Source organism: Pseudopedobacter beijingensis (genome assembly GCF_042678145.1).
Classification (GTDB): domain Bacteria; phylum Bacteroidota; class Bacteroidia; order Sphingobacteriales; family Sphingobacteriaceae; genus Pseudopedobacter; species Pseudopedobacter beijingensis.
On sequence record NZ_JBHUDG010000044.1, the window covers coordinates 1 to 57,671 of the forward strand.

The 57,671-nt window shown below is 35.9% G+C and carries 48 protein-coding genes (1 of these 48 running past the window's edge); 30 read left to right on the forward strand and 18 right to left on the reverse strand.

What is annotated here, in order from left to right:
- Positions 1 to 136: 136 nt before the first annotated feature.
- Complete coding sequence (locus ACFSAH_RS15180) at positions 137 to 2,959, reverse strand: TonB-dependent receptor (protein ID WP_379663587.1); 2,823 nt, start codon at positions 2,957 to 2,959, stop codon at positions 137 to 139.
- Between the two features lie 165 nt (positions 2,960 to 3,124).
- On the opposite strand from ACFSAH_RS15180, the gene ACFSAH_RS15185 reads away from it, so the two are divergent.
- The 6 genes from ACFSAH_RS15185 to ACFSAH_RS15210 all read left to right on the forward strand — a co-directional run bounded on the left by ACFSAH_RS15185 (position 3,125) and on the right by ACFSAH_RS15210 (position 12,495).
- Positions 3,125 to 4,567 carry a glycoside hydrolase family 28 protein gene (locus ACFSAH_RS15185; RefSeq protein ID WP_379663588.1) on the forward strand — a complete coding sequence of 481 codons (1,443 nt, stop codon included), beginning with the start codon at positions 3,125 to 3,127 and terminating at the stop codon, positions 4,565 to 4,567.
- Between the two features lie 274 nt (positions 4,568 to 4,841).
- Positions 4,842 to 5,873 carry a GntR family transcriptional regulator gene (locus ACFSAH_RS15190; protein ID WP_379663589.1) on the forward strand — a complete coding sequence of 344 codons (1,032 nt, stop codon included), beginning with the start codon at positions 4,842 to 4,844 and terminating at the stop codon, positions 5,871 to 5,873.
- Between the two features lie 423 nt (positions 5,874 to 6,296).
- Positions 6,297 to 7,373, forward strand: coding sequence for an L-rhamnose/proton symporter RhaT (rhaT, locus tag ACFSAH_RS15195; protein WP_379663590.1), 1,077 nt, complete (start codon positions 6,297 to 6,299; stop codon positions 7,371 to 7,373).
- 24 nt (positions 7,374 to 7,397) lie between these two features.
- Positions 7,398 to 9,518, forward strand: a complete 2,121-nt coding sequence (locus tag ACFSAH_RS15200) for a bifunctional aldolase/short-chain dehydrogenase (RefSeq protein WP_379663591.1) — start codon at positions 7,398 to 7,400, stop codon at positions 9,516 to 9,518.
- A gap of 337 nt (positions 9,519 to 9,855) precedes the next feature.
- Positions 9,856 to 11,130 (forward strand): sugar isomerase, encoded by a 1,275-nt coding sequence (locus ACFSAH_RS15205; protein ID WP_379663592.1) that lies wholly within the window; start codon positions 9,856 to 9,858, stop codon positions 11,128 to 11,130.
- Positions 11,131 to 12,495 (forward strand): FGGY-family carbohydrate kinase, encoded by a 1,365-nt coding sequence (locus tag ACFSAH_RS15210; RefSeq protein ID WP_379663593.1) that lies wholly within the window; start codon positions 11,131 to 11,133, stop codon positions 12,493 to 12,495.
- Between the two features lie 559 nt (positions 12,496 to 13,054).
- Here ACFSAH_RS15210 and ACFSAH_RS15215 read toward each other — a convergent pair.
- From ACFSAH_RS15215 to ACFSAH_RS15230, 4 genes are read right to left on the reverse strand one after another with little or no spacing between them, the layout of a single operon-like run.
- Entirely contained in the window at positions 13,055 to 13,936 is an 882-nt protein-coding gene (locus ACFSAH_RS15215) for a lysylphosphatidylglycerol synthase transmembrane domain-containing protein (RefSeq protein WP_379663594.1), read from the reverse strand.
- Entirely contained in the window at positions 13,929 to 14,723 is a 795-nt protein-coding gene (locus tag ACFSAH_RS15220; RefSeq protein ID WP_379663595.1) for a polysaccharide deacetylase family protein, read from the reverse strand. The genes ACFSAH_RS15215 and ACFSAH_RS15220 overlap by 8 nt, the downstream gene beginning before the upstream one ends.
- Complete coding sequence (locus tag ACFSAH_RS15225) at positions 14,720 to 15,652, reverse strand: glycosyltransferase family 2 protein (RefSeq protein WP_379663596.1); 933 nt, start codon at positions 15,650 to 15,652, stop codon at positions 14,720 to 14,722. Before ACFSAH_RS15225 ends, ACFSAH_RS15220 begins: the two co-directional genes overlap by 4 nt.
- Positions 15,649 to 16,836 carry a glycosyltransferase family 87 protein gene (locus ACFSAH_RS15230; RefSeq protein WP_379663597.1) on the reverse strand — a complete coding sequence of 396 codons (1,188 nt, stop codon included), beginning with the start codon at positions 16,834 to 16,836 and terminating at the stop codon, positions 15,649 to 15,651. The genes ACFSAH_RS15225 and ACFSAH_RS15230 overlap by 4 nt, the downstream gene beginning before the upstream one ends.
- A gap of 269 nt (positions 16,837 to 17,105) precedes the next feature.
- Here ACFSAH_RS15230 and ACFSAH_RS15235 point away from each other — a divergent pair, with 269 nt between their 5' ends.
- From ACFSAH_RS15235 to ACFSAH_RS15275, 9 genes are all read left to right on the forward strand, one after another.
- Complete coding sequence (locus tag ACFSAH_RS15235; protein WP_379663598.1) at positions 17,106 to 17,816, forward strand: ATP-binding cassette domain-containing protein; 711 nt, start codon at positions 17,106 to 17,108, stop codon at positions 17,814 to 17,816.
- Between the two features lies 1 nt (position 17,817).
- Positions 17,818 to 18,546: a gliding motility-associated ABC transporter permease subunit GldF gene (gldF, locus tag ACFSAH_RS15240; protein WP_379663599.1), complete on the forward strand. Its 729-nt coding sequence runs from the start codon at positions 17,818 to 17,820 to the stop codon at positions 18,544 to 18,546.
- Entirely contained in the window at positions 18,540 to 20,225 is a 1,686-nt protein-coding gene (gene gldG, locus ACFSAH_RS15245) for a gliding motility-associated ABC transporter substrate-binding protein GldG (protein ID WP_379663600.1), read from the forward strand. Before gldF ends, gldG begins: the two co-directional genes overlap by 7 nt.
- A 43-nt stretch (positions 20,226 to 20,268) precedes the next feature.
- Positions 20,269 to 21,393, forward strand: coding sequence for a DNA polymerase III subunit beta (gene dnaN / locus ACFSAH_RS15250; RefSeq protein WP_379663601.1), 1,125 nt, complete (start codon positions 20,269 to 20,271; stop codon positions 21,391 to 21,393).
- 143 nt (positions 21,394 to 21,536) lie between these two features.
- Entirely contained in the window at positions 21,537 to 22,244 is a 708-nt protein-coding gene (locus ACFSAH_RS15255; protein WP_379663602.1) for a DUF4397 domain-containing protein, read from the forward strand.
- A gap of 83 nt (positions 22,245 to 22,327) precedes the next feature.
- A complete protein-coding gene (locus ACFSAH_RS15260; RefSeq protein WP_379663603.1) occupies positions 22,328 to 22,975 on the forward strand; it encodes a DedA family protein in 648 nt (215 codons plus the stop codon).
- A gap of 15 nt (positions 22,976 to 22,990) precedes the next feature.
- Positions 22,991 to 23,737 (forward strand): sensor histidine kinase, encoded by a 747-nt coding sequence (locus ACFSAH_RS15265; protein ID WP_379663604.1) that lies wholly within the window; start codon positions 22,991 to 22,993, stop codon positions 23,735 to 23,737.
- Positions 23,703 to 24,422: a LytR/AlgR family response regulator transcription factor gene (locus tag ACFSAH_RS15270; protein ID WP_379663605.1), complete on the forward strand. Its 720-nt coding sequence runs from the start codon at positions 23,703 to 23,705 to the stop codon at positions 24,420 to 24,422. Before ACFSAH_RS15265 ends, ACFSAH_RS15270 begins: the two co-directional genes overlap by 35 nt.
- Before the next feature lie 152 nt (positions 24,423 to 24,574).
- Positions 24,575 to 26,845 (forward strand): cation:proton antiporter, encoded by a 2,271-nt coding sequence (locus ACFSAH_RS15275; RefSeq protein ID WP_379663606.1) that lies wholly within the window; start codon positions 24,575 to 24,577, stop codon positions 26,843 to 26,845.
- A 143-nt stretch (positions 26,846 to 26,988) separates the two neighbouring features.
- Here ACFSAH_RS15275 and ACFSAH_RS15280 read toward each other — a convergent pair whose 3' ends face one another.
- Entirely contained in the window at positions 26,989 to 27,957 is a 969-nt protein-coding gene (locus ACFSAH_RS15280) for a zinc dependent phospholipase C family protein (RefSeq protein ID WP_379663607.1), read from the reverse strand.
- A 261-nt stretch (positions 27,958 to 28,218) separates the two neighbouring features.
- Here ACFSAH_RS15280 and rpsT point away from each other — a divergent pair, with 261 nt between their 5' ends.
- The 7 genes from rpsT to ACFSAH_RS15315 all read left to right on the forward strand — a co-directional run bounded on the left by rpsT (position 28,219) and on the right by ACFSAH_RS15315 (position 34,911).
- Positions 28,219 to 28,470 (forward strand): 30S ribosomal protein S20, encoded by a 252-nt coding sequence (rpsT, locus tag ACFSAH_RS15285; RefSeq protein WP_379663608.1) that lies wholly within the window; start codon positions 28,219 to 28,221, stop codon positions 28,468 to 28,470.
- 95 nt (positions 28,471 to 28,565) lie between these two features.
- Positions 28,566 to 29,279, forward strand: coding sequence for a RadC family protein (gene radC / locus ACFSAH_RS15290; protein WP_379663609.1), 714 nt, complete (start codon positions 28,566 to 28,568; stop codon positions 29,277 to 29,279).
- Positions 29,280 to 29,442: 163 nt separating this feature from the next.
- The gene (gene pheT, locus ACFSAH_RS15295) at positions 29,443 to 31,842 is read left to right on the forward strand and encodes a phenylalanine--tRNA ligase subunit beta (protein WP_379663610.1); all 2,400 of its coding nucleotides are present in this window, start codon (positions 29,443 to 29,445) and stop codon (positions 31,840 to 31,842) included.
- Positions 31,843 to 31,848: 6 nt separating this feature from the next.
- Positions 31,849 to 32,139 (forward strand): hypothetical protein, encoded by a 291-nt coding sequence (locus ACFSAH_RS15300; protein WP_379663611.1) that lies wholly within the window; start codon positions 31,849 to 31,851, stop codon positions 32,137 to 32,139.
- Between the two features lie 24 nt (positions 32,140 to 32,163).
- Positions 32,164 to 32,460, forward strand: coding sequence for a cell division protein ZapA (locus ACFSAH_RS15305; protein WP_379663612.1), 297 nt, complete (start codon positions 32,164 to 32,166; stop codon positions 32,458 to 32,460).
- Between the two features lie 240 nt (positions 32,461 to 32,700).
- On the forward strand, positions 32,701 to 34,263 hold the full coding sequence (rny, locus tag ACFSAH_RS15310; RefSeq protein WP_379663613.1) for a ribonuclease Y: 1,563 nt from the start codon (positions 32,701 to 32,703) through the stop codon (positions 34,261 to 34,263).
- Between the two features lie 141 nt (positions 34,264 to 34,404).
- A complete protein-coding gene (locus ACFSAH_RS15315) occupies positions 34,405 to 34,911 on the forward strand; it encodes an Mpo1 family 2-hydroxy fatty acid dioxygenase (RefSeq protein WP_379663614.1) in 507 nt (168 codons plus the stop codon).
- Positions 34,912 to 35,035: 124 nt separating this feature from the next.
- On the opposite strand, the gene ACFSAH_RS15320 is transcribed toward ACFSAH_RS15315, so the two are convergent.
- Positions 35,036 to 36,232 carry a T9SS type A sorting domain-containing protein gene (locus ACFSAH_RS15320; RefSeq protein ID WP_379663615.1) on the reverse strand — a complete coding sequence of 399 codons (1,197 nt, stop codon included), beginning with the start codon at positions 36,230 to 36,232 and terminating at the stop codon, positions 35,036 to 35,038.
- A gap of 323 nt (positions 36,233 to 36,555) precedes the next feature.
- Between ACFSAH_RS15320 and ACFSAH_RS15325 the strand changes: the two genes are divergently transcribed.
- The 4 genes from ACFSAH_RS15325 (at position 36,556) to ACFSAH_RS15340 (ending at position 42,151) form a co-directional block, all read left to right on the forward strand.
- Positions 36,556 to 38,727: a gliding motility-associated C-terminal domain-containing protein gene (locus tag ACFSAH_RS15325; protein ID WP_379663616.1), complete on the forward strand. Its 2,172-nt coding sequence runs from the start codon at positions 36,556 to 36,558 to the stop codon at positions 38,725 to 38,727.
- A gap of 48 nt (positions 38,728 to 38,775) precedes the next feature.
- A complete protein-coding gene (locus ACFSAH_RS15330; protein ID WP_379663617.1) occupies positions 38,776 to 39,789 on the forward strand; it encodes a PorP/SprF family type IX secretion system membrane protein in 1,014 nt (337 codons plus the stop codon).
- A gap of 17 nt (positions 39,790 to 39,806) precedes the next feature.
- Positions 39,807 to 41,585, forward strand: coding sequence for an OmpA family protein (locus ACFSAH_RS15335; protein WP_379663618.1), 1,779 nt, complete (start codon positions 39,807 to 39,809; stop codon positions 41,583 to 41,585).
- Between the two features lie 101 nt (positions 41,586 to 41,686).
- Positions 41,687 to 42,151 (forward strand): copper resistance protein NlpE, encoded by a 465-nt coding sequence (locus tag ACFSAH_RS15340; RefSeq protein WP_379663619.1) that lies wholly within the window; start codon positions 41,687 to 41,689, stop codon positions 42,149 to 42,151.
- Positions 42,152 to 42,191: 40 nt separating this feature from the next.
- Here ACFSAH_RS15340 and ACFSAH_RS15345 read toward each other — a convergent pair whose 3' ends face one another.
- Positions 42,192 to 43,163, reverse strand: coding sequence for a helix-turn-helix transcriptional regulator (locus ACFSAH_RS15345; protein WP_379663620.1), 972 nt, complete (start codon positions 43,161 to 43,163; stop codon positions 42,192 to 42,194).
- Between the two features lie 326 nt (positions 43,164 to 43,489).
- On the opposite strand from ACFSAH_RS15345, the gene ACFSAH_RS15350 reads away from it, so the two are divergent.
- Together ACFSAH_RS15350 and ACFSAH_RS15355 are read left to right on the forward strand one after the other, a co-directional pair.
- Positions 43,490 to 44,311 carry a siderophore-interacting protein gene (locus tag ACFSAH_RS15350; RefSeq protein ID WP_379663621.1) on the forward strand — a complete coding sequence of 274 codons (822 nt, stop codon included), beginning with the start codon at positions 43,490 to 43,492 and terminating at the stop codon, positions 44,309 to 44,311.
- Between the two features lie 6 nt (positions 44,312 to 44,317).
- Positions 44,318 to 45,688: an MATE family efflux transporter gene (locus ACFSAH_RS15355; RefSeq protein ID WP_379663622.1), complete on the forward strand. Its 1,371-nt coding sequence runs from the start codon at positions 44,318 to 44,320 to the stop codon at positions 45,686 to 45,688.
- A 147-nt stretch (positions 45,689 to 45,835) separates the two neighbouring features.
- Here ACFSAH_RS15355 and smpB read toward each other — a convergent pair whose 3' ends face one another.
- On the reverse strand, positions 45,836 to 46,294 hold the full coding sequence (gene smpB / locus ACFSAH_RS15360; RefSeq protein ID WP_379663623.1) for an SsrA-binding protein SmpB: 459 nt from the start codon (positions 46,292 to 46,294) through the stop codon (positions 45,836 to 45,838).
- 117 nt (positions 46,295 to 46,411) lie between these two features.
- On the opposite strand from smpB, the gene ACFSAH_RS15365 reads away from it, so the two are divergent.
- Positions 46,412 to 47,368, forward strand: coding sequence for a helix-turn-helix transcriptional regulator (locus tag ACFSAH_RS15365; RefSeq protein WP_379663624.1), 957 nt, complete (start codon positions 46,412 to 46,414; stop codon positions 47,366 to 47,368).
- A gap of 40 nt (positions 47,369 to 47,408) precedes the next feature.
- On the opposite strand, the gene ACFSAH_RS15370 is transcribed toward ACFSAH_RS15365, so the two are convergent.
- From ACFSAH_RS15370 to ACFSAH_RS15400, 7 genes are all read right to left on the reverse strand, one after another.
- The gene (locus ACFSAH_RS15370) at positions 47,409 to 48,131 is read right to left on the reverse strand and encodes a KilA-N domain-containing protein (RefSeq protein WP_379663625.1); all 723 of its coding nucleotides are present in this window, start codon (positions 48,129 to 48,131) and stop codon (positions 47,409 to 47,411) included.
- Entirely contained in the window at positions 48,037 to 48,450 is a 414-nt protein-coding gene (locus ACFSAH_RS15375) for a KilA-N domain-containing protein (RefSeq protein ID WP_379663626.1), read from the reverse strand. The genes ACFSAH_RS15370 and ACFSAH_RS15375 overlap by 95 nt, the downstream gene beginning before the upstream one ends.
- Positions 48,451 to 48,700: 250 nt before the next feature.
- Complete coding sequence (locus tag ACFSAH_RS15380) at positions 48,701 to 49,174, reverse strand: DinB family protein (RefSeq protein ID WP_379663627.1); 474 nt, start codon at positions 49,172 to 49,174, stop codon at positions 48,701 to 48,703.
- Between the two features lie 145 nt (positions 49,175 to 49,319).
- On the reverse strand, positions 49,320 to 49,760 hold the full coding sequence (locus tag ACFSAH_RS15385) for a thioredoxin family protein (RefSeq protein ID WP_379663628.1): 441 nt from the start codon (positions 49,758 to 49,760) through the stop codon (positions 49,320 to 49,322).
- A complete protein-coding gene (locus ACFSAH_RS15390; protein ID WP_379663629.1) occupies positions 49,760 to 52,012 on the reverse strand; it encodes a TonB-dependent receptor in 2,253 nt (750 codons plus the stop codon). The genes ACFSAH_RS15385 and ACFSAH_RS15390 overlap by 1 nt, the downstream gene beginning before the upstream one ends.
- A 70-nt stretch (positions 52,013 to 52,082) precedes the next feature.
- A complete protein-coding gene (locus tag ACFSAH_RS15395) occupies positions 52,083 to 52,454 on the reverse strand; it encodes a hypothetical protein (protein ID WP_379663630.1) in 372 nt (123 codons plus the stop codon).
- 14 nt (positions 52,455 to 52,468) lie between these two features.
- On the reverse strand, positions 52,469 to 54,340 hold the full coding sequence (locus ACFSAH_RS15400) for an Nramp family divalent metal transporter (protein WP_379663631.1): 1,872 nt from the start codon (positions 54,338 to 54,340) through the stop codon (positions 52,469 to 52,471).
- A 220-nt stretch (positions 54,341 to 54,560) separates the two neighbouring features.
- On the opposite strand from ACFSAH_RS15400, the gene ACFSAH_RS15405 reads away from it, so the two are divergent.
- Complete coding sequence (locus ACFSAH_RS15405; RefSeq protein ID WP_379663632.1) at positions 54,561 to 55,025, forward strand: Lrp/AsnC family transcriptional regulator; 465 nt, start codon at positions 54,561 to 54,563, stop codon at positions 55,023 to 55,025.
- A 165-nt stretch (positions 55,026 to 55,190) separates the two neighbouring features.
- Here ACFSAH_RS15405 and ACFSAH_RS15410 read toward each other — a convergent pair whose 3' ends face one another.
- A complete protein-coding gene (locus ACFSAH_RS15410; RefSeq protein ID WP_379663633.1) occupies positions 55,191 to 56,456 on the reverse strand; it encodes an anthranilate synthase component I family protein in 1,266 nt (421 codons plus the stop codon).
- A 182-nt stretch (positions 56,457 to 56,638) separates the two neighbouring features.
- On the reverse strand, positions 56,639 to 57,671 hold the 3' portion of the coding sequence (locus tag ACFSAH_RS15415; RefSeq protein WP_379663634.1) for an adenylosuccinate synthase. The gene runs 239 nt beyond the window's last position; the window shows 1,033 of its 1,272 coding nt (coding positions 240-1,272); the start codon falls outside the window, past its right edge; it ends in the stop codon at positions 56,639 to 56,641.

Genomic DNA, 57,671 nt, shown 5'->3' on the forward strand with positions numbered 1-57,671 from the left:
CCAGTCAGGACATTCCAGATTTCACCAGAGGAAAATGGAAGACCCGAAAGAATACCTTCGCCCTGGACGATTCAGGATTGTAGATTAAATATACGTTTGGTTAAAAGGCTATCCGTAAGGATAGCTTTTTTTGTTCTTATCCTCCCATATAACTTCCATCGCCTCTTCTTTGAAAATTACCTGATGATTTTTTGCCGCCTGTCCATTTTTGTGGAGTCCAGGTAAATGTTAAAATAAAGTAACGGCTTAACGCATTAGACTTGGTATCTATAATGGCATTATCGGTAATTTGTCTGTTAATAAAGTTGTTTTGGTTTAACAAATCGTACGCTTTAAGACTAACAGCGCCGGCTTTCTTTTTCAAAAATTCTTTAGTTAACGATGCATTGATGATAAAAGGATTACTGGTGACATTGGCATTAATACCTTCGATGAAGTTTTTATTTAAATCATAAGTCAGGTAGAAAGTTTTTTGAAAGTATACTTTACTGCTCAGGCTTAAAGTCCAATTATGTATACGACTGTTGGAGATGGTATCTAATGAAAAGTTACCCTGATTAAAGCTGTATCTGATATTTGGATTAACCTCTAACCAGTCATTAGGATCTATCTGTAAATTTAATCTTTGATTTAAGTTCCAGGTTTTACCAATGTTCTCAGAATTGTTATTCATAGATAAGGTTTTACCATAACCGGCAGTACCGTTGTAGCTCAGATTGTATTTGTTGTCACCAAAACGTTTAGAGATTCCGTAATTTCCCCGATAATTGTAATTCCCTTTATTAGCATTCATAAAGTGAGTTTCCATTTTTCTTCCATTATATTCATCTCGTTTCAGAATCACGTTTCTGATGACCTGATTTTCATTGAAAGTAGCATTGAATCCAGCATAATAATTCAACTTTGTTTGCGAAATATAGTTGTTGAAATTAGCCTGTATGCTATGTCTGAAAGCCGCTTTTAGATCGGGGTTACCAATAATAACATTTTGAGGATTACTTACATCGGGTACATCCTGTATTTGGTCAAATGTAGGTTCAGTAGGGTTTCCTGTATAATTGATAGAAAAGCGTTTTTGTCTTGACCATTTATATTCAAATCTGGCAATGGGGATGATATTAAAACTATTTCTGTGGGTAGAGTTACCTCTCGATTCTGAATAACCTTTTAATGCATTTGGAACTCCCGATAAACCTAATGCAAAATTGTATTTGGTTTGGGTGTATTTATAATTTAACGACAACCTGGATTCTGTAAAAGAATAATTGAATATTTTGCTTAAAGAATCTACCGTGTTAGCATAACCAAACTCATCAATTACCTGTGTAATTTGACTATTATCATAGCCTCTGTAATTTACCTGTCCATTAAATTCTAATCTGGACTTACTGGTAAGAGGATGACTAAAAGTTAAACTACCCCTGTAGTTTTCGGTAAGGTTTCTATTGGCAATGGCTCTGTGTAGTAGTGAATCTTTTAACAGGGACTCATTTTCATCATTGGATAGATAAAGTCTTCGATTATTAGCATCTCTGTCTGATGTGTTTTCCGAATTGTTGGCACTTAACTGCACAGATGCCACCGTTCCTTTTTTATTAAACCGATGCCCGTAATTTAATGTGAGTCCATAATTAGGCGTTTTTCCAATATTGGCATTCTGATTGACCTGATCTTGTCTGAATATTCCGGACTGCTTTAAATTTGTAATACTATTACTTGTATTTCTTCTTAGATTAAGGGTTGGGCTAACGATTAACCAGTTGGCACTATCTATTTCATATTCCAATTTAGCCGACAGCGCATGTGTGTAAGATTTATTTTTGTTATCCCCTTTTCTATCACTATATAAATGCTCAATAGTACCTGTGTCTTTATCCTTAAATATTTCATCAGAAAGAGATTCACTGGTGCTTTTAGTATTAGATCCGTTATAATTATAACTACTTTCCAACTTTAATTTAGAGCTAAGGTCATCATTATAGTTGAGCCCAAATCTTCCTGCCTGTCTGGTTCCTGCCGATCCCGAATTTCCGCCCTGGTTCCCGCCAGAACCTCCCTGACCTCTGTTATTTCCTCCACCATTATTTCTATTATTTCCTCCCTGGTTGCCTCCTCCTAAATCACCATTTGTGTTGGCAATTCCAGTAACCGTATTGTTAAGAGACGAACGTATGCCTAGCTGCTGGTTGCCATTGAAGCGGTTGGCATTAGCAGTAAGTTGATACCTGTTGTCACTTCCTGCACCCACTTCAAATCGGCCTCTATTTCCAACCCTTTTATTGCTTTTGGTTACAATGTTTAACACCCGTTGTGGATCGCCGTCTTTAACACCTGTTCTACGGGCTTCGTCACCATAATCGTCAATAATCTGTATTTTATCTACAATATCAGAAGGTAGGTCTTTCAAAGCAGCTTCCACGTCACCGCCGAAATAATCTTTACCGTTTATCCTTGCTCTTTTTATCTGTTCGCCCTGAACAGTTAAAGTCCCATCTTTATCTACTTCCATGCCCTCCATTTTTTTGACCAGGTCTTCTACCGTGGCATTCTCTTTCATGTTATAAGCATCGGCTCTATACTCCATAGTATCGGTTTTATAGGTAATGGTAGGCGTACCATCAACTACGACCATGTCTAACATGTTAGTTTGAGTTTTTAAGGTAATGTTTTCTAATCTTATAGTATTCTGTGAGTTATCAAATTGGTATGACTTGGAGAAAGAGCGATATCCCAACCCATTGACAGAAATAGTGAAGTTTGAAGATTTTATGTTCCTGAAAGAAAATATTCCATCAATATTGGTACTTGTAGAAATGGTGTCTAATGGAGATGTTATTTTTACCAGAGCACCAATAACTGTTTGTTTAGTGCTGTCAATAACTGTTCCTGTAATGTTTTTTTGAGCAAATGTGTAACTGTAGGTAAATGCAAGTAAAATAAAAAGTATGCTTCTTTTCAAGACTATGGATTTAAGGTTTTAGCTTACTAAGACGATAATTGATTCGTTTGGTTTAATCAATGAAAAAGAAAATAAATAAAATGTTTGATAGACAATTATTATCTTGTGCCTTTGTTTTAAGTTTTCGTAGAAAGGGAATCACTATTTTAAAGAAATTATTATCACATGAAAAAGTTATTTAATGGAATTGTATGGATGTTATTATCAGGTTGTTTACTCTCGTGTTCAAATAGTAAACGTATTTCTGCGGAAGATACAGCCTGGAATACGGCAGATAGTATACGTCAATTAATTATAGCTCCGGTATTTAAAAATGTCGATTTCAAAATTACTGACTATGGAGCTGGATTGGATAGTAATATTAAAAGTACTGAAGCATTTAGAAACGCTATTGAAGCTTGTCATCAAAATGGAGGCGGACGGGTTATTGTACCCAAAGGAACTTTTTTAACAGGACCCATCCACTTAAAAAGCAACGTGAATTTACATCTGGAAGATGGATCCAGAATAGTATTTAGCAGAGATATTGACGATTATAAACCTTTGGTTTTTTCACGTTGGGAGGGAATGGAGTGTATGAATTATTCACCATTGATTTATGCTTACGAACAGGAAAATATAGCTATTACAGGAAATGGTATTTTAGACGGAAATGCCAATAATGATTATTGGTGGCCATGGAAAGCTAAAAAAGAATATGGCTGGAAAGAAGGTATGCCTAATCAGTTAGCTGCAGTTAAAAAGTTAACCCAACAGGTTAAAGATTTAGTGCCTGCCAGAGAGAGAATCCATGGCGATGGAAGTTATTTGAGACCCCCATTTATTCAACCTTACTTATCTAAAAACATACTTATTGCCGATGTGAAAATTATTAATGCTCCCTTCTGGAATATAAATCCGGTTTTATGTGAAAATGTCACGGTTAGAAATGTTAAAGTAGTTACACATGGTCCAAATAATGATGGATGCGATCCGGAATCCTGCAAAAATGTTTTAATCACAGGATGTTACTTTGATACGGGAGATGATTGTATCGCTATTAAATCAGGAAGAAATGAGGATGGAAGAAATATAGCAAGACCAGCAGAAAACCATATTATAGAAAATTGCGAAATGAAAGATGGGCATGGCGGTGTGGTTATTGGAAGCGAAATATCTGGAGGAGCCAGAAATATTTTTGCTCAGAATCTGATTATGGACAGCCCAAATCTGGATAGAATTTTAAGGCTAAAAACAAGCTCTTTAAGAGGAGGTGTTATCGAGAATGTTTATATGAGAAACGTAGAAGTGGGCACTTATAAAGAAGCTGCTATTCTTTGTGACATGTTTTATGAAAAACCAGGTGATTTTATGCCAACCATTAAAAATATTACAGTGGAAAACCTGAATATTAAACAAGGTGGGAAATTTGGAGTGCTAATTAATGCTTACGAAGAATCTCCGGTAGAGAACTTAAAAGTGATTAACTCTACCATTAACGGAGTGAAAATTCCGGTTCAATCTAATCATACCAAAAATATGGTTTTTGAAAACGTTGAAATAAATGGAGAGCTGATTGATTTAAGTAAAATTGATAAAAGTGTTAAAGGTGAATTTGAGAAGTTTTAGGAAATAAAAAATGGTGTTTTATAAGAAGGAATAGAGCGGATTTCAAACTTATTCGTTTGTTGTTGCTTGTTCTGTCATCCTGTCTCTCCTTTCTTCCGTCCTCCTGACCGAAGGAAAGGATCTCATTAGGAAATATCCCCTAAAATCTGTACTGAGCTTGCCGAAGTACTCAATATAACAAATGCCGAAGTATCGGTATCCCAAAAAACGGCTTTAATTTATAAAAGCCGTTTTTTTGTTATAAATTAACCGGCTGGTTAATGAACTCGGTTACATGAAAGCATCTGATTTTTTGAATTTTATTTTTATTGACGAATATTCTGCAACACCCAAATATTTGCAATTAAGTGATTCTATTATTTCTGCGATAGAAAACGGGAAGTTGGTCAAAGAAGATTTGCTGCCCTCTATAAATGAATTGAGCTACTTGTTGGAAATATCCAGAGATACAGCAGAAAAAGGATACCGTTATTTAAAAAAGTTAGGTGTAATTGTTTCTGTTCCCGGAAAAGGATATTATGTATCCAATACAGATTTTAAAAAAAAGATAAAGATTTTTTTATTATTCAATAAGCTATCTGCCCATAAAAAAATAATATACGACTCTTTAGTTTCTTCCTTAGGAGAAGATGCAGCCATAGATTTTTATATTTATAATAACGATTATATGCTTTTTAAAAAGCTAATCAAAAATAAAGATAAAGGCTATTCGCATTATGTGATTATTCCCCATTTTGTAGAAGGAGGAGAAAATGCGCATGAGATTATCAATACAATCCCTAAAGAAAAACTCATATTGTTAGATAAGAAAGTAGAAAAAGTTGATGGTATTTACGGAGCTATTTATGAAGATTTTGAAAAAGATATTTACTCTGCATTAGAGCAGCTTAAAGAAGGCCTAGCTAAGTATGAAACATTAAAAATCATTTTCCCGGAAAGAAGTTATTTCCCTCGTGAAATACTGAATGGATTTAAAAGATTTTGTATTCAATATGCCTTTAATTATAAAGTAGTACAGGATATATCTGCAGAACCTGTTAATAAAGGAGAAGTATATATCAATCTGATGGAAGACGATTTGGTCTCTATTATAGAGAAAGTGTTTTCTGCAAATTTAAAAATAGGAGAAGACGTAGGGGTGATTTCCTATAATGAAACGCCTTTAAAGAAAATCTTATTGAATGGTATTACTACAGTTTCTACAGACTTTAAAACAATGGGAAGTATGGTAGCAGAGATGATTAAAAGCCAGAAGCTGGAGCATGTAGCAGTACCTTTCAAAGTTAATATACGTCCGTCTCTGTGAAAATCTATTAAATTTTAGTTTTCTTGTTTAATGAGAAACAAGAAGCTCTTTTATGGTACAAAGTGTGTGGTTTTGCTTTGTGTATTAGATGTTTATGTCTTGATGGACAAAAGTTGAGAGTTTTGTTTAGTTGGTACTCCTGAACTCGTTTAAGGATCTGAAAAGTTTCGGTAAAGAGAGATTGTCCCTTCGTCTCTTCTCGCAATAACACATTTCTTATCGTTCACGATCTTTTGAGTAGCAAAACAAATAGCAGCTTAATAAAAATCAGGAAGTTTTCAAAGAACTAATGTTACACAAAATGATGGGGAAAACGATTAACGTACAATATAGACTCTTTTATTTCCTCCTTCCATAACAGTGCATGACAGAAGTATAAAATCAACTATCTAAATTAGCTTCACTTAAATCAATTGAACTTAAATGCAAGCGTTACTAGGAGTTATTTTTCACTTTATTGGCGGATTCGCCTCGGGAAGTTTCTATGTTCCATACAAAAAAGTAAAAGGATGGTCATGGGAGACCTTCTGGATTGTAGGAGGCTTGTTCTCCTGGTTAATTGTGCCCCCTTTGGCGGCATATCTTACCATCCCTGATTTCTCGGAAATTATTCGTCAGGGCAGTAAAGATATCTTAAAATACACCTATTTGTTTGGTTTCTTATGGGGAATAGGCGGCTTAACATATGGGTTGGGAGTAAGGTATTTGGGAGTTTCTTTAGGAGGAAGTATTATTCTGGGCTTAAGTATGGTCTTTGGTTCATTAATGCCCTCTGTTTACTACTATTTTTCAGGTACAGAAGGCAAAGAAACCATAGACATGTTTTTTACCACCCGTTCCGGAAATGCCGTACTTATAGGCTTAGCCATCTGTGTAGTAGGAATTGTTTTATGTGCCAGAGCAGGTGTAATGAAAGAAAAGCAATTTTCTAAGCAAGGGAAAGCAACAGAAGAAAATAAAGATTTCAATTTTGGTATTGGTATTACAGTAGCTATAGTTTCAGGGATTTTAAGTGCCTGTTTTAATTTTGGTTTAGAAGCCGGAAAACCCTTGGCTATAGTAGCCAATGATCTTTGGAAAGCAGCAAACCCGGGACAAGGCGAGTTCCTGTTTCAGAACAACGTTACCTACATTGTAATCCTTTGGGGAGGATTAACCGTGAACTTTATTTGGTGCATGTTCCTGAATTTTAAGAACAAAACCTTTTCTAACTATACCGATAAAAAAACACCATTACTTAAAAACTATATACTTTGTGCTCTGGCAGGAACTACCTGGTATTTACAATTCTTTTTTTACGGAATGGGCGAAAGTAAATTAGGTAACGGGCCAAGTTCCTGGATTTTACACATGGCTTTCATTATCCTAATTTCCAATGTGTGGGGTGTAATTCTAAAAGAATGGAAAGGCGTAGATAAGAAAACTTATAACACCATTATTTTAGGGATAGCTACAATTATACTTTCCATAGTAGTAGTAGGATACGGAAGAACATTATAAAAGCAAATTAATTATATATAGAATATGTCTGTTAAAACAACAAGTTTTAAACATGTAAGCTACCTGTGGGACGAAGCGGAAGCTGCTAAATTAGCAGGAGACGAAGTAGCTTTATTAATTTACCGCTCCAATTTATTGGGTGCCGATTTGAGATTGACAAATTACGGTGGTGGGAACACTTCTTGTAAAGCAGTAGCTAAAGATCCATTGACTGGGCAAGAAACCGAGATCATGTGGATTAAAGGCTCAGGTGGCGATATCGGTACTTTAACTAAAAGTGGTTTGGCGGCACTTTACGTAGACAGATTAAGAAGTCTTAAAAACGTTTATAGAGGGATTGAGCATGAGGATGAAATGGTGGAGCTATTTAACCATTGCATTTATGATTTAGCTTCTAAAGCACCTTCCATCGATACACCTTTACACGGATTTTTACCATTCAAACATATCGATCATTTACATCCGGATGCAGCTATCGCTATTGCGGCAGCAAAAGACGGAAAGAAAATTACACAAGAATTGTTTGGTGGAACAATTGGCTGGGTAGAGTGGCAAAAACCAGGTTTCGACTTAGGTTTGCAGTTAAAACAATGTTTAGATGAAAATCCGGGAATCAGAGGAATCATATTAGGTTCTCACGGTTTATTTACCTGGGGAGATACAGCTTACGAAAGCTATGTAAATACTTTAGAAGTAATCGAGAAATGTGCGGAGTACTTAGAAGCTAGCTACGGCAAAAAAGGACCAGTATTTGGTGGGCAAAAAGTAGAAAGTCTTGCGACAGAAGGCAGAAAGAAACAAGCAGCTAAGATCGCTCCTATTTTAAGAGGATTTTGCTCTAGCGAAAGACACATGATAGGTCATTTCACAGATGATGCAAGAGTTTTGGAATTTATCAATTCTAACGATTTAGGAAGATTAGCTCCATTAGGAACAAGCTGTCCGGATCACTTCTTAAGAACTAAAATTTCTCCTTTAGTGTTAGATTTAGCAAAAGACGAAGATTTGTCAGATGTTACAGCAATCAAAGAAAGATTAGCTCCTGCATTTGAAGCTTATCGTCAAATGTACACTGATTATTATAATACTTGTAAACACGATAATAGCCCGGCTATCCGTGATGCTAATCCGGTGATAATTCTTTATCCTGGCGTAGGTATGTTTGCTTTCTCTAAAGACAAGCAAACGGCAAGGGTAGCGGCAGAGTTCTATACCAACGCTATTAATGTAATGAAAGGTGCAGAGGCAGTTTCTGAATATACATCATTACCAAGGCAAGAGGCTTTCAATATAGAATATTGGTTATTAGAAGAAGCCAAGTTACAACGTATGCCTAAACCAAAGGCACTATCAGGAAAAATTGCTCTAATAACAGGTAGTGCTGGTGGTATAGGTAAAGCTATTGCAAAGAAATTTGTTTCTGAAGGTGCTGTAGTTATTTTAAATGATATGAATGCTGAGCGCTTAGCTGAAGCAGGCGAAGAGTTTAAAAAAGAATTTGGCAAAGATTCTTATGCAACTGCATTATTAGATGTAACAAATCAAGAGCAAATAGAAGAAGCTTTAGGTGAAGCTGCTTTAGCTTTTGGTGGTGTTGATATTGTAGTAAACAATGCAGGTTTATCAATTTCTAAAACAATAGAAGGGCATACTCAAAAAGATTGGGATTTATTATATGATGTATTAGTAAAAGGTCAATTCTTAGTAACCCAGGCTGCTGTAGATACAATGAGAAAACAAGCAATCGGTGGTGATATCATCAATATCGTAAGTAAAAATGCTTTAGTTAGCGGACCAAATAATGCAGGTTACGGAAGTGCTAAAGCTGCGCAACTACACTTAAGCAGATTAAATGCTGCAGAGTTAGGTGCAGATCATATCCGTGTAAACGTTGTAAACCCAGATGCTGTTATTTCTGATAGCAATATTTGGGCTGGCGGATGGGCTGAAGGTAGAGCAAAAGCTTATGGAATTACTGTAGCGGAGCTTCCTGCCTATTACGCAAAACGTACTTTATTAAATGAGATTATTTTGCCAGCTGATATTGCAAATGCATGTTTCGCTTTCACCGGAGGTTTATTGAATAAATCTACAGGTAACGTGTTAAATGTAGATGGCGGTGTGGCAATGGCATTTGTAAGATAAGTCATAAGTTTTAAGTAATAAGACCGAGGGCCGATTGTATGAAAAGTCGTTTGTCACCCTGAGCGGAGTCGAAGGGTCATTGTAGAGACTTTCCCTAGGATCGGAACTCAGTCTTACAAAAGATAGTGCTTATTGGAAGTGAAACTTTCAACTTAAGAACTGTAATATTGTAAATAGCGCAACTCTGCTGAGGATGTTTAAAAGCACAACCTTTGTCAGGCTGAGCGGAGTCGAAGCCTCTTAAGTGTTACTTGGAGACACATTTCGACTCCGCTCAATGTGACAAATCTGATCTTTTAGATACCTTCTTGTGGGAGAGGCCTCTAAATACTAAATCATGCTAATAGAAACAAATCAGATAGAACAGCACAATCAGGAAAACTTGTCTGCTCATCAAAGAAAGTTCAAATTCATTACAGAAGATATTTCCAATACCGAAGATATTGTCGAAAAATTAAAAGTATTTCAGATAGCAATTCCTTCATGGGCTTTGGGAACTGGCGGAACACGTTTTGGTCGTTTTTCGGGTCCGGGCGAACCTGGTACATTGGAGCAAAAAATAGAAGATGTAGGTTTATTGCATAAGCTGAATCAATCCAGCGGTGCAATTTCATTACACATTCCTTGGGATATTCCTTCAGATGCAGAGAAAATTAAAGCTTTGGCTGCGGCTCATGGTTTAGGTTTTGATGCCGTTAACTCTAATACTTTCCAGGATCAAAAAGGACAAGAGCATAGCTATAAATTTGGATCATTACATCACGTAGATCCTAAAGTTAGAAAACAAGCCGTAGATCATAATATTGAAGTAATTAAACATGGTGTTGCTTTAGGTTCAAAATCATTAACGGTTTGGTTGGCAGATGGTTCTTCTTTTCCGGGACAATTAAATTTCCGTGAAGCATTCCAAAATACATTAGAGTCTTTAAAAGAAATTTATAAGCACTTACCGGCTGATTGGAAAATGTTTGTTGAATACAAAGGTTTCGAACCTAATTTTTATTCAACCACTATTGCAGATTGGGGACAATCTTTATTGCTAGCGAATAAATTAGGCGAAAAAGCTTATACATTGGTAGATTTAGGTCATCACCAACCAAATGTAAATATAGAGCAGATTGTAGCTTTATTATTAATGGAAGGTAAATTAGGTGGTTTCCATTTCAATGATTCTAAATATGCTGATGATGATTTAACAGCTGGAGCAATCAAACCTTATCAATTATTTTTGATTTTTAACGAATTGGTTGATGGTATGGATGCTAAAGGTATAGATCATGCAACAGGTTTAGGTTGGATGATTGACGCATCTCATAACTTAAAAGATCCATTGGTAGATTTATTACAATCTGTAGAAGCAATTAAAATAGCTTATGCACAAGCATTATTGGTTGATAGGAAAGCTTTAAAAGAAGCGCAACAAGCTAATGATGTTGTTAAAGCACAAGAAATTTTACAAGATGCTTTTAGAACAGATGTACGTTCTATTGTAGCGGAATCAAGATTAAGAGCTGGTGCGGCATTGGATCCTGTTCAATTATTCCGTGATTTAAAAGTAAGAGAGAAGTTGACAGAAGAAAGAGGAGCTGTTAGCATAGCAACTGGATTATAGATGAGTAAGAAACCCGTAATAGCAGTTTTTGATGTGGGTAAAACCAATAAAAAACTGTTCTTATTTGATGAGCATTACCGTATTGTATACGAAAAATCGGCTCGTTTTATAGAAACCGTAGACGAGGACGGAGATCCATGCGAGAATTTAGAAAGTTTAAGGCTTTCTGTTTTCGACTCTCTGTCAGAAGTCTTAAGAAAAGAAGAATTCGACGTGAAAGCATTGAATTTTTCGACCTATGGTGCAAGTTTTGTATATATCGGCGAAGATGGATTACCCGTTGCGCCTTTGTATAATTATTTGAAATTATATCCAGAGCATCTTTTAAAACAATTTTATAACACCTACGGCGGAGAAGAGGAGTTTGCCAAGAACACCGCTTCTCCCGTCTTGGGAAGCTTAAATTCTGGTATGCAACTTTATCGTATAAAATACGAAAAGCCAGAATTGTTCGAAAAGATTAAATACGCACTTCATTTACCGCAGTACTTAAGTTATTTGGTTACCGGAAAAGTATTTACCGATATCACCAGTATAGGCTGTCACACCAATTTGTGGGACTTTCAAAAAAATGATTATCACAGGTGGGTATATGAAGAAGGAATTGCCGAAAAATTTGCTCCTATTTTACCCGGAGATCAGATTGTAGAAACGGCTTTTCAGGGACACTCTTTTAAAGTTGGCGCAGGTTTACACGATAGTTCGGCGGCTTTAATTCCATATTTAGAGAATTTCCACGAACCATTTATTCTGCTTTCTACAGGAACATGGTGTATTTCCTTAAATCCATTTAATAGTAATCCTTTGACTTTAGAAGAATTAAAGCAGGATAGTTTATGCTATATGAATTACAAAGGGACGCCGGTGAAAGCCTCAAGATTGTTTGCAGGATACGAACATGAACAGGAGACAAAGAGAATTTCGGGACATTTTGGTGTGGGAAGTTCTACTTTTAAAACAGTAAAGTATAATCCGGAATATATAGCATCTTTAAAGTCGAAATTTTCACAAGGAGATGATAATAAGTTTGCTGATAGGGATTTGTCTGTTTTTGAAAACGCAACCGAAGCCTATCACCAATTAATTATGGATATTGTTAGACAGCAAGAAAAATCGACTAAGCTAGCCATACAAGATAGTGGTGTGCGAAGGATTTTTGTAGATGGAGGTTTCGGAAATAACGATATTTTTATGCATCTAATGGCAAATGCTTTTCCAGAAGAAGAATTGTTTGCGGCATCAATGGCACAGGCAACAGCTATGGGAACAGCAATAGCTATTCATAAATCATGGAATCGGACACCGATTTCGGGTAATATTATCGAATTGAGATTTTATCCACGAAGTACAGAGGAAATTGCTTAATGATTTTTTTTCCGAATATGCGGGCTGGAATGACAATAGCTATTTTGACACGACTGCTTCCTTTTGGGATTTATTATAAGATTCTGATTTTTAAAATCGCTCTTTTGTCTGAAAACTATTGTGGTGTTAAAAGGCATACAGACAGGAGACAGCTTGAAGACAGACAGGAGACTGATTAGAGTTGTCTTCGGGGAGTGTTCGGGTGGGCTTCGAGACCAGTCGAAGCTTAGTCGAAGGTTTCTCGAAGCAAACTCGAAGAATATAAGAGGTATTGTCGAGTCAGGGTGGGGGTAAATACGAAGCAAGTCTCTAGCAATAGCGGGCTCTTGCAGAGTTTGGCGGACTTTAACAGACTTTGATGGACTTTTTTAGGTGTTTAGATATAGAGAATTTGCTGCTCTAGTGAACCTTATAGGATAGGTATGGTGAATTTAATCATAAATAGGGAGGTTTAAAAATTTGAAAGTTAAAAGGAAGGAAAAGCGATTTAAAAATTAGTGAGAAGTATAGATTAACTTTGTGCTGTAATCTAAAACCTTCCTTTCAAATATCGTTATAGCTATATCGTTTCGCTGTTTTTTTCTTTAGCAATGGCCTCTGGCCTGAAAATAAAGTAACCTCCGGGGAGAGAGCATATCGCAGAAACGGCAAAAAATAACAGGCTTAAAGTAACGGCTATTTGCGGGTCTAATTCCAGATATTTTGAGCCATATAGAAATACCAGTTCTCTGGCACCTAATCCGCCAATTGTAAAAGGGAAAAGTGCCATAAAAGCCGATGCAAGGAAAAGAGTTAAATAAGGTAACAGACGTAGATTGTCCTGATCTTCTTTTAAGGCAAAAAGAATAAAAATAACACAAGCCACCTGCATAACCTGTAAACCCAGAGCATGCAAATGCGCCTTGGGGAATGCTGTAAAAAACTGTTTGAAAAATATTTTGTACAATAAAATATATACAGTTGTTCCGGCAATTATGGCGGAAAAGGAATAGATATTTAAAAAAGATGTTTCTTCAATAAAAGGTATAAAAGAACATATTAATAAACAGATGGCCCAAAGCCCGCTTAATTTGTCCAGAAAAATAGCGGTGATTAACTGGCGTTTATCTGTGCCGAAATTCTTATTCAGAAAATAGATTTTATAACCTTCTCCTCCAATACCTCCGGGCAAGAAAACGTTATAAAACATACCCACAAGGTAGAGTTTATAGTTGTAAAATTTGTTGAGCGAAAGTTTTATTTGGTGGAAGAATATATTTACTCTTGCAGCGGCAAAAAGTTGTGATAGTAAGAATGAAAGTATAGCCAGTAATAAAAATAGGGGATCGCTTTTAGTTATATTTTTCCATAACAAGTCTATATCTGTGTTTTTGAAAACCCAATATAATGCAAATGTAGTGATTGCGATTTTTGCTGTAAGTTTGAGTCCCTGTTTAAACACGTTCGTTATTATTTATTCTTTTGTCTACAAAATCAGAAATTGTGGCAAACGGAATATTCCTGGTTTTAAGCTGAGCAATAAACCTGTCCATTCTATGGATCATTTGTTCTCCGGTATTTTTCATCACATAGGCTGGAAAGCCAAATCTTTCTTTATCGTTTAGGTTTGTAAATTCCCATGGGTGAAAATAGATGTTGAGATACCCGTCTTTTTTTAATACCCAACCAGCTAGCTTACTATACATAGCTAATGGAAGGTTGTGAAATGATAACCAAAATAACGGGAACCTGATTAAGGGACTTACAGATGCTGGTATTTGCCAGATATTGTGTTCTTTAAAATAGGTTCTTGGCTTATCTAAATTGTTATACCTACCCGGCAGATAAGTGGGATTGATAGAACTATTGTACTCATAACCTGCTTTAGCAATAGACTCTTCATTTACAGGCATCATCCTTGGCATTCTGAAACCACGAACAGGTGTTTTTCCTAATTCTTCGAGTTCGTTTTTAGATTTTAGAAGATCTGCATCTTCAAATTGAGAGTGATAATAACCATGTGAGGCCAGCTCGTGTCCGGCAGAAATTAATCTTTCTATTACCTGAGGCGCATTTTTAGCAAAAGTAACCGTACTAAAGAAGGTTGCCCTTACCTGATGTTTATCAAGGATATCAAGAATATGGTTGGTTCCCTCGATAGATATGTTTATCTGATCGTCAAAAGATATATCCTTATTGTATTCAAAAGGCATATCAAATTCTTCTATATCAAAGCTTAATAATATCACGCTTGTTTAAGGTTTGTAGACCTCACAATATAATTAGGTCGCTGTTTGCTTTGCATAAACATTTTTCCAAGATAAATACCAGTAATACCTAAGATGATTAATTGTAATCCTCCGAAAAAAACGATAGTCATAATAATAGATGCCCAACCAGATACCTCTTGTCCTGAATATAATGCATAAAGTACGTATGGGATATAGAGTAGAGACGATAAAGAGAAAATGAAACCTAGATAAGCAGCCGCATACAGTGGTTTTATGGAGAAAGAAGTTACACCGTGTAATGCCAATCTGATCATCTTTTTGAGATTATATTTGCTGGTTCCCAAATGTCTTTGTCCAGGTTGGTAACGTATAGCATATTGTTTAAAGCCTATCCATTTTAGTAAACCACGATAAAAAGGATCAGATTCATTAAAGTTTCTTAAAACATTTACCACTTTTTTGTCCAATAATCTGAAATCGGCAGAGCCAGCATCTAAATCAACGTCAGATAAGCTGTTTAAAAATTTATAATATAGTTTAGATGATAATCTTTTGCCAGCAGGAAGTCGTTTATCGTCTTCCCTTATCGTGTAAACAACTTCGTAGCCCTCTTTCCACTTGGCAATCATGTCAGGTAATAAGGAAGGGGGATGTTGCATATCGCAATCCATACATATTACACAATCGCCATGGGCGTGATCTAATCCTGCTTTAACAGCAAGCTGATGACCGAAATTTCTGGAAAACTCTATAAAAAATAATTCGGGATTCTGGGTGTTGAGATTGGTTAATACATCTAAACTGTTGTCTGTACATCCATCACAAACAAAAATAAACTCGTAATCGTAAGGCAATGTTTTGAAAACATCTTTTAATGCCCTGGATATAACAGGGATATTTTCTGCTTCATTATAAGCAGGTATGATTATTGAAACAAGTTCTCTCATGGTTGATTAAGCTTGAATTTCGAAAAATCCTTGACCAACATCAGGTAAACAATATGTAGCCATATTAAAATACATGGTAATGCTTTTAGTGAATAGGGTTGTACATAGTTTTTCCTGATGAAGTTAGGAAACAAATCAGAAGGAGAAAGCGACGTTAACACCAATGCAAATATAAAAAGAGAAATGGTTAGTTTATTAGGTTTGTTTTCCTGATTTAAAAACCAGATAGCTACTCCTGAAAATGCAATAATATAGGTGGGAGATTCGGATCCGCTACTGAAAATTACTGTAAAGATTAAGGTTGATGCAAGCAACATTAACTGAAAACTTAAATGTTTGTATTGTTTAATTCTCAAGTATGGTAATGCAAATAAGGAAAGTCCTGCAATTAAAAAAGGTAGGTTGGAGATTGCTGGATTTTGGGTAAGTCTTCTCGCTAATCCCATTACAGAAATATCCTGAGCAGAGTTTAAGCTTGCATTTAAGCTGTTTTTTTCTACTAAAGAATGGTACCAGTCCTGATAAGATTGAAATACAAATTCAGGGGATGAAATTAACATAGGTAAAGCCAGGCATATTAAGAAACTTATTATTAGGCTAAGTATAAAACGCCCTTTGTTTTTTATGAAGAAAAAGAAAGATAAACCCACAATACCATATAATTTAACAAATGTCCCTATCATGATTGCTAATGCTGACCTGAATTCTTTTTGTTTATAGATGTAAGAGAAAGATAGTAGTAACAGACCGGTTAAGGCAATATTGAATTGAAAGCTAAATAAAGCGGTGAGTGCTTCGTGAGCACATATCCATCCTATAATAATCCTGTTGTTAAGTTTCATTGGAAGACTTAAAATGCCCCATAAAAGAATGGATACATTGGCTATGTTCCATAAAATTGTTCCTGCTCCGTCGGGTAATAAAGCAAAAGGAGTTATAATAATAGAGAAAATAGGGCCATAGTGGTTGGTGTCCATGTATTCCGGATAAGAAATATAAAGGTTTTGGAAGTTTACAGAGTGCCAGTAAGTATGTTTAAAAATAAGGTAGTTATTGAAACTTCCTTTTGCATATTGTTTTAAAGCGGTAATTACTGCCAGTAAAATATAAGTGATAATTAAAGTTTTTTTATTTAAAAAAAAGCCCTTTAGTTTGGTTAGTTTGTGGGCAGTATTATTAAGCATTGTTTTTATTGTAAATTTGAGAGAAAGATATGTGTTTTTTCTGTTATTGTTAAAAATAAAGTTTATTCTATCTTCTCTGTTAATTTGGTTTTCATTTTTCAATATAAAAATAAGGAATCAGGGGGAAAGAAAAACTCAGATGTATTGTTTTCTATCGGTCGTTCCTTGGGTATTAAAAGTGATGGTTGAAAAAAGTGTTAACCGAAATTGCAGGTTGCCTTTCCCTTTTCGGTAGGAATTTCCTTAAATTCGAAAAAAAATAAGATAAATTGGGAGTTGTTGTAGAACATCTGACCAAAGTTTACGGTCATCAAACAGTAGTAAATAATATCTCTTTCGAAGCAAAACCAGGTAAGGTGCTGGGTTTTCTGGGACCAAATGGTGCCGGGAAATCAACAACTATGAAAATGCTTACTGGTTATATTCCTCAAACTTCAGGTATGGCAACGGTTTGCGGATTCTCGCCTTTGGATAATCCGTTAGAAGTGAAAAAAAGAGTAGGTTATTTACCTGAAAATAATCCCTTGTATTGGGAAATGTATGTCAAAGAGTTTTTAGGTTTTGTAGCAGGATTACATCATTTGAAAAATAAACAGCAACGCCTGAAAGAAGTAATAGATTTAACAGGGATTGGTGATGAGCAGCATAAAAAAATAGGTTCCCTGTCAAAAGGATATAAACAAAGGGTTGGACTGGCTAATGCTATTATGCATGATCCTGATGTTTTAATATTGGACGAACCGACTTCTGGCTTAGACCCCAATCAGCTTTTGGAGGTCAGAAACCTGATTAAGCAGTTGGGTGAAACAAAAACAGTTATCCTGTCTACACATATTATGCAGGAGGTAGAGGCTATCTGCAATCAGGTAGTTATTATAAACAAGGGTAATATTGTGGCAAATGATAGTCTCGCTTATTTACTTGCCCAACATCAGGAGACTTCTTTGGAGCCTGTTTTTATAAAACTGACTAATATTTAAAATGGGTATCATCATATTTAAAGAAATAGTGTCTTATTTTAGTTCGCTTGCGGGCTATATTACTATTTTGGTGTTTCTGGTAGTTTTAGGACTTTTTTTATGGGTTTTTCCAGAGTCCAGTATTTTGGAATATGGTTATGCCGGATTAGATTCTATGTTTAATATTCTGCCTTACCTGTTTATTTTTTTGATTCCGGCAGTGAGTATGCGTACATTTTCTGAGGAGAAAAAGGAGGGTACTTTTGAGTTACTGGCTACTAAGCCCTTAACTGATTGGCAAATTATTTTGGGTAAATATTTTGCTGTTTTATTAGTGGTTGTGGTGGCTTTGCTACCTACTTTGGTTTATTACCTGTCTGTTTATTTTTTGGGGAATCCGGTAGGGAATATAGATAGTGGTGCGGTTATAGGTTCGTATATAGGAGCGTTGTTATTAGCCGCAGTATTTACAGCATTGGGTGTTTTTACATCTGCAATTACTAAAAATCAGATTATCGCTTTTGCATTATCGGTTTTTCTCAGTTTCTTCATGTTTAGCGGGTTTGGTTCGTTAAGTCAGATATTGTCTTTGCAGCATATTTCTTATTATTTAACCAGTCTGGGTTTAGAAGAGCATTATCAATCTGTTGGGAGAGGTGTTTTAGATACCCGTGATCTGATTTACTTTTTAAGTATTACTGCTTTCTTTTTATTGGCAACACGTACGGTTTTAAGGAGTAGGGTATGGTAAGGCAACAGAAAAAAACAGATTTAAAATACTTTACCCTGGGGGTGGTTTTGCTTATTTTGTTGAATTTGCTGGCGGGGGTGTTTTTTACCCGGTTTGATTTTACAGCAGAAAAGCGATTTACAATTTCAGAAAACTCAAAACAGATATTAAAGGGTATTGATGAGCCTGTTAGGATAACTGTTTTTTTGGAGGGTAATTTTCCTGCTGGTTTTAAGAGGTTGAGGAATGCTACTGCAGATCTTTTAGCTGACTTTAAGGCTTATTCTAAATCTGATATGGAGATAGATTTTATAGATCCTACGTATGGGCGTAATGAGCAGGAACAACAGGAGTTTTTTGCTTATCTGTACGAGAAAGGTCTAGAGCCAACCAATTTAAGTGTTAAAACAGAGGATGGATTTTCTCAAAAAGTTATCTTTCCGGCGGCTTTGGTTTCGTATAAGGAAGAAAGTATTCCGGTGAAACTGTTACAGAGCAGGATGGGCTTGTCTCCGGATGAGGTACTTAATAATTCTATCCAAAACCTGGAGTATGCTTTTATATCTGCCATAAAAAAAGCGGCATCGGGCGGTAAGCCAAGGGTGGCTTTTACGGAAGGACATGGAGAGCTTTCTGATTTACAACTACAGGATGCCATGAAAGCTTTGTCTGATGGTTATGAAGTGGGGAGGATAGATCTTGCACAAGTAACTAAAGAAGGTTTGGATAAATTAAATGTATTGATTGTAGCAAAACCCAATACGGCTTTTTCTGAATTGGAAAAAATAAAGATTGACCAGTTTTTGGTTAAAGGAGGTAAGGTGTTTTTTGCGTTAGATCAGGTACATGCAGAATTGGATAGTATGCAACGTGGTTTAGGTGAGCAATTGGCTTTTCAGCGGGATTTGAACCTGGACGACCAATTGTTTAAATATGGTATTAGGGTAAATTATGACCTTATTGGGGATATGAATTGTGCACAGATTCCGATGAGTATAGGGAATGTTGGCGGGCAGGGGCAATTGCAAATGGTACCCTGGTTGTTTTACCCAATTATTATGCCTGTATCTAAGCATCCGCTGGTGAGAAATTTGGAAGGTATTAAAACCGAGTTTATTAGTTCAATAGATACGATAGCTTCAAATCATCTTCAAAAAACTGTATTACTGGAAACATCGCCGTTTAATAGGGTTTTACAAGCTCCCACTCTGATTTCTTTAAATATGGTTGAGGATGTGCCTGATCCTGAAAAATTCAGAAGTAAACCTAAGGCTGTATGTGTGTTGGTAGAGGGTAAGTTTAGTTCAGTATTTAAAAACCGGGCAATTCCGGAAGGGTATAATAGCCCCCTTCAGCCAGAAGCAGAGAAAGAGGGCAGAATGCTTGTGTTTAGCGATGGCGATATGCTGAAAAATCAAATTGCGCAGGATGGTTCTGTCTATCCGTTGGGATTTGACAGGTATACATCACAATCATTTGGAAATAAAACTTTTTTGTTGAATATTGTGGATTATTTAACCAATGATGGAGATTTGATTTCGTTGCGTTCCAAAGAAATTAAACTGAGGTTATTGGATAAAGGGAAATTGAAAGAAGAGAAGCTGAAATGGCAGTTGATAAATATGTTGCTTCCGGTAGGACTGTTGATTATAGCGGGTATTTTTCAACATCTTTACAGGAAGCGAAAGTATGCAGTTTAAATTTTGTAGCTTTGACATTAACAAGTAAAAATAATCCGATAAGATGAGATTTATAGTTTCTACAACAACATTACTAAAGCACTTGCAATCTGTAAGTGGCGCTTTAAGTAGCAGTGCTGTATTGCCCATATTAGAGAATTTTTTATTCGAGATAAAAGAAGGAAATCTTATCATTTCTGCAACAGATTTGCAGACCAGTATGATTACGTCTTTGGCGGTAGAGGCTAAAGAGGGAGGAAAGATTGCCGTTCCTTCAAAGATTTTGTTAGATACGCTGAAAACTTTACCTGAGCAGCCTATTGCTTTTTCGGTTGATGGAGAAACATACGCTATAGAAATTAGCGCTGGAGATGGAAAGTATAAACTGAGTGGTGAAAATGGAGAGGATTTTCCTAAAATTCCAACAGTTGAAGATGCTTCTACAGTAAATATACCGGCTACCGTTTTATCAGAAGCAATAAATAAGACCATATTTGCAGTAAGTAATGATGAGTTACGCCCGGCAATGACAGGGGTGTTTTGTCAGTTATCTCCAGAAAATATTACGTTTGTAGCTACCGATGCTCATAAACTGGTGCGTTACAGAAGAAAAGATACCAAAGCAGATAGTGCAACTTCTTTTATTTTACCAAAGAAAGCATTAAACCTATTAAAATCTGCATTGCCATCAGAAGATATTAACGTAGCAATAGAATATAATTCTACCAGTGCATTCTTTAAGTTTGCGAATATCAGTATGATTTGTAGACTTATTGATGAGCGTTATCCTGATTATGATGCTGTAATTCCTCAAAATAATCCAAACAAGTTAACGCTGGACAGAAGTCTGTTCTTAAACTGCTTGAAAAGGGTGGTTATTTTTGCTAATAAAACAACACATCAGGTTCGTTTAAAAATTAATGGAAGCGAGTTACATATATCATCAGAAGATATTGATTTTGCTAACGAAGCACATGAGCGTATTGGTTGTCAGTACGATGGCGAAGATATGGAAATCGGTTTCAATGCCAAGTTTTTGATTGAGATGTTGAATAACCTTGCAGGAGATGAGGTGAGTATAGAAATGTCGACACCAAACAGAGCTGGTTTATTATTCCCCAGCAATGCGGATGAAAACGAAGATATTCTGATGCTGGTAATGCCGGTAATGTTGAATAACTACGCATAAATAAAATATTAAATTTTTGAAAAGGCTTGATGTACTTGTGCATCAAGCCTTTTTTATTGTATATTTATATGATAGAAAAATATATTTGCAGAAAATAAGTAATATATAGTTTCAGAAGACGCAGTTATTAGAATACAGCAGTGATGACAAGAAGTATATTGAATAGGATTATAGGTGGTTTAGGTCTGATGCTTTTGGTAGTGTCATGTGCTGATAATTCTGAAGTAGGTCTTTTAGGCAGGGCGCAGGTTTTGGTGTGTAATATGGTGCCGGAAGACGATTCAGTAACTCTTTATTTAGACACAACAGTAGTTAACAACAGCCCGCTTTCTTTTAACGAACTTTCTCCTTATGATACGTTGGCTGCAGGAAGAAGATCTGTAATTGTAAAATCTTATACAACAGATTCTGTGGTGATGGAAAAAGCAATGTATATTAATCCATATAGAAACTATTCTTTCTTTATTGTTCCTATGGATTCTATTAATAAACAAATTTCTTTGGTGGCTACTGTAGATTATTTGAGTTTGCCCCAAACTATGACCAATGCTAAAGTCAGGTTTATCCATCTGGCTCCAAAAGAACTTGGTGTTAACCTTTATACAAAACTGGATACCTTTACGGAAAGAAAAACATTTACCAATGCCTATTATAAAACGGCTTCGGTTTTTCAGGAGCTTAAGGCAGGTAAATACACTTTGAGGTTAACAGATGTTCAGCAGCCAGAAAATCAGATAAGTACTGTAACCAATGTGGTGTTTGAACAAAAGAAATCTTATACAATTCTTATTTCAGGACTGAAAAACAGTACCGATTACCCTCAGCAAATCTCGGTTATCCAGAATAACTGATAGTCAGAAAGTACCAAAACAAAAATATAACATGGCGATGCGGCTAAAATTTATATTTTTGGGGAAAATATACCGAGTATACAGTGGAAATCATTACTTCAATTATAGATTTTATCTTACATATAGATAAACATCTAAGCGAAATCATCAGCAACTATCAGGTTTGGACCTATCTTATATTATTTATTATCATTTTCGCTGAAACGGGACTGGTCGTTACTCCTTTTTTACCTGGTGATTCTTTGTTGTTTGCAGCAGGCGCTTTAATTGGGGCGGGTGATACGGGTTTAAATATTTATTTATTAGCCGTATTGCTTTTTATTGCAGCAGTTTTGGGAGATCTTGTAAACTACGAGATAGGCAAACATTATGGCATTAAGGTATTTAATGGGAAAATCAAGTTTCTGAAAAAGGAATATTTGACCAGGACACAGGATTTTTTTGCTAAGCATGGAGGAAAAACCATAATTTATGCTCGTTTTGTACCTATTGTACGCACTTTTGCTCCGTTTGTAGCAGGAGTGGGGGAAATGACTTATAAAAGATTTGCCTCTTTTAATGTGATAGGTGGTTTTATATGGGTAGTTCTATTTTTGTTTTTGGGGTACTTTTTTGGAAATCTGGAATTTATACAAAAGAACTTTAGTCTGGTTATATTAGCTATTATTATAATATCAGTACTACCTGCTCTGGTAGAGGTGGTTAGAGGCGGTAAAAAGAAAGAAGCCTAATAGGTATTTTGGTGTATGGAAGCACTGGCTTACATATTGATATTGACCTGTTTGATTTTGTTTCTGGTAGTGGGATACCTTTTTAAAAGGTTGAGGAATACGGAGGCAGAGAAAGCAGAACTGAAAGCCCGGTTTCAGGAGTATGAGTCTAAAATAAATAACCTGCAATTAGAGAATTTAGAGTCTAAGCTGAACCCGCACCTTTTTAAAAATATCCTTAATTCTATACAATCACATGCTTACCAAACCTATTATTCTATGGATAAGCTGGCCAATGTGCTGGATTATATTTTATATGAGAGTAAAAGGGGTTTTGTTTCTGCTAAAGAAGAAATAGATTTTGCCTTAAGTCTGATAGAAATTAATAAGATTAAAATAAGTCCTTTGTTTGAACTTAATGTAAAAACAAAAGTTAATGACGAAGCTTTGTATCCGCAAAAATTATTGGCTCCAATGGTTTCTATAGATCTGATAGAGAATGCTTTTAAGCATGCCGATCTTCAGAGTCCTGATTCTTTTATAACCATAGTTTTTGAATTAAAAGATGGTAATTTTAGTCTTACTGTTTCTAATAAAATATCAGAGCGTAAACCTATTTTAAAAGAAAATGGAGGTATCGGTAATGAGAGTCTTGAACAAAGATTAAAGCTTATTTATAAAAATGGTTATAAATTAGAGCGTTTTACAGAAGGCGAAGTTTTTGTTGCTCATTTAAAAATTAATTTACTTGAACACATTGATAAAATGCATCATCTTAGATGACGAGTTGCCGGGGTTGGCTTATTTGAAATTGCTTTGCGAACAAATAGAGGAACTGGATATAGTGAAGGTATATAATGATCCTGTCGCTTTTCTAAATGAATACCAGACCCTGGACTTTGATCTTTGTATTTTGGATATTAATATGCCGGGAATAAATGGCCTTCAGATTGCAAATCTGCTCACTAATAAATATCTTGTTTTTACAACTGCTTATAAAGAATATGCAGTAGAAGCTTATGATCTGGATGTGATAGATTACATTGTTAAGCCTATAAAAAAAGAACGTCTTTTACAGGCTATTGCAAAAGTGAAAAGCAGGTTTGTTAAAGAGAATGCTGTTAAAGATTTCTTTCAGTTTAATACCAATAAAGGGAAAACCCTACTTTTTTTTGACCAGTTGTTTTATATCAGAACCTCGGAAGTAGATGCCAGAGATAAGGTTGCTTCTTTTTATGATGGTTCTACTGTAGTGCTTAAAAATGTGTCTTTTAATAAATTGTTAGGCATTTTACCTTCCAGTCAGTTTGTGAGGATTAATAAAAAAGAAGTGGTTGCCTTTAAAGCTGTTCAATTGTTTTCTTATGATGAGATCACCCTTAACGTATCATCAGAAAATGGGAAACCAATAACATTAAGTATTGGAGAAGCTTACCGGGAAGCCTTTGTCCAAAAACTGAAATCCTGACTTTATTACATTTTTTCTTCTGTTTATTACATTTGTCAGATAGATTGTTTTTCTGTACACATACAGGAAACATTAATTCAACATCTTTACTGCTGATATGCGATGGGGAAGTCTTGTTTTTCTGAAGTCTGTTGTTGATAAAAATATTTAACATGAAAAAGTATAAAAACAGTATTTTTTATATTTCAACTATAGGGGTGTTTTCAGCAATTATATACTGGATTGTTGTAGTTGGCTCTCAATTAGAAGAAGGTAGGTCGGTTGTTGAAGCCGTGTCTGAAAGAAGTCAGTGGGAGGAGTTTATTCTTTCTATGCAGCATAACCTGGGGCATCCTTTGGCTATATTATTAGCTCAGATAATTACCATTGTGTTGGTTGCCCGATTGTTTGGCTGGGTGTTTGGGAAAATAGGACAACCCACAGTAATTGGTGAAATTATAGCAGGTATTGTTTTAGGGCCATCTTTTTTAGGACTTTATTGTCCAGAGTTTGCCAGTGCACTTTTCCCTTCTCAATCTTTAGGGAATTTACAGTTCTTAAGTCAGATAGGGCTTATACTTTTTATGTTTGTGATAGGCATGGAGCTTGATTTGAATGTGCTGAAAAATAAAGCACATGAAGCGGTTGTTATTAGTCATGCAAGTATTATTTTTCCTTTTACATTAGGTTTAGGACTGGCCTATTTTATTTATAGCTCTTTTGCTCCTGAGGGTGTAGGGTTTATTGCATTCGGGCTGTTTCTTGGAATCTCTATGAGTATTACTGCTTTTCCGGTATTGGCTCGTATTGTGCAGGAGAGAGGTATTCATAAAACAAGATTGGGCACAATTGTTATAACCTGCGCTGCGGCAGATGATATTACGGCCTGGTGTATTTTAGCAGTTGTAATAGCTATAGTAAAAGCAGGTTCTTTTTTAAGTTCATTGTATATTATAGGGTTGGCTATTATCTATGTTGTTTTTATGATTAAGGTGGTAAGACCTTTCTTGAAACGCGTAGGAGATTTACATGCTTCGCGGGAGAAATTAAGTAAAGCCGTAGTGGCTATATTTTTTCTGGTGCTTATTCTATCGTCTTATATTACGGAGGTTATAGGTATACATGCGCTTTTTGGAGCATTTATGGCGGGAGCTATTATGCCTGAGAATAATAAGTTTAGAAACCTTTTTATACAAAAGGTAGAGGATGTAGCGCTGGTGTTGTTGTTGCCTTTGTTTTTTGTATTTACTGGCTTAAGAACAGAAATAGGATTGTTGAATGATCCCTATTTATGGGAAATGACGGGAATGATCATACTTGTAGCTGTAGCAGGTAAGTTTTTGGGGAGTGCGCTGGCAGCTAAGTTTGTTGGGCAAAACTGGAAAGATAGTTTAACCATTGGGGCGCTTATGAATACCAGAGGATTGATGGAACTGGTGGTGCTGAATATAGGTTATGATTTAGGGGTGCTGACTCCGGAAGTGTTTGCGATGATGGTAATTATGGCTCTTGTAACTACATTTATGACCGGGCCGGCGTTAGATCTGATCAATTGGATTTTTAAGAATAAACCGCAAGCGGAACATCAGGAAATTAGTTTGAGTAATAAGTTTAAGGTACTGATATCTTTTGCTAATCCAAAAGGAGGTAGGTCTTTATTGCGTTTGGCAAACGGACTGGTGAAAAAACTGAATGGAAACGCTTCGGTTACTGCTATGCATCTTTCTTTAAGCACAGAACTCCATGCTTATAATATAGATGAATACGAAAAAGAAAGCTTTTTGGAACTGGAGGAAGAATCAGAGCAGCTTAATCAACCCATTGTTACCTTGTTTAAGGTATCTAATGATATAGACTCTGATATTGTAGAGGTTGCCAATAAAGGTGATTATGATTTACTGCTGATAGGTGTTGGGCAATCAATTTTTGAGGGAAGCTTATTAGGTAAAATTTTAGGTTTTACTACTAAAATTATTAATCCTGACAGGTTGTTAGATCAGGTTACGGGAAGAAAAGGATTGTTTGAGAATTCTCCCTTTGATGAAAGAACGCGTTTGATTGTTTCTAAAAGTGCAGTGCCTGTAGGGGTGCTGCTGGATAAGGATTTGGAGAGGCTTGATTATGTATTTATCCCTATTTTTTCAGAAGAAGATGCTTTTTTAATAAGATATGCCTTAAAGCTAATCAATAGTTCTAAATCTCAGGTAGTGATTCTGGATGCCACCGGGCAAGTGAAAAAGAATCTGCATATGAAAGAATCTATACGATCTATTGAGCAAAACGCACCTCATCATATCAGCTTGCTTAACGAAAAGAAAATAGATAAACAGTTTCTGAAAACGCAGGATATTATGCTGATTAGTTTTGATAGCTGGAAGAAACTGGTAGATACCAAAAGCTTGTGGTTGTCTGATGTGCCTTCTACTCTTATTTTAACTAAATAAGGACGATATATGACTGTTTGGGAGAAGAATTGCAGAAGCATCTCTAACACAGCTTTAAAGCTTCTCTTAACGAAGGATGGAGCTTCTTTAATTTTTGGAATAAGAAAGGAAATAGAGTTTGTATTAAAAAGGGTAGAAAAGATTTATAAATCCTCTCTACCTAAAACTTTACCTTGCAAATAAAGCTGTTCTTCTTTGTTGATTTCATTTTGTTCGGCAATAGGAATGTCTTTTCTGGATATTGCTTTCAGGTTGGGTTGTCCTGCATCTATCCATGCAGAATACCAAAAACTCCCGGTTGCTAAAATAGCTTTGCGCATTTGTTTCTCTACCATTCCATTGAGCACCTCGTGGTATTTTCGGGAATATTCTTCGGAGTATTGTTTAATTACCTTATTATTCCTTTGGCTATACGTGTACTTTTTGTCGGGAGCAAAATTGCCGTTAGTTTCTTTCTCAAGTTTTAGTGTTAAAGGAACCAGGCTGTAGGTCTCCTTCACAATACGCCATGCTTCTTGTAATGGATTGTCTATATATTTTGCGGGTCCTACAAAATAATCGTAGTCTTTAGCGAAAAGTTCGGGTAGCCTGCTTTCCCAAAAGGCATGTATTCCAATCTGGTTGGTTAGTTGTCCATTATAATTCATAGAAGTATGCAGCGGTACATGAGCATCTGCAATATAATGTGAAAGATCTGCAGACAACCGGATAATGTTAGCCGAATCTTTGGCAGCAAAAGCCTTTACCAGCTGATAATATACTTTTTCTATTTGCCAGGGGACTGTCCCGTAGGTTTGGAGAGTGTCTTGAGAAAACTTGTTAATCGCGTCTTTCCACTTAACAGGAATACTGTCAAAAGGGTTTTCTCCGTAATAATCTGCATCTAAAAAATGCCGCTGACCTTCCAAAGGGTCAATTCCCCTGCGTTTATCTGGATTTACAGATCTTTCTGTAATTGTATTGATATTTCCCTTATAGAAGACGATGAGGTCTTTAGGGAGCGTAAAAACAGCTAAACGAGCTATCCTCTTGTGAGCATAAAATCCCCATGAACTTAACAAGATAATTGAGCCGAGTAATACAATGGTTCTGGTTAGGTTTTTTTTCATCATCGAATATGAAAATGTAAATCTGATTAAAATTAAATTTAGGGAATAAAAATCTTATATGTTAATTTGCAGGTGTATAAAGTGCTTTTTTAAAGGATAATCTGACTGAAAAAACAAAGAAAGATGGCTGATAATAAGTCCTTAAATTGGTTTTAATGACAATAGAATAAAAAATTTTAAATGAGCACTTTGTATTTTGAAAATTTCAATCTATATTTGCATCCCCGAATAGGGAAGTTGTATTAAAGGAATAAAAGCTTAGAAATGGCAAATCATAAATCAGCATTAAAAAGAATTAGATCAAACGCAGCGAAACGCTTACGTAACAGATATCAGGCAAAAACTACAAGAACTTTTATTAAAAGGTTACGTACAGCCGCAACAAAAGAAGAAGCAGTAGCATTATTGCCTAAAGTTACTTCTATGTTAGACCGTTTGGCAAAGAAAAACGTAATACACAAAAATAAAGCAGCTAACAACAAGTCTAAATTGACTAAACTTGTAAACTCTTTATAATAAGAATATATAAGATATTCCTTTTATCTGAAAAGCGAGATTTTTAAGTCTCGCTTTTTATTTTTAATTACCGGGGGTAATTAGTAGATTCAATTATGAATCTGCATTATAAACCAAACATTCCTATCACTACCTGGGCTGAAGAGGATAGGCCTCGGGAAAAACTCTTGCTCCATGGCAGAAGAGCACTTTCGGATGCTGAACTTATTGCTATACTGATTGGTACAGGAAACAGAAATGAATCTGCTGTAGATCTCAGCAAAAGAATTTTACATAATTTTCAGAACGATTTAGGTGTTTTAGCAAGACTTTCTGTGCAGGAACTTTCTAAATTTAAAGGCATTGGTGAAGCTAAAGCTATTACCATTATGGCTGCTTTGGAATTGGGAAGGCGTAGGAAAGAAACTGAAAATGGAAGAGTAACCAAAATAACCTGTTCTAAAGATGCTTATGAGTTATTGCGTCCGGTGTTTGAAGATTTAACTCATGAAGAATTCTGGATGTTAATATTGAATAAAGCTAATAAGGTGGTGGGCAAAAACCTGGTTTCAAAAGGAGGTTGGGCATCTACTGTTTGTGATCCTAAAGTGGTTTTTAAGACTGCACTGGAATATAATGCGGCAGGTGTAATTGTTGCGCATAATCATCCTTCGGGTAATTTAACGCCTAGTGATGCAGATATAGGGTTAACCGGAAGGCTGGTGTCGGGAGGGAGACTTTTAGATTTACCCATATTTGACCATCTTATTTTTGGAGATGGTTGTTATTATAGCTTTGCGGACGAAGGAAAGATGCCGGGGATGAGGTAGTGTTTACGGCGTTTCTGGTGTTGGGCTTCTTTTTTAGTATAATATGTTTTGCTGTTTTAACCAGTAAACCTGTAGGAATATTGAAAAATAAGGAATAGAGAGGGTAAGTTTCGGCAAAATCTCTCTTAAAATTCCTATTTTTGTGCCTCAGAAAAAGAAGTAAATGAAAATATCATATAATTGGCTAAAGCAATTTCTTGACATTAACTCTTCTCCAGAGGAAATATCTATAATTTTGACCGCAATTGGTTTAGAGGTAGAGAGCCTTGAACAGGTTCAGGCTATACCTGGTGGTTTAGAAGGTTTAGTGATTGGTTACGTGAAAGAGGCAGTACAACATCCAAATGCGGATAGACTGCGTGTAACTAAAGTAAATGTAGGCGGAGAAGAGGATTTACAGATAGTTTGTGGAGCACCTAACGTAGCGGCCGGACAAAAAGTAGTCGTGGCAACAGTAGGTACAACGGTTTACCCCAAAACCGGTGAGCCATTTAAAATTAGCAAGTCAAAAATTAGAGGTGAAGTTTCTGAAGGAATGATTTGTGCAGAGGATGAAATAGGTTTAGGCGAATCTCATGATGGTATCATGGTTTTACCTGAAGAAACAGCGGTGGGTATTTTGGCAAAAGCATATTTTAATCTTAATGATGACTATTTGTATGAAATAGGGCTGACACCAAACAGGGCAGACGCTGCGTCGCACCTGGGAGTAGCCAGAGATATAGCTGCGTATCTGGAGATTCCGGTGAAAATGCCTAAGGTAGATTCTTTTAAAATAGATTCAACAACAAGTTCTTTCCAACTAGAGGTAGAAGCAGAAGATCTTGCGCCAAGATATAGTGGGGTAACAATTTCCGGAGTAGAAGTTAAGGAATCTCCGCAATGGTTAAAAGAAAAATTGGCGGTAATAGGTATCAGAAGTATTAACAATATTGTAGATGTGACCAATTATGTGCTTCACGATTTGGGACAGCCTTTACATGCTTTTGATGCTGGTGAGATAAAAGGACATAAAGTTGTAGTGAGAAGAGCGGGCAGTGAAGTGAGCTTTGTTACACTGGATGGCATAGAAAGAAAGCTACAGAAAGAAGACCTGGTTATCTGTGATGAAAAGGACCCGATGTGTATAGCTGGTGTTTTTGGAGGAGAGGTTTCGGGAGTTAAAGAAAGTACTCAAGATATTTTTCTGGAAAGTGCATATTTTAATGCCGTATCTGTTAGAAAAACCTCGAAGAGGTTGGGCTTGAAAACAGATTCGTCTTTCAGGTTTGAGAGAGGGACAGATCCGGAAATTACGGTATATGCATTGAAAAGGGCAGCTTTATTGATTCAGGAAGTCGCAGGTGGAAATATATCTTCAGCTATTTTTGATCATTACCCTCATCCTGTACAGGATTTTAAAGTAGAATTGTCTATTGACCGGGTTAATAGTTTAATTGGCCAGGAGATAGGGGATGATAAAATAAAGTCTATAATTAAAAATCTTGGAATTAAGGTAGTTGCAGATAAAGGCAAGGTACTGGATTTAGAAGTGCCAACCTATAAAGTGGATGTAACCAGAGAAGTAGATGTTGTAGAAGAAATTTTGCGTATTTATGGTTATGATAATATTGTTATCCCTTCTAAAGTAAATGCCTCACTAAATTATACCTCCAAACCAGATAAAGAAACTGTACAGCAGACTATCTCTGATATGCTTTCTGCAAATGGCTTTTTTGAGATCTTATCTAATTCGCTTACCAAATCTGCTTATTCAAAAGATTTGGAGCATGCAGTAAAGATTTTGAATCCTTTGAGTTCTGATTTAGATGTTATGCGTCAGTCATTGGTGTATTCTGGATTAGAAGCCGTTGCTTATAACAGTAACCGCAAAAATCAGGATCTGAAGTTGTATGAGTTTGGTAAGATTTATAACGTAGAGGAGGATAAATATCAGGAAAATGCAGAGCTGGCTATATTTCTTACCGGAAAGTATAGTAGTGCCGTATGGAATACAGAAGGATCTCATACAGATTTCTATAAAATAAAATCTGTTGTTGATAGTATTTTACAGCGATTGAATATTACCAATTTAAATTCTGATGAATTAGATCATGTAGATTTCGCTTATGGAGTGCAGTACAGAAAAGGACCTAAGACATTGGTGAGGTTTGGAAAGGTTTCTGATGCTGCTGCAAAATTAACAGATGTAGATAAACCTGTATATGCTGCTGTTTTTAATTGGGATTTGATATTTACCATTATAAAAAACAACAAAATTAGCTATAAGGAAGTGGCTAAATTTCCAGCGGTTAGACGTGATCTTTCTATGTTGCTGGATAAATCGGTTACTTTTGAACAGCTGAAAAAGATAGCTTTAAAGGTAGAGAGAGGTTTGTTGAAAGCAGTAGATGTTTTTGATGTCTACCAGGGAGATAAGTTGCCTGAAGGTAAGAAATCATATGCGTTAAGCTTTATTTTGCAGGACGATGAGAAGACTTTGACAGATAAGCAGATCGATTCGGTAATGCAGAAATTAATTCTTAACTTAGAAAAAGAATCAGGTGCAGAAATTAGAAAATAAAGATTGATGTCTGTTTTAGCACAAAAATTAGATCGGGTTCTGGCCCGCACCCAGGAACTGATAAATTTAGCAAATGCTTTACAGGAGCATAACGACCTTTTAAGCCTTGAAAATCAGTCTTTGAAGGTAGCTTTGAATACCAGTGAAGATAAACGAAAAGAGCTTGAAGAATCGGTAAGAGTACTGAAACTTGCGAAAAGTTTAGAAGGTTCAAATGAAAAAACACTTGACATAAAGCAAAAAATTAACGAATTTGTGCGGGAAATAGATAAATGTATTGTATTGCTTAAAAAGTAATGCAAGGTGAATTGAAACTCAAATATGGGAGATATCTCCATAAAAATAAATATTGCTGATCGTGTCTATCCCTTAAAGATAGATTCAGATGAAGAGGAATTAGTGAGAAGGGCTGCTAAATTAATTAACGACCGTATAAAAGAATTTCAAGAAAATTATGCGGTAAAAGATAAACAAGATTTGCTTTCTATGTGTGTGTTACATTACGCAACATCATCATTAAAAGCAGAAAAAAAGGCTAGCAATGAAGATACAGACCTGGCCGAAAAAGTTTATAGTTTAGACAGTGTTTTGGCTGATTTTTTTGAACAGAAAAAGTAATATAATCGTTCTTTATACATAGTTCGAGTTTTAAGAAATTTAACCGCAGTTAAATTTTAGGTTTCACTATTAAAAACTTAACATTTCGATATTAAGGAAGGTATGTGGACACAAGTTTTCGTTTCATCCTCAATAAGGAGGATTATCCTGAGAGCTTTTTACCTTAAACCTGCAATAAGAAGTTTACAATACATGAAATCTAAATTTAGTTGCGGTTTTTTTTTAACTTAAAAACATTGTATGGAAATTTTTATTTATCTCGCTATAGCCATCATCGCTTTTGGTATAGGGATTATAGCAGGGAGATATTTACTTAGACAGTTACTTAGGCAGCAAGAGGTAGCGGCTCAGGCCAAAGTAAAAAAGATATTGAAAGATGCTGAAAGCAATGCCGAACTTTTGAAAAAGAATAAGTTGCTGGAAGCTAAAGAGAAATTCTTGCAAATGAAAACAGATCATGAGCAGGAAGTTAATCAGCGTAACCAGAATGTAGCGCAGAAAGAGAATACGCTTAAACAAAAAGAGCAATCTCTAAACCAAAAACTGGAAAATCAGAACAGAAAAGAGCAGGAGTTAGATAATCAGCGTAAAAAGTTAGATCATCAGCTGGAGATTGTTGAAAAGAAACAAGAAGAGGTTGAGGTAATGAAAGCACAGCACATTAAAGAGCTGGAAAACATCGCAGGGTTATCGGCAGAAGAAGCTAAATTGCAATTGGAGGCTAATTTGAAGGAAGAAGCCAGAACCAATGCTATGGTTCAGATTAAGGATATTATAGACGACGCTAAACTAACGGCAGCTAAAGAGGCTAAAAAAGTTGTTATTCAAACAATACAACGTACGGCTACTGAATCGGCAATAGAAAACACAGTTTCTATTTTTAATATCGAAAACGACGAAATTAAAGGACGTATTATCGGTAGAGAGGGTAGAAATATAAGAGCGTTAGAAGCAGCTACGGGAATAGAGATTATTGTAGATGATACTCCTGAGGCTATTATATTATCAGGTTTTGATCCGGTAAGACGTGAAATTGCCCGTTTGGCACTACACCGTCTCGTAACAGATGGTCGTATACACCCGGCAAGAATAGAAGAAGTGGTTGCCAAAACCCAAAAGCAAATAGAAGAAGAGATTGTAGAGATTGGTGAAAGAACCGTTATCGATTTAGGTATCCATGGTTTACATCCTGAACTGATTAGAATGGTTGGACGTATGAGATATCGTTCATCCTATGGACAAAATCTTTTACAACACTCTCGTGAAGTAGCTAATTTCTGTGCAACTATGGCATCGGAATTGGGGTTAAATGCTAAACTGGCTAAAAGAGCAGGTTTGTTACATGATATTGGAAAAGTGCCTGATGATAATCCGGAATTGCCACACGCCATTTTGGGAATGCAGCTGGCAGAGAAATATAAGGAACATCCTGATGTTTGTAATGCCATTGGAGCGCACCATGACGAGATTGAGATGACTTCTTTGATATCGCCAATTGTACAGGCTTGTGACGCTATTTCAGGCGCAAGACCGGGTGCAAGAAGAGAAGTGGTAGAAAGCTATATCCGCAGGCTAAAAGAGCTGGAGAGCCTGGCTATGTCTTACCCTGGGGTAGAGAAAACTTTTGCTATTCAGGCGGGAAGAGAATTACGTGTTGTAGTGGAAAGTGAGAAAATAAGCGATGCACAATCAGAAATTTTAGCGGCTGATATCTCTAATAGGATTCAAACCGAAATGACTTATCCGGGACAGATTAAGGTTACTGTAATAAGAGAAACCAGATCTGTTGCTTATGCTAAATAAGAATAGAAATTAAATATAGAAAAGCCTTTCTTAATATTGAGAAAGGCTTTTTTGTTGAAGAGGATTTATACAGGCTTTCCAATTTACATCTGAATAAAACTCTTATCTTTACGGGCAGTTTTCAGAAACTTTCAAAATATCATGTCTAAAGAAAAAGAACAGCCCAGAGAAATAGATAAATTATTTAAAGAATACACTGAATATCATCAGAACAAAACAAATATAAATCTTCGGTATCTGTTTGTTCCTTTGTTTATATTTAGTTGTATGGGCTTAATTACAGCTACGCCGTTTCCACATCTTGCATTTCTGGGAAAGTATAATATGTTTATCAATTGGTTTTCTGTTGCGTTAGCTATTGCTATATATTATTACCTGAAATTATCTCCTTTATTATCATACCTGATGTTATTTACATTTGGTGCATTGTATTTTTTTATTGTGCAGTTAGAATATGTAGAACAAGGGGGAGGACCTCGCTTATGGCAGGTTAGTGCTGTACTTTTTGTTATTTCTTTAATAGGATTATTGTGGGGGGGATCTTTAGAAAAGAAGAAAAGTTCTTTATGGCAAAAAATGCACTTTATAGTTATCGCTCCAGTTTGGATGTGGTTTCAGCTGGTGAAACGCTTTAACTGGAGATACTAATTTCTAAGTTTGGTATTTCTATAGATAAGTAGATGATCGTAAAAGTGGGTGTATTCTAAGTTTGTTTGAAACAAACTTGGAATACACCCACTTTTTGTTACTCAGTTTTTTTTAATACTCTTTTTTATTGCTTAATAAGTTTTGTGGAGTAATTTTTATTCCCATTTATTTTTAAGATATATATACCACTATTTAAGGATGATAAATGTTGATTTAAATAGTCTTCTATTTCAATAACAGAACCCTGCTTGCCTATTACTTTTTTTCCATCCATAGTAACCAAATCCATTAGAATATTATTACCATTCTCCGGTATATCCAATTTTATTTCGCCAATTACCGGATTGGGATATACTCGTATGATATTCTGAAGATCAGTAAAAATGTTAATAAACCTAATCTCCGGGAAATAGGAGAAATCACTATTTTTATCTGTTTGTTTAAGACGATAGTAATTTATACCGCTTAATGGAGAAAAATCTGTAGCTGTATAAATTTGTTTATCCATACTTGTTCCTGTTGTGGGTACCGTTATAATAGATGTAAATGAATTCCCGTCTTTCGAACGTTCTATGGTGAAAAAATCGTTATTGCTTTCAGATGCTGTACTGAAGTTAAAGCTAACAGTGTTACCGGTTTTATTTGCAATAAAAGATGTAAAGTTTACCGGTAAAGTAGTTTCGTGTTGAATGTTGATTTTACCAACAGCTATCCTGTCACGGGAACCGGTAGAACCATTAGATTCCCAGTATATCCATCTTAACTGCACATTGCTGTTGTTATTACAAGTAGCAGGTAGTCTGAAAGTGAAATTTTGAGCACTAGTGATACCTTCTGTTTTTCCTTGAGAGGTATATACATGTGAAGCGTCTCCTAAATCAATAAAGTTGCCGCTATTGCCAATTCTATACTGTAAAGCAATGCTGTTGTCTCTGCTGGTTTGTTGTAATACGGTTGTGCAAGTCCAGCTTACATCAATATCCGCTTTTCCTGTCGTATTTATTGCTATAACTATTGCACCTGCAGCATTTGAGCCAGATGCTAATAAACCAATGCCATTTGCTCCCTCTGCGCTCCATCCTCCAGAATTTGAAGTGCTACTGATAGGCAGATCTCCATTTCCCGGAGCTATAGTTCTGGTTGTTGGTATACTACCCGTTGTAGTTCCAAACCTATGCGAAACTATACTGGAAGGTAATGTTGTTCCAGATACATTTCCCATTGTAAAAGGTAATGCCTGTACATTAGGAGTAGATTGTGGAAATACTGCCAGAGGTGAAAGCAGTAATGTAATCATTGATAAAAGTAAAGATTTTTTCATAATTCTAGTTTTGATACAAACATAAAGTGATGTTGTAACTTATAGGTAAACAGGTTGTTATGTTTTTATTGTGAGTGTGTTGACTAAAATAGGCTACGAAATAAGGATACTGGGCAGTTTGTATAAGGTTTATCCGAGTTGTTTTTACGAATAGAGCTGTTTTAGAGAAAACAAAGGAAAGCAGGTTTACTTTTTTATATCTGCTTTAATGTTAATATAAGATACTCAATAGTTTAATATACCCTCTCTACTTTTAACCACTGAGTTTTAGGTGAATACAAAATTCTGTTTTCAATCAATACTCATCTGTTAAATTATATTATATGGGGAAATTTTACTTATTTATAATAGCTTGTTTTTCCTTTCTACCTTCCTTTGGACAATGTCCTGTAATTAATGGCGCTATGGTAAATTCATGTGCTCAGGGAGGGGGAGAGGGAATTAACGAGTTTGTGGTGTTTACCACTACTGTTCAAGCACCGGTAAGTGCCTATACACTGTATTATGGATCTAATAACCCGGCAACTCAAAGCCCGTCGGGTAAATTACCAGGGACAAATACCACAACAAAAAACGGCACAGGTAGTTTTGTAACAACCAATGGATGTAACTTTATTCAGGTCAGCAATTCAACAACCATTATACCAGCCAATAGTACGGTTATTTTTATTCCAGCAGACTTTGATCAACAGTATGATGTTACAGGAATATGTAATGGAAGCTTATATGTTGTATATATTAATCGTTCTGCTTCTGGCAGTACATGGAATGCAGGAGGTGTATTGGCTAATACACCTTCCACAAAACGGTATTTACAAATTACTAACGGAGCATCTACTACCTGTACATCTGGAGTAAGAACTTACTCTTATCAATGGCCCGGTAATGATGATGGTAACTCGGTTTGGTGGAGTAGTGATGGGAGTGAAAAGTACATCAATAATGGTTGTGGTAGCATTATTCCTCCAGTTGAGGCAGTGAGTGTTGCTCCTATAGACCCATCACCTTTTTGTATGGGGGTGAATAATGTTCAGGTTGCTTATACTGCTCAGGGGAATCCGGATAGGTATTCCCTTGTATGGGATGCGGCAGCATTGGCTGCCGGATTTTCAAATGTTGTAAATGGTACCCTAACCGGAGGAAATATCACTGTAACGGTTCCAGTTATGGCTGCGGAGGGAACATATAAAGTAAATCTTACAGTAAGTAAGTCAACAGGTGGAACTTACAGTCCTGTGAAAACAGTGACGCTAACTATAAAAGGTATCCCAAATGTAGTGATCACTAATCCTGTTTCGGTATGTTCGCCTTCAACTATTGATCTTACAGATCCCTCCATTACTGTAGGTAGTAGTTCCGGGTTAACATTTAATTATTATACCGACATCTTGGCAACAAACTTACTTTCTAATCCAACTCAGGTTAATACCAGCGGTACATATTATATTAAAGCTACCAATGCAGGAGGTTGTTTTGTAATTAAACCTGTAGAAGTGAAAATAAACAATTTACCTGATTTGGTGATAACGCATCCTGTTTCAGTATGTTTACCTTCTGTTGTTGACCTTACCGGTTCTGCTGTTACTGCCGGAAGTAGTTCAGGGTTAACGCTTAATTATTATACAGATATATTGGGAACCAGTTTGTTATCTAACCCAACTCAGATTAATGTCAGTGGTACTTATTACATAAAAGCTACAAATGCGGGTGGTTGTTCTGTCATCAAACCGGTGGAAGTAAAAGTAAACAAATTACCGAATGCTCCTTTAATTTCCGGAAATCATGAAATGTGTTTAGGGACAACGACTTTATTAAATGCATCTGTTGCTGGTGGTATATGGAGTAGTTCCAATAATACTATTGCAACAGTTGATGCATTGGGGAATTTATTAGCCATGAAGGAGGGACAAACAGATATTCTGTATACCATAATTGCAGCATGCGGAAGTGTTTCATCTGTGCCTTTTTCAGTTGTTATCAATACTTTGGCTTTACCTGGACAAATTAAGGGTACAGGTCAGCTAAAGTTAGGAGAGCAGGGTGTGTTGTCGGTTGATAGAACGGGAGGGACATGGCAAAGTAACAATCCCGCAGTGGTCACTGTAGATCAGAATGGTAAAATAATGGGGATAAAAGAAGGGGAGTCAGAAATTACTTATCTGGAAAATACATCCTGCGGTTTGGTTAAAACTGGTCCTTTTAATTTACGGGTAATTTTTACGAACGACCTTTTTATACCTAATGCATTTACTCCTAACGGCGATGGAAGAAACGATAAATTTATTGTTTATGGTACATCTGTAAATAAGATGGAACTATTTGTATTCAATCAATGGGGTGAACTGGTGTACGAAACTGAAGATATGAGTCAAGGGTGGGATGGAACCTATAAGAATGAAAAGCAACCTGCAGGGGTGTACGTTTATACGGCAAAGATTACCATGAAAAATGGAGAACAGTTGGTGAGAAAAGGGGCCGTTAATCTGATACGCTAACCGATGAATATCTCATAAGTTCAGTAATAACTTCATAAAGTGATTTTAATGAAAAAATATACGGGGTTTTGTTTATGGGTGTTAGTTAATATCACCTTTCTCACAGATCATGTAAAGGCACAAATAGATCCGCATTTCACACAAAATTATATCTATCCTATGGCTGTGAATCCAGCATTAACAGGAACAATAGATGGTAGTTACCGGATATCGTCAATTTATAGAAATCAATGGGGTAATATTACCAATCCATACAGTACAATTGGTCTGTCTGCAGAGCTGGCTACGGAAAAGAATATTAATTTAGGTCTTAGTGCTTTTAGACAATCAGCTGGAGATGGAGGGTATAGGTATACATCTGCCAATATCTCTGCATCTTATAATGGAATAAGGTTTGGTAGCGATGGAGAACAAGAAATAGCCTTAGGAATACAGGCGGGTTTTATACAAGCTAAATTTAATGCAGGAGATCTTAGGTTTGGTAATCAGTGGATCCCCGGAGTGGGATATGATGGAAGTATAGGAACTGGCGAAAGTTTAGGGGCATTATCTTCGTTAATACCTGATATTGGTTTTGGTGTAACTTATTTTAATAGAGGTGAAGATAAAAAGGTTGCTCCCTTTGGTGGTTTTTCTGTTTTCCATCTTACACAACCATCTTATTCCTTTTTGGGGGAAAGTAAAAACGATAAATTGCCCATGAAATATAGTGCACAGGCAGGGGTGAAAATAACCATAAATGAAGGGATGTATCTTGTTCCGCATATCTTATATAACCAACAGCAGAAAGCCTCAGAAGTAATAGGATCTTTGTATGCCCAACTTTATATTAATGAAAGTACAGACCTGATGCTTGGGGGAAGTTTCAGAAAGAAAGATGCGGTGGCACCATTTATAGGTGTTTTTATTAAAGGGACAATGATAGGGTTTAGTTATGATGTTAACACCGGACCGTTAATGAGAAATGTACGTAACAGTAATGCGTTTGAGGTTTCTATTTCTTATTCTGGCGGAAGACGGAATGGTAATAAATCTGCTTATTTTAATTGTCCACGCTTTTAACTCTTAAGACAGTATCAATGATTAATTTTTACCAATCTAAAAACCGCAATCCGATACTGAATATGTTTATGGTTGTGGGATTTATCGCTGTACAGGCAGTGTCATCTTATGCTCAAAAAAGCAGAATAGATTATTTTGAAAAGGCAGAAGAAGCTTATTATAAAAGAGATTATTTTTTGGCAGGCAGATACTACGAGTATTTTCTGGGCTTTAAAACATCTAACGAAAAAACAGTGAAAGGGAGTGCTTATATTACCAAGTTAACAAAACAGATGGGAAATGTAAGTACACAAGAAATAGCCTTATATCGTTTGACAGAAAGCTATTATAAGCTACCAAATTATAATTTAGCAGAATTTTATGGAGAAAAGGCGGTTAACTTATCTATTAAACAATTTCCGCTAACAAGATACTGGTATGCATCTGCATTAAAATCAAACGGTAAATTTTCTGAAGCAGAACAACAATTTAAACAATTTATTAAAGCGCATACTGTTAAAGATCGTTATGTGAGAAAAGCTGAGCAGGAAATGAACAGTCTTGTTTTTATTGAAGAGCAAAAGAGTAAAGGAAAGGACAGTTCCATTACGATAGAAAATATAATTGTACCAGCCGAAGGCGTTTATGCTTTACGGTCTGTACAGTCAGATGAACGTTTTCTGTTTACAGCTACTACAAAAACAGAGTTGGAGAAGCAAGGGTATGAAACAAGAATTTATCAGGGAAGATTAAAAAATAATCAATTATTAGATGTAGGTCTATTTCCAGAGAAACAGGATGAAGAGCAGGTACGTTATGGCGAAGGGGTTTTAAGTACGGATGGAAATTGTTTCTTCTATACACAGGCCACAGGAATACAAGGGCAGGGGAAGTCAGATATTTATTATAGTATAAAAGATAATGGTGCCTGGACAAAGCCAGTTTTAGTAGAAGGAGGTATAAATATGTCTGAGTATAGTGCTAAACAGCCAATGATTACACCTGATGGTAAATATTTGTTGTTTTCATCCGATCGCCCGGGAGGCTTCGGAGGTTTTGATATTTGGTTTTCTACCATAGATAGTAACAATAAAGTAATAGGGAAACCTCAAAATGCAGGAAAGAATATCAATACTGTAGAAGATGAAAACTCACCATTTTATCATCAGGAAAGTAAAACATTGTTTTTTTCGAGCAATGGAAAAAAAGGTATGGGCGGTTTTGATATTTACGGATCCTATGGAGATGTAGGGAAGTGGGGCGAATCGTTTAATTTAGGAGAGCCGTTTAATTCGGTCAGAGACGATCTGTATTTTTATGCAAATCCTTATAAAGACTTTGCCAAAGAGGCATTTCTGAGTTCGGATAGGTATACAGACTGTTGTTTGCAGGTGTATAAGTTGACCCGAGAAATACCAAGATTACCTATAGATAGAAAAGATGAAATAGTTCAACCAATTGCTAAGAAACAAGACTCATTAGTAATATATTTTGATTTTGATAGTAGCATATTGACTGCCGAATCGGAATCTCATTTGAGAAGCCTTGCTCAGGATCAATTAAAAGAAACTTCTTTAATTAAGATAAGTGGATTTACGGATGGTAAAGGAACTTTGTTATATAATCAAAAATTGGCGCTAAGAAGAATTGTAAGTTGTTTACAAATTTTGAAAGAACAAGGGATTCAGGATTCTCGACTAATAACGTATGTTGGGGCTTCTTGTTGCCCAGTTCAGGAAGAACTTTTAGGAGATGGAACAGATAACTCTGAAGCAAGACAACAAAACAGAAGGGTTGTAGTTGAAGTGTTAAAATAAATAAGTTTCTATGTGAAATTTTCCTAAACTACCTTTATATAATTTGAATTTTTTGTTTTTATGGTTCGGTTTTTGAGTATAACTTAAAAAAAATAGAAAGCATGAAAAAACAATTTATTTTTAGTGTAATTGCAGCAGGCTTGTTTTTAGGAGCTTGCCAAAATAGATCTACTCAGCAAAACGAGGGTGAGCTTGCAAATGATAGCAGTACAGTAATAGCTGATACCACTGCTTATGCAGATAATAGCCAAACTTCATTAGATTGGGCTGGAACCTACTCTGGTACATTACCTTGTGCAGATTGCGAAGGTATAAAAACCACAATTACCATTAATCAGGATGGGAAGTTTGAACGTAAAAGTGAATATCTGGGTAAAGGGGACAATAATATATTTGACGAAAAAGGAACATTCACCTGGGATAGTGCGGGTAGAAACATTATTACTAAAATAGGGACAGAAACTTACCAATATAAAGTAGGAGAAGGTTTTCTTCAACAATTGGATCAGGAGGGTAATGAAATAACCGGAAATCTAGCTGATCACTATATTTTAAAAAAGAAATAATAAGTGTTATAGAACATCTTAGTCCCACCCAGATAGTTATTTAACATATTTGGCTGGGACTTTGCCCAAAATGTTTCTTGAAAGAAGTAGAAAAATGTCTGGAGTTTTTAAAACCCATCATGTTGGAAACCTCAGAAACATTTAGATCCCCTCTCAGGAGCAATTTCTTAGCCTCCTGCATTTTAATGTCGTTCCAAAAACTAAATACCGTTGTTCCAAACAATTCTTTAAACCCTCTTTTTAAAGTAAATTCATTTGTTCCAAATTGATGCGCAAGATCTATCAGCAAACAGGGTTCAGCCATGTTTTGTGTAATATGATCGCGAATAGCATACATTTTCTCTACATCTTGTTTTTTTAGTTTAGTTTGGGAAATAGGATCTTTCAGTTGTTCCAGTTGTAACAAAAGCAGTTCAATCACTTTAGCCTCTAAAAACATTCTTTTATATATACCATCTCGGTTGCATTGAATGATATCGCGTATAATAGCATACATTTCATTACTAATCTGGTGATTTTGGCTTTTCATCATACTTGAGCAGCCAGAATCCATTATTTTCCTGAAGGAGTTAAATATAGAAGTATCTTCGGGCAAATACTTTTTAAAAAAGGAAGGAGATAAATTAACCTCGAAAACTTCAAAACCTTTACAATCCCAAACCATTTTACCTTTTAAACTATTGGCATACATAATATTATGCTGGAAAGGTTTAAAGGAAATTTCTTCAGAGAAATTAGTGAAGTAGGTGCTATTACTCCCTTTTAAGGCAAAGTGCATTTCTACAGTTTCAAAATCGCTTTCAAAACTAACAATGGTTTTATTATTCAATGCCAGATTTCCATAGCCAATATGTACACCCATAAAATAAATCTCTTTGTAATAGGCATTACCTATGTTATGGTCTATGGATGTTGTGCATTCCATAACATTTCTCTGTTCAGATGCAGGTAAAGGGTATTTCTTTTCCAGAATCAGATCATTGATATCTTTATCATATAGGTGAAGTGTCATTCTTTTTTTTGTTATTTCTACTTTTTGGACTTTTTACTCCCTTATTGAAACATTCTTCCAGATGTTAAAAATTACTTTTGTAAAAGTAGTTATTTAGAATAGTTCTACATAGTGTGCGGTGTCATAATTAATATTGATAGAGTAGAATCAGGTTAGAAATGGTGTTTTTATGTATAGAAATGATAAAACAAGGACAAATCATACTATTCGATTTTTTAGCAAAAGCGTTACAATATTTAGGTAGGGGAATAGATTGGCGTACCGAGGTTTACCAAAATTCATCCCTTTATGAAGATACCGAGGAAAATTACAGTAAAAATAATTAAATGAGCAAGAAGAATTTTAAAACTATAAAAGCCGAATTGTGTGTGGATAGAAAAGAATATATAACACCACACTATATACGGGTTTATTTAAAGGGAGAAGAAGTTAAAATTTTCCAAAATACAACTGTAGGAGTAAACAATAAGATATTGGTTCCGCCCAAAGGACTTAATAAGGTTTATTTTCCGGAGTTTGATTATGAAAGTATGCAGTGGAAGCCTCAGCCCGAAGCATTGAAACCGGCGGTAAGAACCTATACACATAGAGGTATAAATTTGGAAGATAATGAAATGTGGATAGACTTTGTGGCTCATGGAGAGGAAGGTCCGGCATCTGCATGGGCAATAAATGCAAAAAAAGGAGATGTGTTAGGATTGATGATGCATGATGGGCAAACAGAGCTTTATACTAAAGCAGATTGGTATTTACTAGTTGCCGATGCTACAGGAATTCCGGTGATAGCCTCCATTTTAGAGGATTTACCTGCGGAGGCTAAAGGCGTTTGTATATTGGAAGTTTTTGGAAAAGAAGACGAACAAAAATTAGACACAAAAGCAGATATCCGGTTTATTTGGTTACATAATCAGCATCCGCAAGAAACAAGTAATTTACCTTCTTATGTAAAGCAACAAAACTTACCAGAAACCTCCAAATTTGGTTATGTAGCAGCAGAATTTAATTCGGTAAAAGAAATAAGAACCTATTTGAGGAAAACGAAAAACTGGAAAAGGGAGGAGCTGAATGCCTATTCTTATTGGAAGTCAGGCGTGGCCGAAGATAAATCCGCAGTAGAAAGACACGAAGAAAACGAAGTAACAGTATAAATATTTATGGATAAACAGAAACAGCTTATTTTAAACGGATCGTTACCTAAAGTAATGTGGCAGCTGTCATGGCCTGCAGTGGTGGCAATGGTACTTTATGGGATGAACAATTTTCTGGATGGTATATTTGTTGGACATCTTATAAATAATACAGCATTAGCTGCGGTAGGTGTAGCCTATCCTTTGGCTCAGTTTGCTCAGGGTTTTGGTACCCTGATTGGAACTGGACTAGGGTCGGCTATTAGTATCTGGATAGGAGCGAATGATAAGGGAAAGCTGCGGAAATCTTTAGGTACAGCAAATTGCCTGACCTTAATATTTTCGTTGTTGATTACGATCCCCTGTTATTATTATGCCGATAATCTGATTTACATGATGGGAGGCAGAGGCGAAATAGCCATATTGGGAGCCGAATATTTTAGAGCAACCATATTGGGAAGTTTCTTTTGGATTCATGGTTTGGCTCTGAATATGATTATACGAGCCGAAGGACGCATGAAAACTGCTGCCTGGATGATTGCAGTAGGCTTGATAGTAGATGTTATTCTGAAGCCCATATTTATAGACACTTTAGGATGGGGAGTTGCCGGTGCAGCATGGGCAACCAACATATCCATGGTAGTTTATATGCTATTAGGGATTTGGTACTATGCCGGAGGAAAAGCATCTTTCAAAACCGTTTTCTGGTCGTTGAAATTGGATAAAGAAATTGTTAAAGAAACCCTTTCTTTAGGAATGCCCGGTTTTGTGATGATGGTAATGATAGTGGTACAGAATGTGGTGGTATTTAATGCACTGGCAAAATATGGAAACGATATGGATATTACCTTTTTTACTGCTGTTAATCGGTTTTATATTCTGCTGAATACTCCTTTATGGGGACTTATGAGAGCCCTGCAACCTGTTACAGGTATGAATTACGGAGCCAAACTGTACGAACGAAGTATCTCCTCTTATCGTATGTTTTCATTAACAGGCTTGTGTGTTTTGCTGCCCTTTTGGCTGTTTGTGATGTTATACCCTTCGGGAGTATTGTCTGTAATGATTCCGCATGTAGCGTTTACAAGCTATCAATTATTGGATTTTAGAGTTTATATGAGCGTATTGCTGGTACTTCCATTTATGTTTATGGCTATGGTGTGGTTTCCGGCAATAGATCACGCTAAACCTGCAACCATCATTAGTATTTTACGACAGGTAGTTTTTTACATCCCGGTGTTACTTATAGTGCCACATTTTTTTGGAATAAGAAGTATTTATATCGCAAGTGCTATTATAGATTGGTTGGTGTTTTTTATGATTTTATATGCTGTTTTTAAAAGTATCAACAAACTAAGAAGCCAAAATGTATCAGAAGAAGTAAACGTTTTTTTATAAAAGCTATGTTGTATTATTGGGTATTATATCTTGGAACCAAAAACTTTTTTGAGAATAAAAAATCTAAGGGTTTAGTACAATCTGATTGGTTTTCGGTCTGATTATTAGATTTTATATAATGAGGTGAAAAAATGCTCCGTCAGGATTTTACCTCATCATTCTGTCCATTTCCCTTTTCACATCGCGTTCCTTGATAGATTCCCGTTTATCAAAATCTTTTTTTCCTTGAGCAAGCGCTATTTCCATCTTGGCAAAACCACGCTCGTTAATAAAAATACGCAGCGGAATAATCGTTAGCCCTTTATCTTCCCCTTTAATCGATAATTTTTTGAGCTCCTTTTTGGTAAGCAATAACTTACGGTCCCTTTTAGCTTCATGATTATAAAAAGACCCATGAGAATATTCTGCAATATCCATATTCCTCACATAAAGCTCGCCGTTTAAGAAAGCACAAAAAGAATCGCTGATATTTGCTTTTCCCTGACGGATAGATTTGATTTCCGTACCAAGCAATTTAATTCCCGCTACAAACTTTTCTAAAAGATTATATTCAAAAGTTGCTTTCTTGTTTCTGATGTTAACGCTATTTGTAATCTTCGCTGCCATAGGTCTGCAAATATCATAAAATAAAGCGAATCGTAATAAAAAATAAGTTTCAAACTAAGTTTACTACTGACATACTGTTGACATCTGTAATTAGTAAATTGCAGATATTTTATCGGTATGATGGATGACGGTATAAAGAAATTTGATAGAGTTGTAGCTATTTTGACCTGTTTGCAAACTAAAAGGACAGTAAAAGCACAGGAACTGGCCAATAAGTTTGGCGTAAGTTTAAGAACCATTTATCGTGATATTAAAACTCTGGAAGCGTCAGGAGTGCCTATTATAGGAGAAGCAGGAACAGGTTATACCATTTTGGAAGGATACCGTTTACCTCCTATTATGTTTACCAAGCAGGAGGCAAGCAGCTTTGTTACCGCCGAAAAATTGATGAATAGTTTTACAGATAAAAATGTGAGGCAGGCATTTCAATCAGGAATAGATAAGATAAAGTCTGTTTTGCGAGGTTCCGATAAAGATTGGTTAGAAGCATTAGAAAAACAAATTGTAATCTACCATCACAATAAATTATTTAATGATGCGCTACCCCATGTTTTTGAAACCTTATTAGAAAGTATAGCCTCTAAAAAACAGGTTAAGATGTTTTACAGATCTTTTAATGAAGAACACACCGAAAGACTGATAGAGCCTGTAGGTATATTTAACGAAAACAGCTACTGGTATATTTTAGGTTATTGTTTGTTGCGGAAAGATTACCGACAATTTAGAACGGACAGGATATTGGGCTTAACCATTTTAGATTCTTCTTTTACAAAGGAACATGGGGCAGTAGAAAATTACAGGAAAAAAAGTACCGATGAACCTAAAAGAATATTAATCCTTTCAGTAGATAAAGAAGTTACTAAATATATTGCGGGTACCAGAAAATATTATGGGTTTATTGATGAAACCGTACGGGATAATGAGGTAGAAATGCGCTTTGCCCTGAACGAAAAATATGATGATTATTTTATACGCTGGTTTTTAATGTTTGCAGACCATGCCACCATTGTTTCTCCGGTAGACTTTAAGGATAAGGTCTCTGGATTATTGGAGCGTATTGCTTTAAGATTGTGAAGTGCTTTTTGTGTTTAAAGTTTTTTATAGTATGATAAACTCACTTTAAGTTTTTAATACTATTACTTGCCAATAATGATTTCATCTGTGTAATAGCTACTTTGTTCAGTTCGGTCAATCGTTCACTTTGAGAGAAGTTTTTTCCAATCAATAAGGCATTGATGCTTTCCATATTACTCAAAACTACTAATTGTTCTATCGTGGCTTCATCACGAATGTTGCCCTTGGCTTCGGGGTTTTGCTCTCGCCATTCTTTTGCTGTTTTGCCAAACAGTGCTACATTCAGCAGGTCAGCTTCGTTGGCATATACAAAAGTTATCTGTTGTTTGGTGATTTCTTTCGGAATCAGATTTTCTTTGATGGCATCGGTATGGATACGGTAATTAACCTTGGCTAAGGTGCGTTGTAAATTCCATTCTAATTGGGTACGGTTGCTTTCGTTATCTTTTAGCCTTTGAAATTCTTTGATAACAAACAGCTTAAATTCAATAGAAATCCACGATGCAAATTCCAAGGCAATATCTTTATGGGCAAAAGTACCACCATATCTTCCCGCTTTTGAAACAATACCAATTGCATTTGTGTTTTCTATCCAACGTTTAGGTGTCATCACAAAACTATTGAGTCCTGCTTGTTTTTTAAACCCCTCGAATTCGAGGGGTTTAAAATCAGGATTGTAAATTGTTTCCCAAAATCCCAATAGTTCTATGGTGTTGCGGTTTCGCATCCAATTCTGGATAATACTGTCTGTATATGCCTCCATTTTTTCCTTGTCGGGATAGGATACCTTTTGCATGAGTAGTTTCGGTCCATTTAGATGGAGATAGTGTAAATGAATTGCTGCCAGTTTCATATAAAAAGGAGTCGAATTCGACCCCTTTAAATTCGGGGTTATTAAGTTGTTCCCACAAACCAAGAAATTCGATGGTAGTTCGGGATCGCATCCAGTTTTTTACTACATCCTTAGGTTCTTTTGGGTTTTTATATCTTGCAATATCCGTTAGCGAAATATACTCCTCTTTATTATGCTCATAAAGAACAATATCGATTTGTTGAACAGTGATTATTCTATTCTTTGTCATTATTCTGGTTTTTGGTTAGTATCGTAAATTTACATAATCATACTAATAATTAGCTTGGTTTCCGGAATTAACATCTGTTATAGTTTAAAGCTTTATTTACAGAAAGTTTTAGATAAATAATTACAGGAAATTTATACCATAAATATTCTGGTCTCGTTTATAGAAACCAGAATATTTTTAAAAAAAGCAGGAGAAAAATAGCGCTTTGCGATGTGGGTAAATGTAGGGGAAAAAGAAAAATCCGTACTGATTAATCTCTCTCCCAAAAGAAGGGGGGCTCAATGCCCAAAGCTCTTAAGTAAACATAACCCTGGCCTCGGTGGTGAACTTCGTTTTCAATAAAATAAAAAACAGAGTCCATAATAGTAGAGTTATACATACCAAACAGGTTAAACATCTCCTGGAATCTTTCAGGTTTTATTTGTGTCCAGTATTGGTTAATTTCTTCCGTTGATTTATCCCATAAATCAAGAATCTGTTGTTTGGTAGAAATACCCTCAAGGTGCTGGTAAGTTCCGGGTGTGTCACTGGTAAATTCTTTTAAAGAAGGAACTGCGATAGATAGTAGCTCCATTGCCATTTCAGAAAAAGGCCTCATGCCTCCAATGGTAAAGTTAAAAAGATCCTGTTCCGGGAATTTTTCAATAAGCTTTCTGGTTACCTGTCTGTGGCCTTGCCAGTGTTTCAATAATTGCTCAGTGGTAATAATTGCTGTCGTTTCCATTTTATTTTTGTTTTGGATAAAAATTATATACCAAAAATATTAGCAAGTAATGACAGCAGTTTGTCAGTAGAGTTTATGAAAAAAATATTTTTTTCTATAAAAGTATTTCGGATGTAAAATTAACCCGATGTAAGTATGGTTGCGTTTATTTAAGCAACTGCGCTAATTGCTTTTTACTTAGAAACCCGGAATAGGTGGAGAGGATATTAAAATCTTTGTCAACCAGTACCCAGGCAGGATATCCTACAGTACTATTGATGAAAAAAGATTGTACGAAGGGGTGTGGCTGGTATTTTACAGGATTATCATTCCTGAATGTACGTTTATTGTATTTAACAATCTGGTCAGACTCGGCATCAAAATCTATAAAATTGTAACGTTCTGCTAGTTTTTCCTCCCGGTTTTTGTTTTTCAGGCTTTTACTTTGCATAGCGCAGTATACGCACCAGGTTGTGTGGAAATAAAGTAAAACAGGTTTGTTGTTTTGCAGAACAAGAGCATCAATATCCACCACTTTTTGTTGCGAAAAAGCACTTGTACCCGTAAGTACAAGTGCGATTGATATAATTAGACAAACAATTCTCATTATCTAAAAAGATTATACCTCACTCCCAGGAAACCTCTTATACCCTGCAAAGATGAATAATTATAGCTAGGATCAAAAGTGTAGCCATAAGGGTTGTTGATAGGGTCGTCTACATGATTGTCAAACGGATCAAATGGACGCATAATCGGGTTTTTAGGAACAAAGTTTAACAGGTTTTTTAATCCACCATAAACCTCTACACCATTTTTGAACTTCTTATTGACTTGTATGTTTGCAAGCATAAATAAAGGCGAATACTCCGGACGGAAGTCATCAGGTAAAATAGGTAATCTCATAGGACCATACCAGTTGCCTGTTAAATCTACAGACCAGCTTTTGGTAAAGGTGTAGCTTCCTACAAAAGTACCGGACCATTTTGGAGCATGTAATTGCCTTACCTTAACCATGGCGCCATCATCTTCCTCTTTTTTTTGGAAAACGTCCATATAAGACACACCAACCATTAATTTAAGCGGAAAAGTAAAAGCAAAATCGGTATTTAAGGAAATCCCTCTGGTAATGGCATGCCCGTTTAAATTCTGATAAATGATTTTATTAGGATCAGTATCAAAATCACCTACAATTTTATTGGAAAAATAGGAGTAGAATCCGGTAAAGTCAAAGCCCATAAAAACATTCTCGGTAGGGACTTTTAGAACATAATTGAGGTTGGCATTGATAGATCTTTCCGGGTTTAGCTCTTCCTGAATAACCACTTCTCTGGCTCCTGTTAAAGCAGCATGATCTTCTGTGAATAAATTAACTACCCTGAAACCTGTTCCAAAACTTCCCCTGAAAGTGTGGTGATGGTTTGGCGAGTATTTATAAGCTAAACGAGGCGAATGTATACCTCCATGATATTTATCGTAATCGTAACGGTAACCCGTTAATAAAGTGTTTTTATCATTTAGTTTCCATTCATCCTGAATAAACACACCTGGTAATGGTGTTTTTGCAGGCTTGTCTGTCCCGTCTTCATTCGCCGTCCCTGGAGTGTTGTCATTATACTCAGTATATCTGAATGATGCACCCAGTAACAAACTATGTTTCTTGCTCAAATCTTTGTCCCAATAACCTTGTAAGAAGCCTACATGTTGTGTCGCGTCATATTGCGTGTCTCCATACCAGGAATCTTGTTTATGCCAGTTATAAGAGTATTGCGTGAAGATTTTTTCCCGGGTAGGGAGTTGGTACAATCCAATTAATTCAGCTCTGTTGGTGTAAATACTTTCCCCATAAACCTGGTCACTTCCTCTGTAAGATTTGTTCCAGTTCATTTCGCCGCCCCATCTGTCTTCATAAACATACCTTGCGGCAATACTTGCCTGTTTGTTGTCTTTACGATCAAAACTCCATTTATTAAAAATAGAAATTCGGTCTTGCAAGGTCATGTCTGTGAAATTATCCTTATTCTTATCTATTTTGTTCTGAAAATTATAGTAGTTCAGACCCAGTAAGCTGGTGCTTTTATTCGCTTTCCATTTGATGGCAGCGTCAGCACTTACCTCGCCCCAGGTTGTAGAAAATATATCTGTAGTTAAAACAGGAGCCTTGTTCGGATTTTTGGTAATGACATTGATAATTCCTCCCATAGCTTCAGAGCCATATAGAGAAGAAGCAGGGCCTTTAACCACCTCAATACGTTCTACCATAGAATTTGGAATCCCACTAAGGCCGTACACTGTAGACAGGGCACTAACAATAGGCATTCCATCAATCAGAATCATGGTATAAGGGCCTTCCATTCCATTAATATGGATATCACCCGTATTACATACATTACAATTTAATTGTGGTTGTACACCGTTAACCATGCCAATGGCATCAAATAAGCTGGGTGTAGGGTTTTTTCTGAAGAGTTGAGGCGTAATAATCTCTACAGGAATAGGACTGTCGCTGCGGCTTACTTCTTTCATGGTTCCGGTGACAACCACTTCGCTTAAACCAAAATTGTCGTTTTCTAAATGAATATGTAGAGGCTTATTCTTTTCAGCTATCTGTACGTTGATTTTCCTGGCCTGATAGCCAACAGCCGAAATAACCAATGTTTTGTTTCCAAAAGGAACGCTCTTTAGGGTGAAATTTCCGTCGACATCCGAAATAGTGCCCAACGTACTGCCAGATACCTTTATAGATGCGTTAACAATAGCTCCGTCCTTAGAAAGGACCTGTCCCGATAAACTGCCTGTAGATTGTGCAGACAATGAGAGTGAAACTGCAAATAATAATAAAAAAAGTAGTGTGTTCTTCATTTTAAAATAAACAAAATAATTCCAGTAAGAGAGCGTATTTCTCTCTTTAAATAGTCTTTTAAAGTGTGAGTTAATAAATGAGATGAGGTGGTCCTCGTCGATAAGCGTCAGATAAAGTGTGAGTTAGCCAGAACCCAATTTGTAAATCTGTTTTAATAATAAGTTCCGGAATACGAAGTACAATAAAATCGAATAAGCTTACCGGAAGGATATTATTTCCATAAAATAGTTTAGCAAATGTTACATACTCGTTAGGTGTATGGGTATGTGGTTTTGGCTGTCCGTTATCTTTAGGAACAAATGGGTGGGCGTGTACCACAATTTGTCCATTAGGTAAGATATGGCTATGCACAAACAGGATACTGTTTAATAATAGAAAAGACAATAAAGCCAGGTAGTTTATGGCAATTGCTTTTCTATATCCTATTTTACTGATAACCATTTGTACAGAGCTTGTTATTTTCTTACAACCAATACCGGAACTTTTACATTATGTCTAACCGAATCAACGGTCGAACCAAATAAAAGGTCTTTAAAACCTTTGTGGCCATGGGTACCCAGCACAAGAAAGTCAATGTTGCTTTTGTTGACTATATCGGTTATGGCCTGTGCACTAGAACCATAGCCGATAGCCAACGTAGCTGTATAACCAAGTCTTTCCAGATTTTGCTGGTATTTTTTTAAATTATCCTCATCGTTAATAGTTTCCATATCCAAAACGTTTTGTTTATGGTATTTTGCTCCCGCAGTTTCTACAATGTGTATGAGTGTATAATGTGCTTTTTTTCCGCCTTGCAGCACCGCATGTCTGATCACATTTTTATCATTGTCCGAAAAATCAATAGCTACACCAATATTTTTATATTCGATAGCATTTAAGTCGGCAAAAGTGACTGCAGAACCATGAGGAACAAGAGGATCTTTGATTTTTTTGTTCCTGCTTAGAAGAGGCTCTACAATAATATAAAGTAAAAGTAAACCTAAAGCTATAGCAATGGGGATGATGGCAACATAAATCCAGATATCATTTTTACCAGACTCCTGTAGCCAGATATTTATTTCATCTATAACCAGTTTTACATTTAAAATAATAATAACACCTGCACTTATCCATGCCAGTATCTTTACCCAATTTTTAATAACAAATTCACCCATTTCATTTTTATTGGAGGTGAAATAGATAAGGGGAATAATAGCAAAGGCTAACTGAAGGCTGAGTACCACCTGACTTAAAATAAGAAGTTCTCCCAATGCATTTTCGCCAAAATGCAATATGGTGAAGAAAGCAGGGGCAATAGCTAGTAAACGTGTTATTAATCGCCTTACCCAAGGTTCTATACGAAGGTTAAGATGCCCTTCCATTATAATCTGGCCTGCTAAAGTGCCTGTAATTGTAGAACTTTGCCCCGATGCAATAAGAGCGATAGCAAAAAGGGTAGGAGCAGCATTACCAAAAATGTTTTCAAGGAGTTTGTAAGCATCTTGTATTTCAGCAACTTCATGATAGCCATTTTCATAAAAAGCCGCTGCTGCTAATATCAATATAGCCGCATTTACAAAAAAGGCAAGATTTAATGCAATGGCAGTATCCATAATGTTAAATTTGATGGCCTGCCTGATGCCAGAACTTGTTCTTTCGATTTTACGGGTTTGTACTAAAGAAGAATGTAAATACAGGTTATGCGGCATAACCGTAGCTCCAATAATACCTATAGCAATATAAAGCGCACTACTGTTAAGTTCAGAAGGGACAAGGCCTTTTACTACTTCGCCCAGGTCTGGCTTCACAATAAACATCTCGAATAAAAACGAAAGGCCTACAATAAAAACCATGGATAGTATAAAGGCTTCCATGCTTCGCATACCTTTTTTTAATAAAAAAAGTAATAAGATGGTATCTAAAACAGTAATACTTATTCCCCATATTATAGGCAGGCCAAAAAGTAAGTTTAAACCGATAGCCATACCTATGATTTCTGCTAAATCACAAGCTATTATAGCTATTTGTGCCAATATATAAAGAGGAAGATTTACCCATTTAGGATAAGCCTTTTTAGAAGCCTGTGCCAGGTCTAAACCTTTTACTATGCCCAGCCTTGCACTTAACGATTGTAATAAAAGTGCTATCAGGTTAGACATTAGCAAAACCCAAATAAGTTTATATCCGAATTGCGATCCACCGGCAAGGTCTGTAGCCCAGTTTCCCGGATCCATATAGCCCACACTAATCAGATATGCCGGACCTAAAAAAGCAAAAACCTTTCGCCAGCCTTTCTTTTGATTAGGATCTACGGATTGATGTACCTCACTTAATGATTCTGATGCCATTTCTATTTTATCTTTTTAACTTCAGTTGGGCAGAATAAATTTTTACTGCTAAAAACTAAAGCTTATAATCTTTGTCTAAAAATATTGATTCTGCAAATATAATTAAAATATTAGTCTTGTCTAACTTTTTAATTAGAATTGATGTTTTTATGTTTTGACAGCCCGAAATTTTATCATGTTTCATGAATAAAATATATCTTTACACCGTAAAATATAGCACATGGAATTAGATAAAATTGATCTGAATATTCTGAAAATCATGCAGGAGAACGGCCGTATCACTAATTTACAGCTTTCACAGCTCATTGGTTTATCGCCTGCACCCACTTTAGAGCGTGTAAGAAAATTAGAAAATTCTGGTTATATAAAGAGTTATCATGCGCTGGTTGATGAAGAAAAATTAGGTTTAGGAATCAAAACCTTTATACAGGTATCTCTGGATTTTCATCAGAATGATACTATAAATATATTTCAGCAAGAAATAGCAGCCATTAAAGAAGTGACAGAGTGCCATCACGTAACAGGGCAATGCGACTTTATTTTAAAGGTGTACGTAAAAGATATAAAAGCTTACGAGCAGTTGATTATGCATAAGATTAGTAAAATATCAGTAGTCAAAACTTTTCAAACGCTCATGATTCTTTCTACCAGTAAAAAAGAACCCATAGTGCCTATAGAGTATTAACCTGAACTCGATTAATATTTCATTGTTTTTGAGTGATTTGGACATTATTTCATGTTTAGTTCCGAAGTAAATTCGGAAGACACCCCTATTTTTGTCATTGCGAGGAACGAAGCAATCTCTTTTGGCATTACTCTCATAGCCTTTTTATAATCGAATCTCAGGTTATTAGATAAGTTTACCGTTTACAGCTTGTACAAGCGCTTTGACTTTTAACAGGCATTCTTCGTACTCTTTTTCTGCATCAGCATAGTAAGTAATAGCACTTCCGGCGTGGAACGAAAGATATTGCTGGCTTGCATTATATAAAATGCTTCTGATAACTACGTTAAAATCAAAATCATTATTCGGAGAAATATAGCCTAGGGCACCCGAATAAATCCCCCTTTTGGTTTTTTCGTAGTGTTCCATGAGTTGCATAGCCCGTATTTTAGGAGCTCCCGTCATGCTACCCATAGGGAAAGTGTTTTTTAGAATATCAATAACAGATAAAGTAGGATTTGCTTTACATATTACGGTAGATATCATCTGATGAACCTGCTGAAAACTATATACTCCAAAAAGTTCTTCAACAGTAACAGACCCCTTTATGGCAGATTTGGTGAGGTCATTTCTTACCAAATCAACAATCATAACATTTTCCTGGCGTTCTTTAGGATGTTGCTGGAGGGTGTTTTTAAGCCAAAGGTCTTCTTCCGTATTTTTACTACGTTTAGCGGTTCCTTTAATGGGTTGCGAAATTAATTGATTACCTCTTTTAGCCAAAAAACGCTCGGGACTGGCACAGATAATAAATTTATCAAACCATTTGAAATAACTTGAAAAAGGGGCTTTTGACAAAGCGTTTAACTTTAGAAAAGATGCTAAAGGAGAAATAATAGCGTTCTCTGAATAAAAATCAATACAAAAATTAGTTTCGTAAATGTCCCCGGCAGCTATATGCTGCTGTATAGCTTTTACCTTAGTAATATATTCTTCCCGAGTAAAACGTTGTTGTATTAGCGGCGGTTCTTCTTGTTCCTGAGGCGATAAGGAAGGTGTGATATTGATGATTTCATCAGCTATTGATGGATTACCCAGAATAACATCCAGTCCGTTTTTAGATAATCCTATCAGGTATTTTGGAACAAAGAAAAAGCAATCCGGAAAAGAAAGAGCATCCAGATTAGAGGATGTTAATTTTTCGACATCATTTTTTAAGTCGTAACCCAATCCGCCAAAAATCCATCCAGGGTTAGATTGTCTGAATTTTTCCAGTTTTTCAAAAGCCTCTCTATAATCAGTATGTAAGATGTCAGTATAATCTGCGGCAATTAAATACTGATATTTGGAGTATTTCTCCTGATAATCATTAGAGTCTAAAACAGCGCATACTTCAAATTGGTTTGCCCAATTTAATGCTTTCCATTTTAAAGAATCAATAGCTGTATCCATACCCTTATTGGGCAAAATTACTTTATATAAAGTCCAAATTCAAAAGTAAAAGATAAAAAACATAAGCTGTTCATACACAGTTATAAAAAATGTTTATTGATAAAATTCTGATTTAAGATTTATATAAAAAATAAAAATCCGAAGTGTTTGACTTCGGATTTTCTTATAGTTTTTTAGATAATTTAAAGTTCCAGTGTTTGCACTCTGTCTGGTCCTACTGATAAAAACTTGATAGGAACTTCCAGGTGTTTTTCCAGATAATCAATGTAGCTTTCCAGTTTAGCAGGAACTTCATCTTTAGAGCGTATTCCTGTTAAATCTTCATTCCAGCCATCAATTTCCTCAAATATTGGCTCAGGTTTAATACTGTTGATGTCGTAAGGCATATAATCAATAACTTCACCATTGTATTTATAATGCGTACAAGCGTATATTTTCTCGAAAGAATCCAGTACATCCGCTTTCATCATAATTAACTGAGTAACACCGTTTAGCATAATAGCATATTTAAGAGCTGGAATATCAATCCATCCGCATCTTCTTGCTCTTCCGGTAGTAGCACCAAACTCACGTCCTATAGCTCTTAGTTTTTCTCCGGTTTCGTCTTCCAGTTCAGTAGGGAAAGGTCCGCCACCTACACGGGTACAGTAAGCCTTAAAAATACCAAATACTTCGCCAATAGTGTTAGGGGCAATACCCAAACCAGTACAAGCTCCGGCTGTAGTAGTGTTTGATGAAGTTACAAAAGGATAAGAACCAAAATCTATATCCAACAGGGTTCCCTGTGCACCTTCTGCCAATACTTTTTTACCTTCTTTAATGTATTGGTTCACTAAATGTTCACTGTCTACAAACTCAAATTGTTTTAAGTAATCCAATGCTTCAAAGAAAGCTTTCTCTTTTTCTGAAAAATCATCCACCTCTCCGTAATGAGAAAGTATATTCAGATGTTTTTCTACCAGTTTAGCATAACGTTCTTTAAAATCAGGTAAATGTACATCTCCAATACGAAGACCATTTCTACCAGTTTTGTCCATATAAGTAGGACCAATTCCTTTTAATGTAGACCCAATTTTTCCATCGCCCATTTTCTTTTCAGAAGCCGCATCCAGTAACTGGTGAGAAGGCAATATCAAATGTGCTTTTTTCGCTATTACTAAGTTTTTCTTAGCCAATAAGTCGTGTCCGGCAGCTTTTAGAGTATCCAATTCCCTT

Bases quoted from the DNA above. Each gene is read 5' to 3' on its own strand.
- ACFSAH_RS15370 (WP_379663625.1), bottom strand. From the start codon at position 48,131: ATGGAGGCATATACAGACAGTATTATCCAGAATTGGATGCGAAACCGC.
- ACFSAH_RS15400 (WP_379663631.1), bottom strand. From the start codon at position 54,340: ATGGCATCAGAATCATTAAGTGAGGTACATCAATCCGTAGATCCTAAT.
- smpB (WP_379663623.1), bottom strand. From the start codon at position 46,294: ATGGCAGCGAAGATTACAAATAGCGTTAACATCAGAAACAAGAAAGCA.
- ACFSAH_RS15305 (WP_379663612.1), top strand. From the start codon at position 32,164: ATGGGAGATATCTCCATAAAAATAAATATTGCTGATCGTGTCTATCCC.
- ACFSAH_RS15365 (WP_379663624.1), top strand. From the start codon at position 46,412: ATGATGGATGACGGTATAAAGAAATTTGATAGAGTTGTAGCTATTTTG.
- ACFSAH_RS15355 (WP_379663622.1), top strand. From the start codon at position 44,318: ATGGATAAACAGAAACAGCTTATTTTAAACGGATCGTTACCTAAAGTA.
- ACFSAH_RS15375 (WP_379663626.1), bottom strand. From the start codon at position 48,450: ATGACAAAGAATAGAATAATCACTGTTCAACAAATCGATATTGTTCTT.
- pheT (WP_379663610.1), top strand. From the start codon at position 29,443: ATGAAAATATCATATAATTGGCTAAAGCAATTTCTTGACATTAACTCT.
- ACFSAH_RS15275 (WP_379663606.1), top strand. From the start codon at position 24,575: ATGAAAAAGTATAAAAACAGTATTTTTTATATTTCAACTATAGGGGTG.
- ACFSAH_RS15200 (WP_379663591.1), top strand. From the start codon at position 7,398: ATGTCTGTTAAAACAACAAGTTTTAAACATGTAAGCTACCTGTGGGAC.
- radC (WP_379663609.1), top strand. From the start codon at position 28,566: ATGAATCTGCATTATAAACCAAACATTCCTATCACTACCTGGGCTGAA.
- ACFSAH_RS15320 (WP_379663615.1), bottom strand. From the start codon at position 36,232: ATGAAAAAATCTTTACTTTTATCAATGATTACATTACTGCTTTCACCT.
- dnaN (WP_379663601.1), top strand. From the start codon at position 20,269: ATGAGATTTATAGTTTCTACAACAACATTACTAAAGCACTTGCAATCT.
- ACFSAH_RS15225 (WP_379663596.1), bottom strand. From the start codon at position 15,652: ATGAGAGAACTTGTTTCAATAATCATACCTGCTTATAATGAAGCAGAA.
- ACFSAH_RS15300 (WP_379663611.1), top strand. From the start codon at position 31,849: ATGTCTGTTTTAGCACAAAAATTAGATCGGGTTCTGGCCCGCACCCAG.
- ACFSAH_RS15345 (WP_379663620.1), bottom strand. From the start codon at position 43,163: ATGACACTTCACCTATATGATAAAGATATCAATGATCTGATTCTGGAA.
- ACFSAH_RS15315 (WP_379663614.1), top strand. From the start codon at position 34,405: ATGTCTAAAGAAAAAGAACAGCCCAGAGAAATAGATAAATTATTTAAA.
- ACFSAH_RS15210 (WP_379663593.1), top strand. From the start codon at position 11,131: ATGAGTAAGAAACCCGTAATAGCAGTTTTTGATGTGGGTAAAACCAAT.
- ACFSAH_RS15190 (WP_379663589.1), top strand. From the start codon at position 4,842: ATGAAAGCATCTGATTTTTTGAATTTTATTTTTATTGACGAATATTCT.
- rny (WP_379663613.1), top strand. From the start codon at position 32,701: ATGGAAATTTTTATTTATCTCGCTATAGCCATCATCGCTTTTGGTATA.
- ACFSAH_RS15330 (WP_379663617.1), top strand. From the start codon at position 38,776: ATGAAAAAATATACGGGGTTTTGTTTATGGGTGTTAGTTAATATCACC.
- ACFSAH_RS15405 (WP_379663632.1), top strand. From the start codon at position 54,561: ATGGAATTAGATAAAATTGATCTGAATATTCTGAAAATCATGCAGGAG.
- ACFSAH_RS15185 (WP_379663588.1), top strand. From the start codon at position 3,125: ATGAAAAAGTTATTTAATGGAATTGTATGGATGTTATTATCAGGTTGT.
- ACFSAH_RS15385 (WP_379663628.1), bottom strand. From the start codon at position 49,760: ATGAGAATTGTTTGTCTAATTATATCAATCGCACTTGTACTTACGGGT.
- ACFSAH_RS15230 (WP_379663597.1), bottom strand. From the start codon at position 16,836: ATGCTTAATAATACTGCCCACAAACTAACCAAACTAAAGGGCTTTTTT.
- ACFSAH_RS15390 (WP_379663629.1), bottom strand. From the start codon at position 52,012: ATGAAGAACACACTACTTTTTTTATTATTATTTGCAGTTTCACTCTCA.
- ACFSAH_RS15350 (WP_379663621.1), top strand. From the start codon at position 43,490: ATGAGCAAGAAGAATTTTAAAACTATAAAAGCCGAATTGTGTGTGGAT.
- ACFSAH_RS15335 (WP_379663618.1), top strand. From the start codon at position 39,807: ATGATTAATTTTTACCAATCTAAAAACCGCAATCCGATACTGAATATG.
- ACFSAH_RS15255 (WP_379663602.1), top strand. From the start codon at position 21,537: ATGACAAGAAGTATATTGAATAGGATTATAGGTGGTTTAGGTCTGATG.
- ACFSAH_RS15340 (WP_379663619.1), top strand. From the start codon at position 41,687: ATGAAAAAACAATTTATTTTTAGTGTAATTGCAGCAGGCTTGTTTTTA.
- gldF (WP_379663599.1), top strand. From the start codon at position 17,818: ATGGGTATCATCATATTTAAAGAAATAGTGTCTTATTTTAGTTCGCTT.
- ACFSAH_RS15380 (WP_379663627.1), bottom strand. From the start codon at position 49,174: ATGGAAACGACAGCAATTATTACCACTGAGCAATTATTGAAACACTGG.
- ACFSAH_RS15280 (WP_379663607.1), bottom strand. From the start codon at position 27,957: ATGATGAAAAAAAACCTAACCAGAACCATTGTATTACTCGGCTCAATT.
- ACFSAH_RS15410 (WP_379663633.1), bottom strand. From the start codon at position 56,456: ATGGATACAGCTATTGATTCTTTAAAATGGAAAGCATTAAATTGGGCA.
- ACFSAH_RS15325 (WP_379663616.1), top strand. From the start codon at position 36,556: ATGGGGAAATTTTACTTATTTATAATAGCTTGTTTTTCCTTTCTACCT.
- gldG (WP_379663600.1), top strand. From the start codon at position 18,540: ATGGTAAGGCAACAGAAAAAAACAGATTTAAAATACTTTACCCTGGGG.
- rhaT (WP_379663590.1), top strand. From the start codon at position 6,297: ATGCAAGCGTTACTAGGAGTTATTTTTCACTTTATTGGCGGATTCGCC.
- ACFSAH_RS15205 (WP_379663592.1), top strand. From the start codon at position 9,856: ATGCTAATAGAAACAAATCAGATAGAACAGCACAATCAGGAAAACTTG.
- ACFSAH_RS15265 (WP_379663604.1), top strand. From the start codon at position 22,991: ATGGAAGCACTGGCTTACATATTGATATTGACCTGTTTGATTTTGTTT.
- rpsT (WP_379663608.1), top strand. From the start codon at position 28,219: ATGGCAAATCATAAATCAGCATTAAAAAGAATTAGATCAAACGCAGCG.
- ACFSAH_RS15395 (WP_379663630.1), bottom strand. From the start codon at position 52,454: ATGGTTATCAGTAAAATAGGATATAGAAAAGCAATTGCCATAAACTAC.